The sequence below is a fragment of the Prosthecobacter sp. genome, from assembly GCF_014879935.1.
In the GTDB taxonomy this organism is placed as follows: domain Bacteria; phylum Verrucomicrobiota; class Verrucomicrobiia; order Verrucomicrobiales; family Verrucomicrobiaceae; genus Prosthecobacter.
The window spans coordinates 1-52,874 of record NZ_JACSRD010000199.1 but is presented as its reverse complement, the minus strand read 5'-3'; the positions used below and the strand labels follow the sequence as shown (position 1 = coordinate 52,874).

The 52,874-nt window shown below is 60.8% G+C and carries 32 protein-coding genes and 1 pseudogene; 20 read left to right on the top strand and 13 right to left on the bottom strand.

The genetic code is table 11. The features are described 5' to 3' along the window. From IAE77_RS22265 to IAE77_RS22240, 6 genes and pseudogenes are all read left to right on the top strand, one after another. Positions 1–200: pseudogene (locus IAE77_RS22265) on the top strand (hypothetical protein); the annotation flags it as partial. A gap of 391 nt (positions 201–591) precedes the next feature. Beyond that, positions 592–2,529: a DUF4838 domain-containing protein gene (locus IAE77_RS22260; protein ID WP_294231512.1), complete on the top strand. Its 1,938-nt coding sequence runs from the start codon at positions 592–594 to the stop codon at positions 2,527–2,529. Between the two features lie 5 nt (positions 2,530–2,534). After that, on the top strand, positions 2,535–3,374 hold the full coding sequence (locus tag IAE77_RS22255; RefSeq protein ID WP_294231510.1) for an alpha/beta hydrolase: 840 nt from the start codon (positions 2,535–2,537) through the stop codon (positions 3,372–3,374). Positions 3,375–3,433: 59 nt separating this feature from the next. After that, positions 3,434–3,964, top strand: a complete 531-nt coding sequence (locus tag IAE77_RS22250) for a DUF4303 domain-containing protein (RefSeq protein ID WP_294231507.1) — start codon at positions 3,434–3,436, stop codon at positions 3,962–3,964. A gap of 50 nt (positions 3,965–4,014) precedes the next feature. Then, positions 4,015–5,106 (top strand): sulfatase-like hydrolase/transferase, encoded by a 1,092-nt coding sequence (locus IAE77_RS22245; RefSeq protein WP_294231504.1) that lies wholly within the window; start codon positions 4,015–4,017, stop codon positions 5,104–5,106. After that, positions 5,087–5,455, top strand: coding sequence for a hypothetical protein (locus IAE77_RS22240; RefSeq protein ID WP_294231503.1), 369 nt, complete (start codon positions 5,087–5,089; stop codon positions 5,453–5,455). The genes IAE77_RS22245 and IAE77_RS22240 overlap by 20 nt, the downstream gene beginning before the upstream one ends. Here IAE77_RS22240 and IAE77_RS22235 read toward each other — a convergent pair whose 3' ends face one another. Continuing rightward, entirely contained in the window at positions 5,456–6,883 is a 1,428-nt protein-coding gene (locus IAE77_RS22235; RefSeq protein ID WP_294231501.1) for a sulfatase-like hydrolase/transferase, read from the bottom strand. A gap of 89 nt (positions 6,884–6,972) precedes the next feature. On the opposite strand from IAE77_RS22235, the gene IAE77_RS22230 reads away from it, so the two are divergent. The 4 genes from IAE77_RS22230 to IAE77_RS22215 all read left to right on the top strand — a co-directional run bounded on the left by IAE77_RS22230 (position 6,973) and on the right by IAE77_RS22215 (position 13,320). Further along, positions 6,973–8,274: an amidohydrolase gene (locus IAE77_RS22230; RefSeq protein ID WP_294231499.1), complete on the top strand. Its 1,302-nt coding sequence runs from the start codon at positions 6,973–6,975 to the stop codon at positions 8,272–8,274. A gap of 5 nt (positions 8,275–8,279) precedes the next feature. Further along, the gene (locus tag IAE77_RS22225; RefSeq protein WP_294231496.1) at positions 8,280–9,356 is read left to right on the top strand and encodes a serine hydrolase domain-containing protein; all 1,077 of its coding nucleotides are present in this window, start codon (positions 8,280–8,282) and stop codon (positions 9,354–9,356) included. Between the two features lie 55 nt (positions 9,357–9,411). After that, positions 9,412–10,785, top strand: a complete 1,374-nt coding sequence (locus IAE77_RS22220) for a sulfatase (protein ID WP_294231494.1) — start codon at positions 9,412–9,414, stop codon at positions 10,783–10,785. Positions 10,786–10,863: 78 nt separating this feature from the next. Further along, positions 10,864–13,320, top strand: a complete 2,457-nt coding sequence (locus IAE77_RS22215; RefSeq protein ID WP_294231492.1) for a DUF1553 domain-containing protein — start codon at positions 10,864–10,866, stop codon at positions 13,318–13,320. Between the two features lie 12 nt (positions 13,321–13,332). On the opposite strand, the gene IAE77_RS22210 is transcribed toward IAE77_RS22215, so the two are convergent. Together IAE77_RS22210 and IAE77_RS22205 are read right to left on the bottom strand one after the other, a co-directional pair. Further along, positions 13,333–13,800 carry a PIN domain-containing protein gene (locus IAE77_RS22210; RefSeq protein ID WP_294231490.1) on the bottom strand — a complete coding sequence of 156 codons (468 nt, stop codon included), beginning with the start codon at positions 13,798–13,800 and terminating at the stop codon, positions 13,333–13,335. Next, positions 13,800–14,129, bottom strand: coding sequence for a hypothetical protein (locus tag IAE77_RS22205; RefSeq protein ID WP_294231488.1), 330 nt, complete (start codon positions 14,127–14,129; stop codon positions 13,800–13,802). The genes IAE77_RS22210 and IAE77_RS22205 overlap by 1 nt, the downstream gene beginning before the upstream one ends. Before the next feature lie 51 nt (positions 14,130–14,180). Here IAE77_RS22205 and IAE77_RS22200 point away from each other — a divergent pair, with 51 nt between their 5' ends. Beyond that, on the top strand, positions 14,181–15,599 hold the full coding sequence (locus tag IAE77_RS22200) for a DUF1501 domain-containing protein (protein WP_294231486.1): 1,419 nt from the start codon (positions 14,181–14,183) through the stop codon (positions 15,597–15,599). 7 nt (positions 15,600–15,606) lie between these two features. Here the strand turns inward: IAE77_RS22200 and IAE77_RS22195 are convergent, their stop codons facing one another. The 4 genes from IAE77_RS22195 to IAE77_RS22180 form a co-directional block, all read right to left on the bottom strand. After that, positions 15,607–15,912, bottom strand: a complete 306-nt coding sequence (locus tag IAE77_RS22195) for a hypothetical protein (RefSeq protein WP_294231484.1) — start codon at positions 15,910–15,912, stop codon at positions 15,607–15,609. Positions 15,913–15,961: 49 nt separating this feature from the next. Next, positions 15,962–16,429 (bottom strand): hypothetical protein, encoded by a 468-nt coding sequence (locus IAE77_RS22190; protein ID WP_294231481.1) that lies wholly within the window; start codon positions 16,427–16,429, stop codon positions 15,962–15,964. 33 nt (positions 16,430–16,462) lie between these two features. Further along, complete coding sequence (locus IAE77_RS22185; RefSeq protein WP_294231479.1) at positions 16,463–16,795, bottom strand: hypothetical protein; 333 nt, start codon at positions 16,793–16,795, stop codon at positions 16,463–16,465. A gap of 99 nt (positions 16,796–16,894) precedes the next feature. After that, on the bottom strand, positions 16,895–17,830 hold the full coding sequence (locus IAE77_RS22180) for a metallophosphoesterase (RefSeq protein WP_294231477.1): 936 nt from the start codon (positions 17,828–17,830) through the stop codon (positions 16,895–16,897). A 71-nt stretch (positions 17,831–17,901) separates the two neighbouring features. On the opposite strand from IAE77_RS22180, the gene IAE77_RS22175 reads away from it, so the two are divergent. The 3 genes from IAE77_RS22175 to IAE77_RS22165 all read left to right on the top strand — a co-directional run bounded on the left by IAE77_RS22175 (position 17,902) and on the right by IAE77_RS22165 (position 22,424). Continuing rightward, complete coding sequence (locus IAE77_RS22175) at positions 17,902–18,831, top strand: LysR family transcriptional regulator (protein ID WP_294231475.1); 930 nt, start codon at positions 17,902–17,904, stop codon at positions 18,829–18,831. A gap of 125 nt (positions 18,832–18,956) precedes the next feature. Next, positions 18,957–19,892 carry a DUF6807 family protein gene (locus IAE77_RS22170; protein ID WP_294231473.1) on the top strand — a complete coding sequence of 312 codons (936 nt, stop codon included), beginning with the start codon at positions 18,957–18,959 and terminating at the stop codon, positions 19,890–19,892. Between the two features lie 114 nt (positions 19,893–20,006). Further along, on the top strand, positions 20,007–22,424 hold the full coding sequence (locus tag IAE77_RS22165; protein WP_294231471.1) for a c-type cytochrome: 2,418 nt from the start codon (positions 20,007–20,009) through the stop codon (positions 22,422–22,424). Between the two features lie 3 nt (positions 22,425–22,427). Here IAE77_RS22165 and IAE77_RS22160 read toward each other — a convergent pair whose 3' ends face one another. Both IAE77_RS22160 and IAE77_RS22155 read right to left on the bottom strand, forming a co-directional pair. Further along, positions 22,428–38,672, bottom strand: a complete 16,245-nt coding sequence (locus IAE77_RS22160) for a M36 family metallopeptidase (protein WP_294231469.1) — start codon at positions 38,670–38,672, stop codon at positions 22,428–22,430. Positions 38,673–38,875: 203 nt separating this feature from the next. Continuing rightward, a complete protein-coding gene (locus tag IAE77_RS22155; protein WP_294231467.1) occupies positions 38,876–40,819 on the bottom strand; it encodes a sulfatase in 1,944 nt (647 codons plus the stop codon). 131 nt (positions 40,820–40,950) lie between these two features. Here IAE77_RS22155 and IAE77_RS22150 point away from each other — a divergent pair, with 131 nt between their 5' ends. Continuing rightward, a complete protein-coding gene (locus tag IAE77_RS22150; protein ID WP_294231466.1) occupies positions 40,951–41,145 on the top strand; it encodes a hypothetical protein in 195 nt (64 codons plus the stop codon). A 689-nt stretch (positions 41,146–41,834) separates the two neighbouring features. Here the strand turns inward: IAE77_RS22150 and IAE77_RS22145 are convergent. Together IAE77_RS22145 and IAE77_RS22140 are read right to left on the bottom strand one after the other, a co-directional pair. After that, positions 41,835–43,607, bottom strand: coding sequence for a sulfatase-like hydrolase/transferase (locus IAE77_RS22145; protein ID WP_294231464.1), 1,773 nt, complete (start codon positions 43,605–43,607; stop codon positions 41,835–41,837). An 89-nt stretch (positions 43,608–43,696) separates the two neighbouring features. Then, positions 43,697–44,431 carry a hypothetical protein gene (locus tag IAE77_RS22140; protein ID WP_294231462.1) on the bottom strand — a complete coding sequence of 245 codons (735 nt, stop codon included), beginning with the start codon at positions 44,429–44,431 and terminating at the stop codon, positions 43,697–43,699. A 232-nt stretch (positions 44,432–44,663) separates the two neighbouring features. Between IAE77_RS22140 and IAE77_RS22135 the strand changes: the two genes are divergently transcribed. The 3 genes from IAE77_RS22135 (at position 44,664) to IAE77_RS22125 (ending at position 47,469) form a co-directional block, all read left to right on the top strand. Further along, positions 44,664–45,008 (top strand): hypothetical protein, encoded by a 345-nt coding sequence (locus IAE77_RS22135; protein ID WP_294231460.1) that lies wholly within the window; start codon positions 44,664–44,666, stop codon positions 45,006–45,008. A gap of 143 nt (positions 45,009–45,151) precedes the next feature. Then, a complete protein-coding gene (locus IAE77_RS22130; RefSeq protein ID WP_294231458.1) occupies positions 45,152–46,558 on the top strand; it encodes a DUF1501 domain-containing protein in 1,407 nt (468 codons plus the stop codon). A 116-nt stretch (positions 46,559–46,674) separates the two neighbouring features. Then, complete coding sequence (locus tag IAE77_RS22125; RefSeq protein ID WP_294231456.1) at positions 46,675–47,469, top strand: alpha/beta hydrolase-fold protein; 795 nt, start codon at positions 46,675–46,677, stop codon at positions 47,467–47,469. Positions 47,470–47,499: 30 nt separating this feature from the next. Here IAE77_RS22125 and IAE77_RS22120 read toward each other — a convergent pair whose 3' ends face one another. Further along, a complete protein-coding gene (locus IAE77_RS22120; RefSeq protein WP_294231454.1) occupies positions 47,500–49,281 on the bottom strand; it encodes a hypothetical protein in 1,782 nt (593 codons plus the stop codon). 45 nt (positions 49,282–49,326) lie between these two features. Next, a complete protein-coding gene (locus IAE77_RS22115) occupies positions 49,327–50,265 on the bottom strand; it encodes a polymer-forming cytoskeletal protein (protein WP_294231452.1) in 939 nt (312 codons plus the stop codon). 140 nt (positions 50,266–50,405) lie between these two features. Here IAE77_RS22115 and IAE77_RS22110 point away from each other — a divergent pair, with 140 nt between their 5' ends. Continuing rightward, positions 50,406–51,611 (top strand): homoserine O-acetyltransferase, encoded by a 1,206-nt coding sequence (locus IAE77_RS22110; RefSeq protein ID WP_294231451.1) that lies wholly within the window; start codon positions 50,406–50,408, stop codon positions 51,609–51,611. Between the two features lie 372 nt (positions 51,612–51,983). After that, on the top strand, positions 51,984–52,874 hold an 891-nt coding region (locus IAE77_RS22105), incomplete at its 3' end, for a PIN domain-containing protein (RefSeq protein WP_294231448.1).

Below are 52,874 nucleotides of genomic sequence, written 5' to 3'. Positions count from 1 at the left end.
TCCCACGCGGCAACGATGGCAGCAATGGAAGCGACGGCTCCCAAGGCCCACCCGGCGAAATCAGCCAAGCCCAACTCGACAGCGCCATCAACGGCACCAGCGCGAACACGAACAGTGTGAGCACGCTGGACAGCCCCTTCGGTGATCCTGAATGGGCGGCGGTAGTGGAAGTCGTGAGACTTTCCAGCTCAAGGACATGAATGCCAATCGCTTGAGCCAGGCACGCTCGACCAGGGCAAACTGACGTTTGCCTCTACGATGAAACGCCACCTGTAGTGGAAGTCGTGAGACTTCCCAGCTCAAGGAACGCGAATGCCAGGCGCTTGAGCCAAGCACGCCCCTCTGAGCAAACTGACGTTTGCCTCTACGATGAAACGCCACCTCGTAGTCGAAGTCGTGAGACTTCCCAGCTCAAGGGATACGAGTGTCAGATCACACAGACCTCCACGAGAGCGGATGATGAACCTTTTCTGGCGATCTCTCATTTCGCGACTGTAAACACCCATTCCCGGCGTTTCATCGCCCAGGCCAAAACGGTTTAAACGAGCCCGGCATATGCACCACCTACCCACACTTCTCCTATTCAGCTTCATGGTCTCATGCGTGAGCGCCGCCGACCTCGTACTCGTGTCCAAAGACATGCAGCCGGTGCCGATCATCGTCTTTAAGGACGCACCGCCACGCACGCGGGAGGCGGCGGAGGTGCTGGCGAGCTATATCGATAAGATCAGCGGGAAGAAGCCCAAGGTGATCGAAGGCGCGCCGCAGGCGATGCCAGACAGCGCGATCTGGGTCGGCGTGCAGCCGGACGTGAGGGCGCTGTTTCCGAAGGTGGACTTCGATTTTAAACATCCCGAGGAAATCGTCATCGCGGCGAATGAAAAGCATGTCGTCATCGCCGGACGCGACCGCTGGGACGCGGCGAGATTGGACATCGAGACGCGGGAAGGTGTGATCAAGGGCGTGCAGCAGGAGTATGGCACCATCAATGCCGTTTACACCTTCCTGCAAGACCAGCTCGGCGTGCGCTGGCTGTGGCCGGGCGAACTGGGCGAGGATGTGCCGCGTAGCGAACGACTCGCTCTCAGCGTGCCGCTGGATTACCGCCATCATCCGCAGATGCGGGCACGCGGCAGCATGTTCAACTTCTCTTCGCTCGGCAACAAAGGCTACGGCAAGTCGCACGAGTGGACGATGCGCCAGCGGCTCCAGCTTTGCTCGCTCGGCATTGAGGGCGGGCATGGCTTCGGCGACTGGTGGGAGCGGTATCATGACAAGCACCCGGAAATCTTCGCGCTGCAGCCGGACGGCACGCGCAGCGGCTTTCCCAACCCGCACAACGCGAAGCTATGCAGCTCGAACCCCAAGGTGTGGGAGCTGTGGCTTGAAGAAGTGGCCGCCGAACTTAAACAAGACCCGCATCGCAGCGTCTTCAATGCCTCGCCAAATGACGGCTGGGCCAGCGGGCACTGCGTTTGCGATCAATGCAGCGCCTGGGATCATCCCGATGGCGAGCCGCGTGTCTTCAACTGGTCGAAACGCAACGAAACACGTCCCGCCACAAGTGACCGCGATGTGACCTTTGCCAACAAGCTCGGCGAACTGCTCAAGCAGAAGTATCCCGGCAAAGATTATCGTGTCTTGATGCTCAGCTACGGTCACTCGCGGCCTGCACCGGTCAAAGCGCGGCCTACGGACAACGTCATCATGACACTGGTGGCGAACTTCTTTGGCCGCACCGGGCTGCTGGACCCTGGTTCGACACGCGGCGACACCTTTCGCCGACAGTTTGAATCATGGTCAAAGATCGTGCCCTCGATGTTCTGGCGACCGAACACCGGTAGCCCCGCCGGCTGGCAGCAAGGCCTGCCTGACATCCACATCGCGCAGACGATTCGGGACTTCAAAGACGTGGCTGCGGCGAACTGCATGGGCATCTACATCGACGGCATCTGGGAGCACTGGGCCACTCAGGGGCCGCTTTATTACATCATGGCACAGCTCGCGTGGAATCCCGCCGCTGATGCCGACGCGATCCTCGCCGACTACTACACCCGCGCTTTCGGTCCCGCCGCGCCGCACGTGCGCGAGTATTTCGAGAGCCTGGAAAAGGAGCGCATGCCCTTCGCCGCGAAGAACGCTGAAGCAGGCGTCTTCACCTTTCCTCAACTTTACACCGAGTCGCTGCTCGCTGCCTCGCAGGCCCGGCTCGACCGCGCCGCTGCCGCTGTGCCTGCGGATTCGATTTTCGCCAAACGTGTCGCCTTCATCCAGGCCGGACTCACACACACCAAGCTCATGATGGACACCATCACGCTCATGGAAGGCTACTGGAAGAAAAAGGACCCCGCCGTCGCCGAGCGCGTGAAGCAAAACTGGGCAGAGCTGGAGAAAAACGCCGCCGATCATCCCTACTCGATCAATTGGGGCCCCGTGCGCCCCACCACGCCGCGCGGAGCAGGCCTGCATCCCGACAGCCCGCCGAAAAAGCAGAAACCGAAGCGCACCTACGATCTCGATCTGAATTGAAGCCGATGAAACTCCTCCTCAGCCTGGTCATCGCCATCAGCGCAACGCTTTGCGCCGCTGAAAAGCCCATCACACTCTGGCCTGACGGTGCGCCCGGAGCACTCGGCACCTCGCCGAAGGATATTCCGACGCTCACGCTTTATCTGCCCGCCAAACCGACCGGTGCTGCGATGCTGCTCATCCCCGGCGGCAGCTACAGCGGCATCTACGAAGGTCAGGCGGAGCCCTTTGCGCTTTGGCTCAATGAGCACGGTTTGACCGTCTTCGTGCTGCGCTACCGGCTCGGCAGCGCGGGCTATCACTATCCCGCGCAGCTTCAGGATGCGGTGGAAGCGATGTTTCAGATCCGGGGCAATGCCGAGAAATGGAAGATCGACCCCAAGCGCATCGGCGTGATGGGTTTCTCCGCTGGCGGGCATCTCGTCTCCACACTGATCAATCGGCCTGAGGATGGCATGCTCAATGGGCGTGACTACAAGATCAGCCCGCGCCCCGATCTCGCCATCCTCTGCTATCCGGTCATCAGCATGATCACAAAACCGCACGCCACCTCGCGGAAGATGCTCATCGGCGACTCACCGGATGAAAAGCTCGTCCGCCAGACCTCCAGCGAGCTGCAAGTGAAGCCCGGCCTCCCGCCCGTCTTCCTGTGGCACACCATGGAGGACAAAATGGTCCCCGTGGAGCATGCGCAGCTCTACGCCGCTGCTTTACATGAGCATGCAGTGCCCCACGAACTCCACCTCTACCAGCACGGCGACCATGGAACGGGCTTGATCGGCACGCAGCACCCGTGGTTCGCGGATTTGGTTTTCTGGCTGCGGGCGCGGGGATTTATGAAGTAGATTGTGGCTGACAGAATGACTGGGCTTTTGAATGATGATCAAGGATCAATCTAAACTCCATGCCAATACCAACCGCCGAACTCCGTGCCGCAATCGTGATTGTCGCCGCGCCTGCCATTGAGAATTTTTTGGCGAAGCACCAAGGCGAGAGGTTCTACGCATTCGCTTTCGACTGCAATGCTGCCTACGGCGACATCATCGCCTGTTTCAACACGGAGGATCATTATGAAAAGTGCCTCGGAGCGCACCTCACCCGTTATGCTGGCAAAAAGTCGCCTTGGACCGAAGAAGAGGCAAAAGAGCTGTATCGCTGGAATACGGGAGATTGGGCCTACCAAGGCTTCTTCGATTGTCATCCAACACCACAAGTAGCCTCCATCATTTCGGATATCGAAGAGGAACTTGACGAAGAGGAAGGGCAGCAGGCATTCCTCGATGCAGTCTGCGAAGCGCTGCTTGACCTACGGAAGGCCAATGCTTTTGCGGCTCTACCCAATGGCAGTGAGTTGTCATTGTTCTGCATTGACCACGAGGAGTCATCTGCTCAGGCGTTTGAGCGAATGAAGAGGCTCGACCCAGATCAGAAGTGATGCGTCGAACAATCACTGACACATCCCCGCACCTCCCACGTTCCCAGCCCATGAAATCCGCGCTGCTCTGCCTCCTCCTCTTCGCCCTTGGCCCTTCGCTCTTCGCGGCGAAGCCGAACATCATCTTCGTCATGGCGGATGACATGGGCTGGGGGCAGACGGGGTATCGCGGGCATCCGGCGCTGAAGACGCCGAACCTCGATGCGATGGCGGCGAACGGGCTGCGCTTTGAGCGCTTTTACGCGGGGAATCCGGTGTGCTCGCCCACGCGGGCCACGGTGCTCACGGGACGCACCAACGACCGCGCGGGCGTGCTCTCGCATGGCTACGGCCTGCGGTTGCAGGAGAAAACCATCGCGCAGGCGCTGAAAGGCGCGGGCTATGTGACCGGGCATTTCGGCAAGTGGCATCTCAATGGCTTCAAAGGGGCCGGAGCACCCGTTTTGAAGGAGGATGCACGGAATCCGAGTGCGTTCGGCTTTGATGAATGGGTGTCGATGACGAACTACTTCGACAAAGACCCGCTCATGAGCCGCATGGGCGAGTTTGTGGAGTTCAAAGGCGACTCGTCCGACATCGCGGTGGGCGAGGCGGTGAAGTTCATCGACAAACATCGCGCTGGAGAGCGGCCGATGTTTGCCATCATCTGGTTCGGCAGCCCGCACAGCCCCTTCAAGGCGCAAGACGCGGACAAAGCGGCCTTCACGGATCTCGACAACCTTTCCCGGCAGCACTACGGCGAGCTGGTGGCGCTGGATCGCGCGGTGGGCACGCTGCGGCAAAAGCTGCGTGACGCCGGCCTGGCCGACAACACGATGCTCGTCTTCAACAGCGACAACGGCGGTCTTCCCGAGGTGAAACCAAGCAGCACCGGCGGTCTGCGTGGTCACAAAGGCACCGTTTTTGAAGGCGGTCTGCGCGTGCCCGGCATCATCGAGTGGCCCGCGATGATCAAGCCGCGCCTCACGAGCTTTCCCGCAGGCACTGTGGATCTTTTCCCGACCGTCGCCGACATCCTCGGCCTGCCGGACAGCGTGATGATCAAGCCCATCGACGGCATCAGCCTGAAGCCGCTCTTTGCCGGAGAAATCGGCGAGCGCACGAAGCCGCTCGGCTTCCGCTTTGGCACTAAGCTGCACTAAGCTCGCGTTCACTGGCCCGCGTTTCAAAATCCTCACGGAGAACATCGAGAACGGCAGTTTTCAGCTCTACGACCTCATCGCCGACCCAAACGAGACTACCGATCTCAGCACGAAAGAGCCGCAGAAGTTTGAGCAGATGAAAAAAGACCTGCTGGCCTGGAATGACAGCGTGATCGCCAGCTTTGATGGCAAAGACTATCCTGAGGGCAAAGTCACGCCGCCCGATCCGAAATCCATCCCGTGGTCGGAATCGCCGCTCTACCAGCCGCATCTCCCCGAGCTGATGAAACGCCCGGAATACCAGCCCTCGAAGCGTGAGGCGAAGAAGGGAAAGAAAAAGGCGGAGTAGTCACTTCCCGCCCGCTTTGGCAGCCTCCGCCCGCTTTTTGAACGCAGACAGGCTGCGATGCGGAAACGGCAGCGGAGTCGATTCAGGCATGGAATCGAGCACGGCTTGCAGTTTGGCCCGCACGACCGTCTCGGCGTCTTTTGCCAGCGGATGCTGCTCGGCGGGATCGGCGTCGAGATCGAAGAGATCGCCGTTGTTCTTCAACTTGTAGCGTTCATCGCGGGCGACGCGTTCGTCGGCGTAGTGGTTGAAGATCCACTTTCGCGGCGCGGGAGCCTTTCCGAGCAAAAACGGAGCGAAGGACTGGCCGTCGAGTTTCACGGATGCAGGCGGCGTGGCTCCGCTGAGCTCGCAAATCGTCGGGAATAGGTCGGTGAAGTCGGCGAGAGGCACGATGCGGCCGCCTTTCACGAGCTGCGGGCTGTGAACGATGAGCGGCACATTTCCGCCCGCCTCGTTGATTTGATACAGGCCGCCATTCACGACACGACCATTCGCGCGGGCGGAGAGGGTTTTCTCGGTGCCGTTGTCGGAGGCGATGATGACGATCGTGTTTTTCATCAAATCGAGCCGCTCCAGCTCCGTGATGATCGCGCCGACCTGCTTGTCGGCGTAGCGCAGCATGTCGGCGAAGAGTTCGTGCTCCTCCTTCGGCGGATTCGCCCGATTCTCCGGCGTGGTGACGACCTGCTGCTTCACATTCTGCCCGTGGGTGAGCACCATGGCGTGGTAGAAGAGAAACGGCTGCTTTGCATGCCTGCGGTAGAAGTCGAAGGCGAAGTCGAGAAACACATCCGGCCCAAATTTGCCCTGTGCGACCTCGCGTTTGCCATTTCGCAGCAAAACCGGGTCCCAGTAGCGGCTTTCGATCTTCCGCGTGGCCTCGGTGAGAAATTCCGCGTCATTGTTCACGATGGCCTTTTGAAACGCCGCCATGAAATCCGCGTCCGCCTTGTCGCGATCAATGCTGCCGGGCCACACGAGCTGCTCATCGAAGCCGTGCCGCGTGATGGCGTCCGGTTCATCGTAGAGATTGTTCACCTGCCACTTCCCCGCGATGCCGGTGGCGTAGCCGGCATCGCGCAGCACACGCGCAAAGGTCGTCTCACGCGCCGGATCGAATCCGCCGCCGCTGTAGAGCGCCGCATCGTGATGCAGATACCAGCCGGTGCGAAAAGGGTAGCGTCCCGTGAGCATCTGCACGCGGCTGGGGCCGCAAACCGTCGTCGTGTAGCAGTTCGCAAAGCGCACCCCGCCCGCGGCGAGCCGGTCGATGTTCGGCGTGCACCTCTCCTCGCTCCCGTAGCAGCCAAACCACTCGCGTCCGACATTGTCGAGCAGGATGACGACGATGTTGGGCCGGTCTGCGGCGGGAACCGTCGTGTTCGCGAACAGGAGAACCAGCGTGAGTGATAGAATGCGATGCATGAGGGCTGAAACGTGCGGATGGCCCCAAAATATCCTGTCGCGATCCCGGAGTGAACTGGAGTCGCCCGGACGTTTGGTTGTCCTGCCAAATGAAAACGCTCGCCCTCACCTTTTTCGCTGTCAGCAGCCTGCAAGCAGCCGGTCCGCTGGACACGTTCATCGCAGCGGAGCACCCGTCACTGATCCAGCTCTACGAACATCTGCACGCGAATCCCGAACTGTCGTTCCAGGAGGAGAAAACCAGCGCCCGCATGGCGCAGGAGCTTCGCGCGCTCGGCTTTGAAGTGACGGAGAAGGTCGGCGGTTTGGGTGTTGTGGGCGTTTTGAAAAACGGGCCGGGCAGGACCGTGCTGGTGCGCACGGACCTCGACGGGCTGCCGGTGCGCGAGATCGGCTCGGTGCCGTATGTGAGCAAGGCAACCGCCAAGGATGACACCGGCAAAGAGGTGCCGGTGATGCACGCCTGCGGCCATGACATGCACATGACCTGCTGGGTCGGCGCGGCACGGGCGCTGGCGGCGACAAAAGACCAGTGGAAGGGCACGCTCGTCTTCATCGCGCAACCAGCCGAGGAGCGCGGCATGGGCGCGCTGGCGATGATCGAGGACGACTTGTTCAAGCGCTTCCCGAAGCCGGACGTGTGCCTGGCGCTGCATTGCGATGCCGGGTTGCCCACGGGCAGCGTCGGCTTCACCCGCGGTCCCGCCACGGCGAGCACGGACACGGTGGACATCCTCATCAAAGGCATCGGCGGCCACGGCGCGATGCCGAACACGACCAAGGATCCCATCGTGCTCGCCTCGCAGATCGTGATGGCGTTTCAAACGATCGACAGCCGAGAATTGCATCCCGTGGAGCCGGTGGTGGTCACTGTGGGCAAGTTCAACGGCGGCACGAAACACAACATCATCCCCGACAAGGTCGAACTCGGCCTCACCGTCCGCACCACAAGCCCAGAAACCCGCGCTCAGGTGCTCGAGGCGATCAAACGCATCTGCCGCGGACACGCGCTGTCCGCCGGACTGCCGGAGAATCTCATGCCGGAGGTCAAACTCACCGGCCCTGGGACGCCATCACTCTTCAACGATTCCGAACTCACCGCGCGTGTGAGCCAAGTGTGGGCGGATGCCTTCGGCAAGGCCAGTGTCATCGAGCGCAAGGCGACCATGGCCGGCGAGGACTTCTCCCGCTACACGATGACACCGGAGAAAATCCCCGTCTTCCTCGCGTGGATCGGCACCGTGGCCCCAGAGAAGATCGAGAAGGCGCAAAAGACCGGCGAGGCGCTGCCAAGCCTGCATTCGCCGTTCTACCGTCCCGAGTCTGCGCCTTCGATCACATTCGGCGTGAAAGCGATGACGCTCGCGGTGATGAACGAACTCAATCGCTGACCTTCATGAACCGCCGCGACACTCTCGCCCTCACGCTTTCCGCCCTGGGCCTGCCCATCTCAGCCCGATCCGCCATGCCATCCGCCCACCAGATCATCCAGCACCAAATCGACCATGGAACGCTTCACAACGCCGTGCTGCACGTGCGCCGTGGCGATGAGGTGACACAGCACGTCTTTGGCAAGGCCCAGCCGGATTCGATGTTCTTGCTCGGCTCGATCACCAAACCGCTCGCAGTGGCGCTGCCGGTGCTGATCCTGTTGGATCGCGGTGCGTTGAAGCTGTCCGACCACGCCGTGAAATACCTGCCCGAGTTCAGCGAAGGCGCACGCAAGGACATCACCATCGAGCAACTGCTCACGCATACCTCAGGCCTGCCGGACCAGTTGGGGAACAACGCCGAACTGCGTGCGCGGCACGCTCTACTCGCAGAATTCGTGAAGGGCGCGATGCGAACGCCCCTGCTCTTCGCTCCAGGCACGCAGTATCATTATCAGAGCATGGGCATCCTGCTCGCCGCCGAGATCGTCGAACGTGTGACGAAGACAGCACTGCCGGACTTCCTGCAGCAGCATGTGTTCAGCCCGCTCGGCATGACACGCAGCGTGCTCGGCCTCGGCCAATTCAAAAAGTCGGAAATGGTGTCGATGCAAACCGAGCACGCCGCCCCTGAGGCCGGCGGTGGGGACCCGAAAGCCCGCGAATGGGACTGGAACAGCGATTACTGGCGAAATCTCGGCGCTCCGTGGGGCGGTGCCCACAGCAGCGCTGCCGATGTGGCCACCTTCCTGCGCATTTTCCTGCATCCCGATGGCAAGCTGCTGCGAGAAGAAACCGCCCGTCTTGCCATCACGGATCACACCCCGACGCTGTCAGCGCATCGCGGCATCGGCTTCATGGCCGGGCCCGTGGGCCTCGGCAAAGGCTGCTCCGCCCGTGCTTTTGGCCATAGCGGCTCCACCGGCACGCTAGCCTGGGCCGATCCCGCCACCGACACGACCTTTGTGCTGCTCACCGCCCTGCCAAAGAACGTCTCCGGTGATTTGATCCTGTATCCGGCGTCCGACTTGATCTCCGCATGAGCAAAGCGGCTTGGCGTGGGAATATCGCAACGCTCTGGTTCGTTATGGCGGCACCATGAAGCGCGCCCTTCTGCTTTCCCTCGTGCTCGGCCTTCCCTGGCACGCATCCGCGACCAACATCGTGCTGATCCTGGCCAATCATCAGAACTGCGACCTCGGTTGTTATGGCAACGCGGCGGTGCCGACTCCCAACATCGACAGGCTGGCCGCACGCGGCCTTCGCTTCACCAAAGCCTACTGCCAGTATGCCATGTCGGGACCGTCGCGCGTGTCGATGCTGACTGGTCTGCGTCCCGCCACACTCGGCATTTCCGGCAACTACAAGTATGCCCCCGAACTGCCAAAGGGTGCCTTCACGCTGCCGCAATGGCTTAAAGCGCAGGGCTGGTTCACCACCAAGGCCGGACGCGTGTTTCAGATCGAGGATTATCCGACCTCGTGGGACGCGGCGATTCCGGGCCCGGGAGAAGAGGCCGAACTCCCCGCAGGCACGAAGAGCGTCATCGGCGTTCCTGTTCGCACACAGCAGGTGGACGGCAAAACAGAGCCGCTCGGCGGACTGCTGGTGCTGCGCAGCGTCAAAATCGAGGACGCTGCGATGGGCGACGGTCGCAGTGCGCGCGAAGGCGTGGAGCAGATCCAAAAAGCCGCGGCCATGAAGAAGCCGTTCTTTGCGGCCGTCGGTTTCATGAATCCCGACTTCCGCAATGCTGTTCCGCAGGCATGGCTGGACAAATTCAAGAACACGCCGGTCACCGAGGCCACACCCGCCGCCAAAGACGCACCTGCTGAGGCGCAATTCGCCGGCATCCTGCCTGAACGAGCCGTCACCACCGAAGAACGACAGCAGCTCATCGCCGGTTATCGAGCTCAAACCGCGTTCATGGACGCACAGGTCGGCGTGGTGCTGGATGCGCTCGATCAAATGAAGCTCAGCGCTAACACGATCGTCGTGTTCGCCAGCGTCGGCGGCTATCACCTCGGTGATCATGGCAATCTGTGGGGCATGCGCTCCCTCTACGATGCCGCGGCACGCGTGCCGCTCATCATCGCCGGCCCCGGCATCGCCAGCGGCCAGGCTTGCAGCCGTGTGGTGGAACTGGTGGACGTTTTTCCCACGCTCATGGAGCACCTGCGGCTCAAATCACCGCGAGAAATGGACGGTCGCAGCTTTGCCACGCTGCTGAAGCAACCGACTGCCGCCTTCGACGAGCCGGCGGTCTCCGTTGTGCTGAACTACGGCAAATTCAGCGGCATTGCTCTGAGAAACGAGTTCGCCAGCTACATGCGGTGGGAAGGCGGAGCCACGGAGCTGTACAACCTCGAGACCGACCCGCTGGAACTGACCAACCTCGCGGCGGACAAGAAAATGGCTGGAGCCATGAAAAAGATGGACACCGCTCTCAAGAAGGAAACCGGCCGCAAATAGCCACTCTCCGCAGCCATTGACCATGCCCATGCTGCGAATAAACCATGCCCCCCAGCCGTAATCGCCTTTGCCTCTTTCATGAACAGCACGTTGCCCTTCCTCTCCACGCTGGTCTTCTCGATCAGTTCCATCGCCGCTGCAGCCGAACCGCCGGTTCCGGCCAAAATCGAGTTCAATCGCGATGTGCGGCCCATTTTGAGCGACAACTGCTTCTACTGCCACGGCAACGACCCGAAGCATCGCGAAGCCGATCTGCGCCTCGACCTACGCGATGAGGCGGTGAAGGCCGAGGCCTTCATTCCGGGCAATGGCGCGAAGAGCGAACTCGTCTCCCGCATCCTCACCGATGACGAAGACGACCTCATGCCGCCGCCGGACTCGCACAAAAAGCTCACGCCGCGGCAGAAGGAGATCCTCAAGAAGTGGATCGACCAGGGCGCGACCTACCAGCAGCACTGGGCCTATGAAAAGCCGATCAAAGCGGCCATCCCCGCTGGCAAGAATCCCATCGACCACCTTGTGCAGAAACGCCTCAGCGAGATTGGCCTCAAGCCTTCGCCAAAGGCAGATGACCGCACCTTGCTGCGCCGCCTCTACTTCGACCTGCACGGCCTGCCGCCTGCCAAATCTCAAATTTCAAATCTCGAATCTGAAATCGCCAGCTTGCTGGCCTCCCCTCACTACGGCGAGCGCATGGCCATCTCCTGGCTCGACCAGGTCCGTTTCGCCGACACCATCGGCTACCACAGCGACAACCCGCACAACGTATGGCCTTACCGCGATTACGTCATCGAGTCGTTCAACAAGAACAAACCCTTCGACCGCTTCACCATCGAGCAGATCGCCGGTGATTTGATGCCGGATGCAAATCAGGAGACGCGTGTCGGCTCCGCCTTCAACCGGCTGCTCCTCACCACCGAGGAAGGCGGCGCACAAGCCAAGGACTACGAGCAGCGCATGCTCACCGACCGCGTCCGCGCCGTCGGCAACGCCTGGATGGGCCAGACCACCGGCTGCGCCCAGTGCCACGATCACAAATTCGATCCCATCACCATGCGCGACTTCTACACGCTCGGTGCCTTCTTCGCCGACATCAAAGAGCCGATCCTCGGCCGCCGCGAAGACGGCATGCTCGTGACCACACCGGAGAACGAAAAGAAGCTCGCCGAGCTCGACGCAAAACTCGCTGAGGCCAAGAAAGCCCTCGCCAAAGTGCAGCCGGACCTCAAAAAGGCCCAAAAAGCCTGGGAAGCCGAAGTCCTCGCCAAAACCGATCACAAAGACAAAGAAGCCAAAGATGTCCTCGCGGCTTTGAAGGCCAAAAATCCCAACGCGAAGCAAAAGAAGGTCGTTGATGACTACTTCGCGAAAATCAGCCCGCTTCACAAAGCCGAGCGCGATGCCGTCGCGAAAGCCGAAGCCGCTCGCAAAGCTTTTTACGATCCGCTGCCCAAATGCATCGTTTCCATCAGCGACACCAATAAACGCACCGTGCGCATCCTACCGCGTGGCAACTGGATGGATGAAAGCGGCGAAGTCGTGAAGGCCTCATTGCCCAGCTACCTGCCGAAACCGAAGATCGAAGGCCGCGACCTCACGCGACTCGACCTTGCCCAGTGGCTCGTTTCCAAAGAGAACCCGCTCACGGCCCGCAATGTCATGAACCGCCTGTGGAAGCAGTTCTTCGGCACCGGTTTGAGCAAGGTGCTCGACGACCTCGGCGCTCAAGGCGAGCCGCCGGTGAATCCTGCGCTACTCGACTGGCTCGCCTGCGAGTTCATGGACAGCGGTTGGGATCTTCAGCACATGATCCGGCTCATCGTGACCAGCAACACCTACCAGCAGGTCAGCACCTCCACGAAGGAACTCACCGCCGCCGATCCCTACAACCGCGAATGCGCCCGCCAGAGCGCCTTCCGTCTCGATGCCGAACTCGTGCGCGACAACGCCCTCGCCATCTCCGGCCTGCTCGTGCCGAAAATCGGCGGCCCGAGTGTGAAGCCCTACCAGCCCGCCAAATACTGGGAAAACCTCAACTTTCCCACCCGCGAATGGCAGAACGACAGCGGCGAAGGTCTGTATCGCCGTGGCATGTACACCTGGTGGCAACGCAGCTTCACGCATCCGTCCATGCTCGCCTTCGACGCCCCCAGCCGCGAAGAATGCACCGCCGAGCGCAATCGCAGCAACATCCCGCAGCAAGCCCTCGTCCTCCTCAACGACCCAACGTATGTCGAAGCCGCCCGCGCCTTCGCCGCACGCATCCTCCCAAGCGAAGGCGATGCCTCAAAACGCATTACCTGGGCCTTCCAACAAGCCTTGCAGCGCCAACCCACCGCTGACGAGATGAAGACACTTTCGTCTCTCGTCGCCAAACACCTCGCCGATTATCAAAAAGACCCCTCCGCCGCCGAAGCTCTGCTCAAAACTGGTGCAGCACCCGCCCCCGCCACTCTGAACAGGCCCGAACTCGCCGCGTGGGCACATGTCGCGCGTGTGCTGCTGAATCTGCACGAAACGGTCACGCGGAGCTGAGCCATGAAACGCTCAGTTCACCGCCAGACCTTCCAGCTTCGCCAGCTTCTTCGCTTTGGCATCAAAGCTCCAAAACGTGTCGCACCCGAGCACCAGCGCGGAAGAGACGTGAAGGATGTCGTAGGTGCGGAAGCCTTCCTTGGCGGTGTGGCGATGCGACAAGGCGCGGAACTGTTTTTCGAGCGCGGCTTCATTGCAAGCCGCGTCACGCAGGTACTGTCCGGTGGCAAGATGTTTGAAAAACATCGCCTCAATGACCAATGCATACTCGGACGTAAGCCTCACCCCCGGCACTCCTTGGCGCGTGGAGAAGACGGATTGCTGCAAGGCATTGATCAACTCAAACCGGCCAATCGCTGTGATTGGATATCCTTCAAAGCTGGAGGATTTGATGGAGGAATCCAACTGCACGGCCTCGGCGTTGTTCGGGCCTGTGCAATACAACGAGGTGAAAAAATTGGTGTCCGCGTAAATTGTCATTACTCGCCAGCCAGTATTTTGCTGAATGTTTCCCAGCCCTCGACAGTGAATCCCATGCCATCGGCACGCATCTGCTCATGGAGTTTCATCAAGTCTCGGTGGAATTCTTCGCGAGAATCCGCCTGTGAGGACCCAGGCAAAGGATCAGGCTTGACGAGGAACCTCTCACCGCTACGCGACTGCACATGCACACCTCCCGTCTTTCGGGCGGCATTCAGCACAGCCTGCGGCTGGCGATTGAGGTCTCGCACGGTGAAAACGCGACGCAGTGCAGCAGCGTTGGCGGCTGGACGGCGGGCGGTTTTCTTGGTGGCGGCTTTGGTCTTCATGTCAGACATCATGGCTGACATCCGCTTTGACAGCAAGTTTCATTTCATCTCATGACCTCCCTTCTCCTCCAAACACGCCGCGCTTTCCTCGACCGCGCTTCGCAAGGCCTCGGCAGTGTTGCTTTGGCTTCGTTGTTGAGTCCAAATCTACTCCACGCGGCTTCACGCGGTGTGCTGGGTAAATTGCCGCTGCCGCAAAAAGCGAAACGCGTGATCTGGCTCACGATGGCGGGTGGTCCGTCGCAGTTGGAGCTGTTTGATTACAAACCGAAGCTCGCGGACATGGACGGGAAGCCGATGCCGGAGTCGTTCACGAAGGGACAGCAGCTCGCGCAGCTTCAGGGGCAGAAGTTGGTGTGCAAAGGGCCGATGTTTGGCTTCGCGAAACACGGGAAATGCCATATGGAGCTTTCGGAGTTGCTGCCGCATCTCGGCAGCGTGGCGGACGACATCTGCCTCGTGCGCTCGATGACCACGGACGCGATCAATCACGACCCCGCGCACATGTTCATGAACACCGGCGCTCAAATCGCCGGTCGGCCGAGCATGGGAGCGTGGATCACTTACGGGCTCGGCAGCGAGGCGGAGGATCTGCCCGGATTCGTCATCATGGTCTCCACGGGCAAAGGTCGCACACCGCAGCCCATCGCGGCGCGGCAGTGGAGCAGCGGCTTTTTGCCGTCAAAGTACCAAGGCGTGCAACTCCGCTCGCAGGGCGATCCCGTTTTGTATCTCACCAGCCCGAACGGCGTCACGCGCGAGCGACAAGGCGCGGACGTGGCCGCGATCAACGCGCTCAACAAACAGCACGCCGCGCTGTGCGACGATCCAGAGATCGCCACGCGCATCGCGCAGTATGAAATGGCGTTTCAGATGCAGGCCAGCGTGCCGGAGCTGATGGACATCCGCCCCGAGGGACCGAAAACGCTCGAACTCTACGGCTGCACACCCGGCGACGGTTCCTTCGCCTCAAACTGCCTCCTCGCCCGCCGACTCGCCGAACGCGGCACGCGCTTCATCCAGCTCTACCATCGCGATTGGGACCACCACAGCCTCCTGCGCGAGGAATTGCCGCTGCGTGCGAAGGAAGTTGATCGTGCCTGCATGGCGCTCATCACCGATCTGAAGCAGCGCGGCCTCTTTGACGACACGCTCATCGTTTTCAGCGGCGAATTCGGCCGCACGCCGATGGCGCAGGGTAACAAAGGCCCCATCGGCCGCGATCATCACAACAAAGCCATGTCCATGTGGCTCGCCGGCGCCGGCATACAGCGCGGCCTCACCTTCGGCTCCACCGACGACCTCGGCTACGCCGCCGTCGAAAACATCACCACCGTCCACGATCTCCACGCCACGATGCTGCATCAACTCGGCATCCAGCATGACGCCTTCAGCTTCAAGTTCCAAGGGCTTGATGCGAGGTTGAGCGGCGTGGAAGGCGCGAAGGTGATCAAGAAGATTCTTGCGTAGAGGCGCATCACTTCTTTCGACGGCTTAACAGCCATGCGGCACAAAGAGCCATAGGCCAAAACCAGAACCCAAGCCAAAGCCAGTCATCGTCTGCACCTGCAGAGCTTGTGTTCCAAGCACCATATAAACAGGCTATTGGTAGGCCAAACAGCCCTCCCGCACCAAATGGGATTAAAAACAAAAGCCAAAGCGGGCGCTGCCACCATTGCACCTCTTTGAAAACGGTTGAGGCAATTCCAATGGCCAAGGCACCGATCAACCAAAAGCCGCCCCCGAAAAGCACTCCCCAGACAAGTAATGCGAACTCTTTCATGACAGCGACATTTGAGCAGGTTTTAAAGCGTGGTTATTTGACCGAAAGGTTATCTCAGATTGGCTTCGATGGTTTCAATCAGACTGCCAATAGCGTCACAAACTCGCTTGTGTGAGTTGAAGATTTCAGCACCGCAGCAATGGGAGAGAGCAAGAGCACTGCAATCCTCGTCGACCAACCGCAATCTCATCACTTCGAGATGGAACGCCTGCTTAAAGTCATCAAACACCGAACTCATCTCCATCAGAGGGAGCAGCATGGTTGAAATAGCTCCAGGCGCAGATGATCTTTCGCTGGAGCGAGCTTCGATAAAGAGATTTGACTCTTCCTCGATGAACCGGGCGAAAGCTGCTTCGAATAATGGAATCAGCTTGGCAACTCCGTTTGTTGTCTCGCCCTCCTCGCTGGCCAGCACATCGATCTCGCTACGCATGTAGGCGATGTTCACCCGCATCCAGGCGAGCGGTTCTAGCCATCGCAGGCTGTGTTGAAAGACGGCATTGATCATTTCTGCCATGGTGGTGCGAGTGTATAGGGTTCTGATTACGGGTTAAAACGGGATGCTGTCTTCATGGTAGAGATGATTTTCTCGGCAGATTCCGAGGCGCTGCATGTCTTGCCGGTCGATCTGATAGCGTTCATCCATGTCGAGATGGCTGGCGATAAAGTCGAGTTCTTGCGCTGCAGTAAGATGGTCGGAATACTGACGCTTCAGTGCCCCTTTGGGGTCTGCGCCTGTGTATTGAGCCGAAGGAATGGCCGCGCGGAGGGTGTCATGCTGGTTCTTGTAGAAGGCTGCTCGTTCACGGTGATGTTCGGCACGCTGGGTGCAGAGCTGTTGGAGTTCGGTGGCAGAGAGGGTAACTTGGAGTCCTTGGATCATGTTTTTGTTTGGGTTGTCGGTGAATACAGAGTTGATGAGTATCTCAGAAGAGTGCCGAAGTATGCAGGGTGGTGATTGGGAACAGATGAGGTGTCATGATCATGCTGTGATTGTGGTAGCACTGACAAACTTCTCCGCGCTCAAGACCTGCTCACCATCCCAACGGTAAGCCGTGAGAGCATTTGCGGCAAAGGCGGCGCTGTAGTCGAGGCAGGCGATGTTTGGGGCGAGTGGCGCACGCTTTCGGGCCGGTGGCAGCCAATAATGACCGAAGAATACCGGCGGCTCATCGACGCCATAGTCGGGAATGCGGCGCAAATCATGCGGTGCGGCATCGCCAGGCATATCAAAGGCTTCCGGCATGGCTAGCTGGCTGACTTCAGCGGCCTGCGGGATGGCCCACCAACGCACGCGAACAGAACGACGGGCGATGCCTTCTTTGTCCCTGAACACATGACCGGCTGGCAGCGAAAGCTCTGGCCCTTTCAGCACATTTTCGACCGCCCGAAACTCGGGCGTCTGATGCGTGGCCGAAAGCCGCAGAAACTCTGGATCGACGATGCTGCGCCCGCCGAGACGTGCGATGCGCCGGGCGTCCCAGCAGGCATGCACGGCCCGCAGCCCGCCCAAATCGAGAAACATGGGCAAGCGCTTCATCCATTCCTTCCACTCCTCCCACTCGGCATCGAGTCCGGCGAACTGCTGCTTCGTCACGAGCTGGCCGCCTCGGTTCTTCTTTTCTGGACGGAGGAAGTCGCCTTTTCCGTCCGGTGTCTCGGCACAGATGGCGTTGTATTCGTGATTGCCCATGATCGCGAGCGCGTCACCCGCCTCGACCATGCCGCGCACGGTGTGGAGCGTTTCACGGATGGCGGGTCCGCGGTCGATGTAGTCGCCAAGGAAGATGACTTTCCGTCCTTCGGGGTGTCGGAAGGTGTCGCCGTGCGCACGGTAGCCGAGCCGGGTGAGCAGCGCGAGGAGCTTTCCATGCTGGCCGTGGATGTCGCCGATCAAATCGTATGATTGTGTGTTCATGACGCCGCCACCTTCCACGAATCCGACGTTTGCAAAACACCGGTGAATGCAGGATACCTGACTCCACAGTCATGATTAATGATCTCTTTTCCAAAGGCGGCCTGTCGCTGGATCGGTTGCGCGGATTCATGCAGATGGCCGAGGCGGGCAGCATTGCCAAGGCTGCTCCCGGCAAGCCTAATCGCCAAAGCCAGATCAGCCGCCAGATTCGTGAGCTGGAGCAGTTTTTCGGCACTGAGCTGACCAGACGAAAGGGCAAGACGCTCTCGCTATCCATCGCAGGAGAGCGACTTGCGCTGCTGATTCGGGAGCAATTGCAGGACTTGGAGGATTTTCGCAAAGAACAGGCCGGTCTGCCGAAGTCCTTCGTCATCGGCGCAGGTGCCAGCGTGATAGAGTGGCTGCTAGTGCCCGCCCTTCCAGCCATCAGCAGGCATCTAGGCGGTGCCACACTGCTCACCGAGTCCCATCGCAGCCGCAGTCTTGGCGACGCGGTGCGGGACGGGCGCGTCGATCTGGCGATCATCCGGCAAGATGCCGTGCCGACAGGTGCAAACACGGCGTTGGTGATGAAAATGCGCTTTCACCTCTGCATCCCGCGTGCGCTGCTAAAACGCGGGGCCACAGAACGCGACGCCGCCAGCCCAGCGCTCTGGCAGACGCTAGCCTTCGCCGCAGGGCGTGATGGTGGACAGACGGATACCGCGGTCCGAGAGGCAATGCAGTCCGCAGGCGTAGATTTCCGTCCGCGTTTCGAATGCGGCTCCATGCTCCAGGTGCGTCAGCTCGTCGAACTCGGTGCTTGCGCGGGAATCCTGCCCACGCTCGGCATTCGTGGCTTGGATGAGAAAAAAGTGCTCATCACACCCTTCGCCCCGTTGCGGGACTTTGGCCGTGCGCTCGTCCTGCACTGGAATCCCCGGCAAATGCGCCGCCGAGGCTTGGAGACATCTGATTTGAAAAAACTGGCCGCGATCATTGCCGATCAGCTGAAAGCTTGATGACGTGTTTTGCATCGATCCGAATGGCGAGAGTAAATTGAATACCCCATAGGCAACATTCGACCTTCGTGCTTCGTCATTGATTCGGCCTTCTGAATTCTGGTTTCGTCATTCCCTCCCTTTCCATGAAAAACACTCTCCTCTTCCTCGCCCTCGCCCTTCCCACCTTCGCCTTCGACATCACGGTCGCGGACAAAGACCACGTCGCGGTCGCGAATGGCGGCAAGGTCGTGGCGAAGCTCATGATGGCGAATGATCTCAGCACGCCGGAGAAGCATCACGAGACCTACAAGCCCTACATGCACGTCTTCAGCGCGGATGGCTCCACGCGGCTCACGAAAGGCGCTGGCTTCAGCTTCACGCATCATCGCGGCATCTTCCTCGGTTTCAGCAAGATCGGCTACAACGGCAAATCCTATGACCGCTGGCACATGAAGAAGGGCGACCAAGTCGTGACGAAGGTCGCGCCGGGCGAAAACGCCTTCACCGCGCACATCGACTGGCAGGGCGACACCACCGCGCCGTTTTTGACCGAGGAACGCCGTTTCACCTTCACCACGCCCGCGAAGCCCTTCTACCTCGGCATCGAAATGAACAGCGCCATCAAAACCGTGAGCGGCGAGGCCGACATGAATGGCGACCCCGAGCACGCGGGCGCGCAGTTCCGCCCGAGTGAGCTCGTGGACACGAAAACGACGACCTACATCTTCCCCGGCGAAAACATCGACGCGCACAAAGTGAAGGACCTGCCCTGGGCCGCGGAGATCTTCACCGTGGAAGGCAAAACCTTCACCGTCGTGATCCTCAATCACCCCGACAACCCAAAGGAAACCGCCACCTCCGCCTACCGCGACTACGGCCGCTTCGGCATGTTCCCCAAAGGCAAAGCCAGCGCCGAATCGCCCTTCAAACTCCGCTACCAGTGGCTCATCGCCGAAGGTGACGTCCGTGACGCCGCCGCCTTCCAAAACGCCTGGAATGCTTTCGCGGGCAAAACCGAGCCCGTGCCTGCGCTGACGATCAAAGCGTCGGAACAGCCGAAGTCGAAGGCGAAGAAGTGAGAATGGCCGTCAAGGATTCGTCAAGATGGTCAAGGCGTGGTCAAGCATCGTGCCAGCGGCCATCTTGACCGTCTTGACTCCTTGACGAGCGTAGCTTTGACCTCCCCAAAAAACATGCGCCCCCTCATTGCTCTCCTCTGTCTCTCACTCGCGCCTCAGGCGCTCGCAGTGCATTCCAAAAACGCCGGCCCGGAGAAGGTCGAGTTGAAGTTCAAACTGCCGCCGCCGAAGCCGCTGTCGCCGGAAGAGGCGATGAAGACCTTCGCGGTCGAAAAAGGGTTCCGCATCGAGTTGGTGGCATCGGAGCCGATGATCGAATCGCCGGTGGCGATGAGTTTTGATGATCAAGGGCGGCTCTACGTCTGCGAGATGCGCGGTTACATGCACGATCTGGCTGGAAGCACGGAGAAGGAGCCGACGGGACGTGTTTCGTTGCTCGAAGACACGGATGGCGATGGGCGCATGGACAAGGCGACGGCGTTTCTCGACAAGGTCGTCATGCCGCGGGCGGTAATGGCGGTGAATGGCGGCGCTTTGATCGCCGTGCCGCCGAATTTGATCTTCTGCAAAGACACGGACGGCGATGGCGTGGCGGATGTGAAAGAAGTGATCGCCACCGACTTCGGCACGCTCGGTGGTCAGCCGGAGCACATGGCGAACTCGCCGGTGTGGGCGATGGACAACTCGATCTGGAGCGCTGGATACAGCTCGCGGCTGAAACTGCGCGGCGGCATGTGGCAAAAAGACGTGGGTCTCGGTCGCGGCCAGTGGGGACTTTGCCAGGACGACCACGGGCGGCTCTATTTCAACTACAACAGCGACATGCTGCGTGCCGATCTGCTGCCGACGGAGGCTTTCGCTCGCAATCCGCTGCTGCGCAATGCCACTAGCATCAATGCGAAGCTCGCGGCGGATCAGACACTTTACGCCTCGCATCCCACGCCGGGTGTGAATCGCGGTTACGATGCCAAAACACTCAGCGCCGACGGTCGCTTGACGAAACCGACCGCCACCTGCGGCGCACTCATTTATCGCGGTAACGCGTTTCCAGCCGCGTATCGCGGCAATGCCTTCGTGCCCGAGCCTGCGGCAAATTTGGTGAAGCGATTCACGATGAGTGAGACCGACGGCGTCGTGAAGGCCACGAATACCGCCAAAGGCAGCGAGTTCCTCACTTCCACCGACGAGCGCTTCCGCCCGGTGAATGCCTGCAACGGCCCCGATGGCGCGCTTTACCTCGTGGACATGTATCGCGGCATCATCCAGCACCAGAGCTTCCTCACGCATTACCTCATCGCGAACATCCAGGCGCGGAAACTCGAGCAGCCCTTCAACATGGGCCGCATCTGGCGCATCGTGCCGGAAGGCAGCAGCGCGAAGCCCGTGAAGGTCACGAAAGATGCAAAACTGCTCACGCATGCCAACGGCTGGGTGCGCGACACCGCTCAGCGACTCATTGTCGAGTCCGCCGATGCCTCTGCGGTGCCCGCGTTGAAGGAGTTGCTGCAAAACGAGAGCGCCGTTGCTCGCGAGCATGCGCTGTGGACGCTCGACGGTCTCGCCGCCATCACGGCGGACCTCGTGAAGACCGCGCTCGCCGATAAAAGCGAGCACGTCCGCGCCGCCGCGGCGCGTGTGGCTCCTCGCGACTACGTTTTCGATCTCGCCGCTGAAAAACATCCGCTCGTGCTTGCGCACATCGCCATCAAAACGCTCAACGAGGCCGCTTTGGCCCCGCTGCTCGTCACGCACGGCAAAAACGCCCTCATTCGCGAAGCGGCGCTCACCGGCCTGCGCGGCAAAGAGTCCGCATTTGCCAAAACACTCGCCCAAACACCTTCCGAAGGCTCGAAGGCCGTCATCGGTGCTTTGGCCGAATTGGTCGCGCTGGCCGGAAAAGCCGGTCCCATTGCCGAAATGCTCGAACTGGCCGCCAGCTCGCCCGAAAACCGCGACACGATCCTCAAAGGCCTCGCCAAGACCGATAGCAAATCGAAGACCGTGAAGCTCGTGTGGCTCGACAAAGAGCCCGAGCATCTGAAGCAGCTCAAACTGGCCCCCAGCCTCGCGAATCGACTCGTCTGGCCCGGCAAACCCGGCGCACCGGCCCCGCCCGTCATCAAACCGCTCACCGAAACGCAAACCGCGCTCTTTGAAAAAGGCAAAACCATCTACGCCACCCTCTGCGCCGCCTGCCATCAACCGCACGGCTTTGGTCTCGACGGCCTCGCGCCACCGCTCGTCGATAGCGAATGGGTGCTCGGCAAGCCCGAGGTGCTCGCCCGCATCGTCATGCACGGCCTCGCCGGCCCCGTGAAGGTCAGCGGCCGCACCTACAACCTCGCCATGCCCCCGCTGCCCCAGCTCACCGACGAAGACATTGCCGGCGTCCTCACCTACATCCGCCGCGAGTGGGAACACACGGCTGGTGCTGTGGAAACCGTCAACATCACCAAAATCCGCGAACAGGAGAAAGGCAGGATGATGATGTGGACGGAGATGGAGTTGAAGAACCTTGGGAAGAAGAAGTGAGGATCAATTGGTAGTCACGCGTAGCCGAACAAACTTCGCCCCTCCGAGGTTCATGGCAGGGGTGACGCGCACGGTGACGGTCTCGGTAATGCCGTCACCCGTGGGAACGACGGATTTTTCGATCACATTCGCACCCGTGTCGTCCCAAGTGGAGAGGTTGGAGCTGGTTTCGACGATGTAACTGAGGCCTGCCCGCTGGATGCGGCGGCGGAACTGCATGCAGAGATATTTCTCGCCGCTGCCGCTGTCCGTCTCCGTGACGGCGGCAGGCAGCATGGAGCGAGGATTGGCGGCTCCTCCGGGAATGCCCAGGGCGTGTTCGAGAAGGGCATTGATGCCATCTTGATTCACATCGGTGCCGGGCGACGCGATGCGATAGACCATGGCGGTCATCGTGGTCGTGTTTGGTGGCACAGCGTTGTCACTGGCGATGACTGTGATCGAATTGGAACCGTCCCCAAGACCGGAAAGCGCACTGCTCCAACTGGCAAAGGAATCGGACGTATTGGCAGCAGATCCTGCGACGGTGACATTGGCGATGCCGCTGGTGGCGTCCGTCGCTGTGCCAGTGAGGGTGGTACTAGCCGTTGTGGTGGTGAGATCAGGAACGCTAAGCGCCGGCGGACTGGCGTCCTGGGTGGAGGAGATCGGCGGAAACCAGTCGCTCGTCCAAGGCAGCGCCCCCTGGCGGCGCATGCGTGCGCGGTAGTGATAGGTCTGCCCGTCCACCAGACCTCCAAAGGTGGTGGTGGAGCCGGCCAGGAAGCCGCTGGAGACCGGGGTGGCGAAGTCCGGCGTGGCGGAGCGCTCCAGCTCATATTCCAGACCCGCTGCGGGCAGATTCCATGCAAGCGTGTTTGCCAGCCCGCCTGTGAAGGCGGGTTCAGCCGTAAGCACGAACGCGGTGGGGATGACTTCGAAGCTGTTCGAGCTTCCCGCCAAGGCGGCGTCGGTCGCGGTCACCGTAACCGAGTCCGCCGTGGAGCCGAGGGTGAGATTTCCGGACCAAATGCCGTTGCTGAAAGCAGACGTGGATGCCGGGCTGAGCGGATGATAGGATGTCACCACCCCCAGTTGAATGTCGGTGTTCAGTGAATCAGCAAACGCTGGTGGCGATGTGCCGGCCCAGGTCAGGGGTTCGCCATAGGTGGTGGTGCTGGTGTAGGCCTTGATGGAACGTGTGTTGCTGCGGGTGGTGCCGATGACCGTGGGCCGGCCCGAGGTGTTCGAAGCCATGCGGTAGCTGTAGTCCACCATGAGGTTGCTCACGCCGTCATAGGTGAAAGGGGTGGAAAATGTGAATGTAAGGTAGCCTGTCGTGCTGACCGTGATGTTACTTTGATACACGGTGGTGAAGCCATCAGTTTCCCAAATTCTGTCGCTCGCGTCGGGGCTGTAACCGGTACGAGAGGTGTGCTTCAGCCGGATGGTGAAGTCCGTGAGTGTTTCCGCCACCGGCACACTGGTCACATTGATCGCCAGGGAGGTGAATGTACCTGACGCACCAACCTCGCTGGCCAGATGCACCTGCTGGCTGCGGCACTTGGTGAAGATGGTGTTGAATGGAATGACCGCACTGGTGGTTGCTCCGGTGCCAACATTGCGGCTGGAGGAGCCTGCCGGGGCTGAAAGCGCCGCTGAACCCGTGTAGGACGTGACTGGGTTTCCTGCGGCATCCTGGGCAGTGATGGTGACCGGGAAAGCAACATCCCGCACCTGCGGCGGGGGAACCGAGCCCCAGACGAACTTGGAGGCCGGGCCGACCGTGACGACAAACGCGTTGCTGCTGCCGCTGCCGCCAGTGATCGGGTCCGTGATCGTCAGCACGGCATTAGTGGCGAAAATGCCGACTGTCACGGACTGTGATTTCACTCCTGAGCTGAAGCCGGAGATCGTGGCTGGAGTGACATTCAGAGCCGTGGCATCGTCACTGGCCGTGAGAAGAGGGCTGCCGCTGTAGCCTGTGATGGTGACGTTGTTCACGTCACGAGCGGTGAACGTGACGTTGAATGGCACATTGCGAATCTGCGCGGCCCCAATGGCCGAGATGAGGAAATTATGGACGTCATTGTCGGTCACCGTCAGGTTCCGCGTTCCGGTGATGAAGCCTGCTGCTTCGGCACTGATGGCAAAGGTCTGCGAGCCGTCTTTGTCGGTGTCATCAATGATGGTGATGGCAAATGTCGTGCTGCTGGAGCCGGCCGCGATAGTGGCGGTGGCAGGAACCGTGGCCTCGGTGGCCGCGGTGGAGGCCAGGGTGACCATGGTGGCGTTTTCCACCGGATTGGAGGAGGTGAGCGTGGCGGTGAGCGTGCCTGTCGATTCAGTCACGCTGCTGGTGAAATTGAGACTGAGTGAAGCGGTCTCGTTGTCGGTGATCTGAATGGTGCTGCTGCCTCCTGTCCAGCCGGTCATGCTGGTGCTCACAGTCACGGTCTGGGTCAGATCAATGACAGCGTCATCCACCGGAGTGATGGCGAAGGTGGCGGAGGTGTTGCCGGCAAGAATGGTGACACTGGCGGGCACGACCAACTCGGTGGTGTCGTTCGAGGTGAGCGGCAGTATGACATCAGTGCCTGTGGCGGCACCCAGAGTGACCGTTCCCGTGGTAGCGGCAGCATTTTCGGCAAGCGTGGACGGCAAAGTGAGGGAGATGGTGGTGGTTTCGTCATCCTCGACCGCCAAGGACGCCGAGCCATCCCCATATCCCGGCGCAGTGGCCGTGATGAGCGTGGTCTGAGTGCCGTCGAGCAGCGTGTCATTCACCACGGTGACCGGGAAGTTCACGCTCGTCTGCCCAGCGGGGATCGTCACGCTGGCAGGCACTGCGGCGGCGGCGGCAGGCTTCGTGGAAGTGAGAGCAACGACGATGTCCGCCCCCTGCGCCGCCCCCACGGAAAGCGTCGCGATGACGGTTCCGCCTGATTCTCCGATGACTGAAACCGGCAGGCTCAGTGCCAGCGGCCCGAGCGATGAGATGGTGAAGGCATTCGAATTGCCGGACACGCCGGCTGCCGAGTCCATCGCCATGGCGACGATGCTGCCGGGAGCAGCGAGCGAGATCGCGCCATTCCACACGCCGCCTGTGAAAGCCGTGGTCTGAGACGGGGTGACTGCAACGGGATCAAAGGAAATGAGACGGAGGTTTGGAAGGTAGTAAAGAGCGGTTCCTGTTCCAGTCCAGCCGGTCGGTGGTGCCGCGCCGCTCGTGAAGCTGTAAAGCACCCGGTAAGGACTGACAAATGAGCTCCTTGCTTCAATCCGGTTTACAAAACTCGACTGGCTGCTGCTGATGTCCACCATCAGCCGGTCCGTGCCATTGTAGTCGAAAGGCGTGGTGAAGTTGAACTGCCGCCAGCCGGTCTGGTTCATGTTCACTGTGCCCTGGTACACGGTGGTCCAGCCGTCGCTCTCCCACACGGCCGAGGTGTTGTAGTCCGTCTTGGTGGTGTGCTTGAGACGGATGGTAAAATTGGTCAGGGTCACGGCGGGGTACGAGGCCGAGGGGGTCGTCATGTCGAAGGCCAGCGCCTGCAGTTTCCGGGCAACTCCACCGGCCTCGGCCTGGGTGTAGATCATCTGGCAGCGGTTTTGTGGGTAGTACCCGCCGAAGGGATACCAGTCGCTGGTCGTGCCCGTGCCTGCGGTGGTGACGTTGTAGTTCTCCGCGGCGGTGATCTGGGCAGAGCCGGCGTAGCTCGTGACGAGGTTCTCATAGGCGTCACGGCCGCTGATGCTGACGTTGAAAGGCGTGAATGGCGCCTGGGGTGTGGGGATGGTGTCCCACGTAAGGTGATGCAAACTACCCGCTCCCACCACAAAAGCATTGCTGCTGCCAGTCGCGGCTGTTGTTGCATCCGTGAGCGTCAGCACCGCCGCAGTGGCCTCATTTTGCACCGTCACGCTTTGAGTCCTCACTCCGGAGGAGAAGCCTGTGACGGTGTTCGGTGTCACCCCGAGCGCCGTGGCACCCTCCTGAGCCGTGAGCACCGGAGATCCCGCATAGGCCGTGATGGTGGTGTTGTTGATGTCTTTGGCCGTGAACGTGACGTTAAACGGCCCGTTGCGCACCTGCGGACTGGCCACAGCAGAGACCGTGAAATGGTGCGCGTCATCATCCAGCACACTGACAGTGCGGGTCCCATCGGTGAAGCTGGCCGCACTGGCTGTGAGGGTGACAGTCTGGGTGCCATCAAAGTCCGTATCGTTCACTGGCGTGAGGGTGAAGTAACCGCTGGTGGAGGATCCGGCTGCGACAGTGACAGTGGCCGAGACATTCAGCTCGCTGGTGTCGCTGGAGCTGAGATTGATCGTGAGCGGGGCGGCAACAGAACCAGAAAGACTGATGTAGCCTGCCGAGACGGAGGGAGAGCCGCCTTCGCTGATGCTGGTGGTGAACTGCACGAAGCTCAGCGCACGGCTTTCATTGTCCGTGACCTGCACGGTGCCGGTGGCTGGCGCGGAACCGGCCAGTGTTGCGGTGATGACGGCATCCTGAGTGCCGTCGATGACCGAATTGTTTGGCGCGGTGAGAATGAACGAAGCGCTGCTGTTTCCCGCCGGAATGACGACGGACGCTGGAACCGTAAGACGTGTTGTGAGGGAGGAGGAAAGACTCACCGTCAAGTCTGCGGCCGCCGGAGTGGCGAGTTGCACACTGGCCTGGCCTGCGGTGCTGGAGGTGTTCTCCATGAGAGAGGCTGGCAGCGTGACCGTGACGATGGTGCTCTCGTTGTCGTTGACGGTCGCCGGGGCCTGTCCCTGGTCATAACCGGGCGCGGTGGCGGTGATGAGAGCCGTTTGCGTTCCTTCCAGCAGCGTGTCCTCCGGCAGCGTGAGAGTGAAGGCGGCACTGGTCTGACCGGCCAGGATGGTCACAGTGGCTGGCGGAGATGCCACGCTGGGAGCGGATGAAACCAGCGTGACGGTCAAATCGGCCGCTGGGGCCACGCTGGCAGTGACTGTGGCGTTCTTGCTGCCTCCTTCCGTGCCAGCACCCACAATGGAGAGAGCGAGGGAGCCGACACTGGTGACATTGAACACGCCAGACTCGCCCGTGACAGCAGGTTTCGCGTTGTGGGTGGCGACGAGGCTGACCTGTGCGCCCGATTGGCCCACCGAGGATGTTCCACTCCAGACACCGTTCGTGAAGGTGACATTCCCCGGTGCCACCGGGAAGAGCGAACGCTTGCTGAAGCGGAGATTCACCAGATTCGTGGTGGAGTACCCGGTGGGTGTCGTACCACTCCAAGTCACCGGCTGGCCATAGTAGCCGTACTCCCCTCCGTACAGCGTCCGGGGAACACTAGCGGCGGAATAACGCGTGCTGCCGCTCGTGCCGTAGGCGGCATTGTCAAAGCTGAAGTCCACCATGAGATGGCTGGTGCCATCGTAGTCGAAAGGAGTCGTCAAAGGCAATGCAAGCCAGCCGGCGGCCGGGACGCTGAGGTTGCCTCTGTAAACCGTGGTCCAGCCATCGTTCTCCCACACGGTGCTGCCGGTGGCGCTGTAGTCGGTCTTGGAGGTGTGTTTGAGCCGGATGGTGAAGTCAGTGAGCATGGAGGGCAGCGTCGCCACATCCAGGGCGATGCTTTGAATGCGACCTGCGGCCCCGACCTCCGCCGGGGTGTAAATGCTCTGGGTCCTCATTTCGTAGTAGCTGCCAGCGCTGAAGGGAAAACTGGTCGTGTTCGTGCCGGTGCCGCTGGTTATCTGTGCCACTGGACCCAGTGCCCGCACTGCAGCGGTGCCGTTGAAGGCGGTGACGGTGGCGTTCGAGGCATCCTGCGCGGTCAAAGTGGCCGCGAAGGGCACATTGGCCGCCTGGGATGAGGAAATGGCGCTCCATACGAAGTGATGCACGGCCGGTGTGATGGTAAGAGCCACCGGCATCTCAAGCTGGGGCTGCGCGGGATCATTGGAGGTGAAGCGCAGTGTGGCGTTATGGCCACCTGGGCTCAAGCCCTGCGGGTTGAAGACTGCATTGAGCTTGGCACTGCCAGCCACGGGAATGCTTCCGCTGGTAGTGGCCAGGCTGAGCCATTGAAAACCGGTCACACTGTCCAGGAAGGCATCCATGATGGCCTGAGTCTGGGTGTTGTTGATGTAGCCGCCGGAGGTGGAGGCGTAGAGAAGGTGGTAGATGCGTGTCACGGCTCCCAGGCCGCTGAGGCGATGCTGGTCGTTGTTGGTATCCGTGCTGGCCGTACGCGTGAGAGCCGGATCATCCTGCACGATGATGAGGTGGTTCACACTGGGATCGCCAGCATTATAGACGCGCTTCACATAGCCTTTGTAGGTCGCCGCTCCCCGGGTGGAGGTCAGGATGGCCGTATCCGTCGTACCACTGCCATCCGCACCCAGCCCCCCGCTGATCTCGAAATGGCTCAGTCCTGCGATGTCCGCCGCGAAGACAAAGAGCCCGGGGTGCTTGCGGGTGAAGTACTGCCCGCCCGCGCCCAAGTTGGCAGAACTGGCGATCACATTGTCTGAATAGCTCAGATTGGCACCTGCGGTGGTGATATTGGTGCTGAGGTAGTTTCCATTGTCGTACATGTCTCCGGTGCCATCGCTGATGTTGTTGCCTGTGACTCCCTCGGTGAAGTCGTGGCGGCTAGGGATCAGGGCTGTGATGGAGGCAAAGTCCGTGTTCAGATTCGTCAGGACGCTGGCCAGCGGCGGCTTCGCCACAGCACCGGTGATGATGACCTCAGCATTCCAGTTCGTGGTCATCCCTCCAGGATTGGTGAGGGTGAGAGGGACAGAGAGTGGCGGTTCGCCTTCTGGCATCGCAACGTTCAACAGAGATGGCGCGACCGTGAGGCGGGCTCCTTGGGATACATCGAAGGCATTGCTGCTGCCGGTGAGGCCACCTGCTGCATTGGCGGTCAGGATGACGGCATTCGCCGGCGTCGCAAGGGTCACGGAGCCCGTCCAGACGCCATCGACGAAGGCTCCAGTCCCAGACGGACTCATGCCTACGGCTCCGCCACCATTCGCGGCAGAGAGTGTGGCGGTGCCGGTGAAGTTGGACACGGTCACGTTGTCGATGGATTGCGCACGCAGGGTGACGGGGAAGGCGCCCAGCGCGGCCTGCGGTGAGTTGATGACATCAAAGGCGAAGTGATGCACCTCATCGTCCAACACGCTGATTTCGTGCGTGTCACCCGTGAGGCTGGCAGCCGTGGCGGTGATCGTGACGGGCACTGCTCCATCACTCAGAGCGTCGTCCACCGGCGTGATGTCAAACGAGACACTGCCTGCGCCAGCGGGGATGACCACGCTGGCGGGCACGGTGAGCTCGCTGGTGTCTGAACTTGCCAGGGTGACGGTCAAATCGGTGCCGACATTGACCGGCGGGGCAAAGCCGACGCTGCCCGTGAGCGGCGCGGCGGATTCGCGCACGCTGGCGGGCAGCGTGATGACCAGCGGTGCCGTGGAGTCATTGTCTGTGAGGGTGACCACGGCCGAGTCGCTGCCTGCACCGAGCGAGGCCGTGAGAGTGGTGCTGGCGGGTTCGAGGATGGTGTTGTTCTCGGCCTTGATGAGATCAAACGAGGCGCTGGTGGCCCCGGCGGGCAGGGCGACGGAAGACGGCAGCGTCAAACCGAGCGATGGCGAGGCTGAAAGTACCACGGTCAGGTCAAACAGGGTCGCGGAGGTCATGGAGACACTGCCGCTGATGGTCCCGCCCTCGGCCAAAGTGGCTGGAAGGCTCAAATCAAAGCCTGCGGGCACTTCATCGTCCAAAATGGCCATTTCGACCCCGCTGCGTCGAAAACCCTCCGCCGTGGCGACGATTTGCACAGGCAGGTTTCCGGTCAAAAAGGCGTCTTGGGCTGCTGAAATGGCAAAATCCGCCGAGACAGTGTCACCCGCCGGAATGGTGATGGAGGCGGGCACCGTGACACCATCCGGGCGGTTTGTGGCGAGCGTGACAATCGTGTCCACCGCCCGCACGGCAGGCAGCGTGACCTTTGCCATGGCACTGCCGCCTTCCGCCAGGGTGGCGGGAGCGCTCAGTGCGAGTTGTTGCACAGGACGACCCGTCACGCGGATGTCGTCAAAGGCGAAGCCATCCCCTGACGCCCAAGGGGAGTTGTCGAAGTGATTGAAGCGGATTTTGAAGCCTGCACCCGGAGCGAATCCGAAAGCGCTGGCAGCCGCGCTGAGATCGACGGTGAACTCCTGGTAGGTGTTGGTGGAGGCCGTGCCACGCAGGGCCTGCACCTCATACCAGGTGTTGCCATCCATGCTGACGGCCACGCCGTCAAAGTCAGCACCACCCGTGAAGGGATTGGTGGGCGGAGCCTGGTCCTCGTCACTGTTTTCCTTCATCCAGAACTTCAGCGCCAGGTCCTGATGCCCGCTGACATCCAGCGTGAGCGTGGCCTCATTGCGTCCGTTGCCCGACGCGTGCACATCCATCACCATGTGGTAACCACCACGTGGCGTCTGCTGGTTGGTGATCTCGGTGCGGTGGTTTCCCGTGCCGGTGATGGTCCATTGCGGCCTGAAGACGCCGCTCTCAAAGTCGTCCTCAAACAGCGTGGCCACGGGCTCCTGCGGTGCGTAGGCATTCGCGGTGACGGTGATGTCATCGAACGCGAAGCCATCCGTGCCGTAGGTGTAGTTGTCGAAATGGTTGAAGCGGATGCGGAAACCAGCGCCCGGCGTCAGTCCATGGGCGGCGGCCGCAGTGCTGAGGTTCAGTTTGAACTGCTTGTAGGTCGTGCCAATGCCATCAGCGGTGCGCAGGCCCTGCACTTCATGCCAGGTGGTGCCATCGGCGCTGATCGCCACCCCGTCGAAGTCCGCGCCGCCCGTGAAGGGGCTGCCCGGCGGGCCGTTGTCCTCGTCCCCGCTTTCCTTCATCCAGAAGCTCAGCTCCACATCGCTCTTTCCGGCCAGGTTCAAAGTGAGGGTAGCCTCATTGCGGGCATCGGACACATCCGTGGTGGAGTCCATCGTCATGTGCCGTGTGCCTGCGCGCGGTCCGTTGGCGGTGGTGATGATGGTCCGGTGCGTGCCCGTGCCCGTGATGGTCCACTCAGGCTTGAAGGCGGCGGCCTCGAAATCATCGCTGAACACGACCTGCGGCGGCGAGTAAGCCAGCGGGTCCGGTGTGGTGATGGCGAAAACGCCGCTCTGCCCGCTCAAAGCGCCCGCTGTCGCCTCCAGCCGCACGGAGGCCAGCCCGGCGGACACGACAAAACTGCTGCTGGCCTGCCCGTTCACCAGCGTGAGGCTCTGGCTGGCCACCAGCAGCCCGCCCGGAGCGGTGACGAGATTCACCGTGACACTGCCTGCGGTCTCATTCACACGAACCCCATTGGCATCCACGGCGGAGACATGCACGGGGATGACCGCGCCTGCCACCTGGGGCGAACTCACCGGCACCAAGGCCAGCGACACCGCCACGCCGCCCGGATTCACATCAAAAGCATCTGACGTGCCGGTGGCGCCGTCTGTGCCCGTGGCAGTGAGCGTCACCCCGGTGCCGGTGCCGCCGAGACTGACGCTGCCGGTCCATACGCCATTGATGAAGGATGCGCTGATGCCCGGGGTGACACTCAAAGCACCGCCAGCGGAGATGGCGGAGAGATTCACCGTGCCGTGAAAGCCGGTCAGCACGTTGTCGGTGCCGTCTTTGGCCGTGATCGTGATGGCGAAAGGCACATTGCGCGTCTGGGGAGAGGAAATGCCCGCGAATTCGAAGGACGCCGGGTCATCATCGCGGACGTCCGCCGAGGCTGTGCCATCCGTGAAACCTGCGGCACTGGCGGTGAGGGTCACGCTCTGCAATCCGTCCTGGATGCTGTCTTCCATCGGAAAGACCTGGAAATTGACACTCACCTGCCCCGCCGGGATTGTGACGTTCATTGGCACGGTGGCCTCCGTCGTGTCGCTGGAGGCGATCATGACCACGGTGTCCACGGAGCGCTGGCCCGAGATGCGCACCGTGCCGATGCCGGGAGCACCACCCTCCGTGAGCGTGGCGGGCGGGGTGACCGTGAGCTGGGTGGACTCGTTGTCGAGCACGTCGATCGGAGCACTCGCTGGGGCCAGGCCCTGACCGCTCGCGGTGAGGGTGACGGACTGCGTGCCGTCAAGGAGCATGTCATTGACGGATGTGATAAAAAAGGTGCCAGAACGGGCGCCGGCGAAAATGGTTGCAAAGTTGGAGACGGTGGCTTCTGCTGTGTTGTCTGAAGTCAGATAAACAGTGGTGGTGACGGGCTGAATGGGCTCGATGAAAACGGTGCCGGCGGCTGAGGAGCTGCCCTCCGTCACACTGGCGGGCAAGGCCAGCGTGAGCACCGACTGTTCGTCATCCACCACACGGATGTGCGTGTAACTCGTCGTCTGGCCGCTTGCGCTGGCAGTGACGATGACTCCCTTTCCCACATCCGCGAAGTTGTTTTGCGGCGCGGTGATCGTGGTGCTGGCGCTCGTCTGCCCGGCGAGGATGGTCACGGGGGAGACGATGCTCAAGCGGGCTGGGCCGTTCGAGGTCAGAGTAACGCTCGTATTGGACGCCGCAGCGGCAGGCAGGCTCACCGTCACCGATTGATTCAAGCTGCCCTCCGTGATCGTCGGCGGCAGATTCACGGCAATGGCAGTCGTGGGATTGGCCTTCACCGCCACGTCGTCGATGCCGATGCCGTCATTCGGGATGGCCTGGTCGTCATACTGGGAGAACCGAAGCTGGAAAGTGCTGTTGAAGCTCCAGCCAAGGCGCTGGATCACCGGATCGAGGAAGACCCGTGTGGCTGTGGTGCCGTAGGCCGAGGAAAGACTGCGCAAGGCGCTCACCTCCACCCAGGTGAGGCCGTCCTGGCTGATCGCCACGCCATCGTAGTTCATCGTGGAGCCAAAAGTGCCCAGCGGGCCGGTCAGTATCGGGCTGTAGCCGTCATCAGCAAAGCTCTTCGCGAACCACTCCAGCGAGACGTTTTTCCGGCCGGCAAGGTTCAGCGTGAGCGTGGGCCGGTTTGCCGCGAAAGTGCCCGTGACAGCGCTCGTGGTGTCCATTGTGAGATGATAGGTGCCGGTCTTCGGCGTGTTCGCCGTGGTCACCTGGGTGCGGGCGGTGGCTCCGCTGTTGCCCGCCGTGCTCCATGAGGCTCCGAGGACACCGGTTTCAAAGCCATCGCTGAACACCGTCTCCGTGCCGACGATGGTGCTAGGGTTTGAAATGCTCACGAGATTGCTCAAGCCCGTCACCCCCGAGGGTGCGATGGCTCGCAGCCACATGCTGCCGCCGACCGGCCCCACAGCCTGTCCGCTCCACACGCCGCTCGTGAAGGTCACCGGAGAGACCGGGATGGCACCCAGGGAACGTGCTTCGTAGAAACTCATCGTCGGCAGATCATTGGAGATCACTGGCACGGGGCCGGAGGCTGCGGTCCAGGTGGTGGGATCACCATGGGTGCTGTTGCTCGTGCCGCTGAGCATGCGGTTCGTGGCGGCGGGCGTCTGGCGCAGCGTGCCAGCGCTCGAAGCGGTGGTGTTGTCAAAGCTGATGTCCACCATCAGATTCCGCACCCCATCATAAGCGAAGGGCTTCAGGCTGGTGTGGCCGGTAGCGCTGGCAGTGTAACTGGCCGAAGTGAACACCGTGGTCCAGCCGTCTTCTTCCCAACTGCGGCCGTCAAAGCTGTCCAGCGTGGTGTGTTTGAGCCTGAGCTTGTAGTTCAGCATCACCTGCCCGCCAGTGGTGATGCGCCACATTACCAGGGCAGAGACCAATTTCGGCGCACCGCCCAGCTCCGCCGCTGTGTAGATGATCTGGCAGCGGGAATCATGCGCGGCGGTGTTGTGGACCTTGTCCGTGCCGGTGGAGGTGGAGTTGGAGCCAACGGTGCGCTCCAAGTAGGAGCCGAGAATGTCCACCACGGTCGGATCCGCGTAGCTCGTGACAGTGCCGCCCTGGTCATCCACAGCGGTCGCGGTGGCATTGAAAAGCGTGTCAACGTTGGCACTGGCAGGCAGGCCGCTGAAGACGAAGCTGTCATGCACCACTGGTTCCACATCGAAAGAATTGCTTGTGCCCGTCACCCCGGCTCCATCCGTGGCCGTCAGGGTCATTGCCGTGGCTGTGGATGTCACCGTCACGACCGGAGTGGCGATGCCATTGACGAATCCGCCGGCACTCCCGGGTGTGAACGGCGGCGGCCCGCCCGTGGCAGTGGCGGAGAGCATCACGCTGCCGCTGTGATTCGTGATGACAGCGCCATTGATGTCCCGCGCCGTGATGACCACATTGAAGGGCTTGTTGCGCTTCTGCGGGCTGCCGATCGTGGCAATGGTGTAAGCGTTGACCTCATTGTCCGCGATGCTCACCACACGGGTGGCGTCCGGGTAACCGGCATGGCTGGCGGTCAACGTGGCATTTTGAGCCCCGTCCATGTCGGAGTCGTCTTGGGGGGCGGCATCAAAGCTCACGCTGAACTGCCCGGCGGGGATCGTCACTGTCGGCGGAACGGTCAGTTCGCCGGGGTCGCTGCTGGAGACATTCAAAGTGAGGTCCGCCGCCTGCACCGTGTTCACGGTGACGGTGTAACTCTGCGCCCCGTCTCCCTCGCGGGCTGTCGCAGGACCGGTGAGCACGATGAGCGGCGTTTCATCATCGGTCACCGTCACGGTGGCCGTTCCAGGCGTCCAGTTTGGCACGCTGGCGGTCAAACCGACGCTCTGCGCTCCTTCAGCCAGCAGATTGTCCGCCGCGTCAAACGTGAAGCTCACCGGTCCGGCGCTGCCGGCAGGGATCAGCACGCTCGCAGGCACCACGAGCCGTGACAAGGCCGCGCCGAGCTGCACCATCACATTTTGCGTGGGGGCGGTGCTCACGCTGAGACTGCCGCTGATGGCCGTGGTGCCTTCCTGCACGCTCGCTGGCGTGGTGAGGGTCAAAACCGCCGTCTCATTGTCCGTCACCGCCAGCGTGTGGCTGCCGCTGGCGATGTTGACGGCCGTGCTGGCGGTGATGACCGTCGTCTGCGTGCCGTCCAGATCGGAGTCATCCACCGGAGTGATGGTGAAGGTCTTCGAGGTCTCGCCCGCCAGCAGCGTGAGGCTCGCAGGAACCGTGGCCGCCGCCGGGTTGCTGGAGACCAGGTTCACCGTCACATCCGCGTCCTGGGCCAGGTTCAGATTGAGCGTCGCCGTCAATGGCGCATCCCCTTCTCCTGCGGAGGCCGCCGCAGCGATGCTGAACTGCGCCGTCGGCTCGCCCAGGAATTCCACATCGTCGATGTTCCAGCCCGAATAGGCCGTGCTGGCGGTCACGTTTCGACAACTCCAACGCACCTGCACCGCCGGCTGCTGGTCGGCCATGGAGGAGATGTCATACTCCATCGTCTGCCAGGCATTGTCCGTGATGGCCGTGCCAGGATTCACAAACACCTCCCTCCACGTCGTTCCATCCGTGCTCACCTCCACCGTCACGCGCGTGCTGCTGAGCACGTTCGTATTGAGCCAGCGCTTGAACCGCAGACGTGTGGCCCTCCGCGCCGAAAGGTTCACCGGCGTGCTGGTGAGGTAAAACGGGCCGCCGACCGTAGTCGCGGCGTTTCCCGCCAGATTCACGCCGAACACACTGCTCCCAGTTGCGCCGCCCGTCGGATCGGCATTGCCTGCGCCACCGCCTGCGCTGCCTCCATTGCCGCCAGGTGTTCCGTAGGCCCACTCACCAGTGGTGGTCCAGCCAGGGTCGGAGTTCAGATCAAAACTCACCGCCACCGGCGGCGTCACATACAGCCGCACCCCGACCGGCTGGTTGAAGCTCGTGCCCGCGTTCGTGAAAACGAGGTTTGTGCTGTGGAAACCAGGTGCCACCGTGTTTGCCTGGGTCGTCACCGTCACGATCACATTCGCTCCGGGCGCCAGCGATCCGCTGGCGGGACTCACGCTCAGCCATGGAACGCCTGGATTCGAGCTCCAGTTGATCGTGGAGGCGCCGTCGTTGCTCAAGGTGAGCGTCTTTGCCGACGGCGAAAACGGCCCGCCTTTGTTCCCCTCGATGTTCCAGCCGCTGCGGTCGCTGATTTCCAGGCTGTCCGGCACATCATACTGCTCCACAATGCCCGTCGTCGTGCTGCTGGCAGGTGCCGTGGCACCATCACCCATCCCACGCTTCGCAAACGCCGTCCACACCTCGCCCAGATCTCCTGGATGGTTCACCATCGCGGCCTGCAGGATGCCATCGCGGGCCTGGATGAAGTTCGGGTTCGCCGCCGTGTATTTCATGCCCTCGGTCACCAGGAAAAGCGCCCGCTCATTCCCGGTGGCGAAGCCGTGCTTCAGGATCAGATTCGTCCGCACATCCCACAGCGCCACGCACCAGACCGTGCCCTGGTAGTGCACCTGGGTCGCGTCCTGCGTCGCCGCGTAGGTCGGATTGCGCGGCACGCTCGTGTGCCAGTCCACCTGATTGGGGTCGATGTCCTTCAAGGTATGCGGATTCTTGAGCATGTCCGTGCTGTAGCTGTAGCGCCGCGCCCCGTAGTAGTAGTTGTCGGAGTACCAGCCGCTGGTCAGATACCGGCTCCACGCCGCACGCGACCAGTTCCCGTGCGGATTGTCAGAGGCCTGGGCGGTAAGCGCCTGGCCGTAGAAATCGCTCCAGCCCTCGCCCATGCCCCGGGATGAAAGCGCGGAGATCGTCACCGAGGGACCACCCACGAGGCGATTGCTCACGCCGTGGCCATATTCATGCAGCACCACCTCCGCCTCGAAGGAGCCATCGCGATCCGGCGTCGGGCTGGTCCAGTTGTACATCTGCATGCGCCCGCGGCCGCCATCCACCGGCGTGGAAAAGTTCGCGTTGTTGGTGCCACTGCCGTCCTGCGCCTCGGAATTCACCGGATCATTGCCCACGCCGCCACGGCCAAAGTTGTCGGTCTGGAAATTCCCCGCCGCCTCCGTGAAACCGAGCTCATACATCCGGTCGTGCATGAAATTCGACCAGTAGAAGAGCTGCGTCACCGAGGCGTCTTTGAAGTTCGCCGGTTCCTGCGTCAGGTCATAAGGAAAGTCGAACACACGGCCCGTGCCCGTCGTGCGTGGCAGATCGGCCGCGTCATCCGCGTTCGTGTCGGTGTAGGCGTCGGTGTTGTTTCCGCTGGTGATGTTCCCGCCGTCATTGATCCAGCCGTTCGGGGATGCCGTCGTGTTCAGCGCAGGTGTCGTCAGCAGGACTCGATTCACGGGCAGCGGCTGGAGGCTGGAGGGCTTTTCATGCCCGGGAGACATCGGCGTGGGGCTCTCCGCCGTGAAGACACGGTAGGAGGCGTCACTGATGTAGGCCGTCATCGCCTGCCGCACCAGTACCTCGCCGTTCGCCGCATCCACCAGCACACGATACATCTCTGCCCGGCTTCGGCTTGTCAAAGTCACGTCCCAGGCCAGGCGCATGCTGCTCTCATTCATCGGCAGCCACGTCAATTTCGCGTCCGCATCGGTCAGCATCGCCGCGCGAAACTGCTGCCTCCGGTCAGGTTGTGCCGCCGGCGGCCCCATCGGCCGCACGCTCTCCGCAGTCATTTTTTCGCCCACATTCTGCCCCGCTGCCGCCACCGCCTGCTCCACGGCGACCACAGGAGCCGAACCGCCTGTCACCGCGCTCTCCGGCTGCATCACGAACTGGCTGCCGATGTTGATCAACTCGGACTTTGTCGTCAGATTCGCCTGGAGGACGGCCTCAAAGATGTCGATCCCCTCGTGCTGCTGGTGCCACACCACCTTCCGTGACGGTCCACGTTGCGTTGAGTAATCCGTCACCCGCCTGGCCTTGTCGAGACTCTCCGCACCGTGCCCGAACACCTCCCGATGCGCATCGATGAACACACGCACCGGCACGTCCGCATCCTTCGCTGCCGCTGACTCCTGCGGCCCCGTGAGCAACTTCGCAAGGGAGCCAATCCATTTCGGCGTCCGCGTCACCGGATCAAAATCCACCTGCACTCCCGACACTTCAGAGCGCAGCGACTCCATCGCTTTTGCCCGTTTGTCATCCACCCCAGCCGGAATCACCCGTTTCGATCGAACATCCAGGTCCTCCAAAGGACCATCGTCCTTCCGCAATGACATCTGGCTCGTTTCGGCTTTGGAAAGACTCGCTGGCACCGGATTCGCAGACAGGCCTTCGTCATCTGCCTTTCCGATTTCCTCCGGCGAACTGCTCAGGAGCAGAATCACAACAAGAAAACCCGCTGAAACGAGAAGTGGAATAAGACGCTTTTGCATGAGCTCCGAAGGAATAGCCAGCCGGTTATAACGAATCGACGTCAATCGTGACAAGACTGATTCTCAGCCCCCTGCCGCATTTTTAGCCGCCTAAATCAATATTTAGTCCTTATGATCCCGAACTCAGTCTCTCCCTCACCCAAACGACGTAGAACGAGTTTTCTAACTCGTTCAGCCTCATGTTTGAAAACTCCTGTGACGGCTCAAAAAGCGGTCCGCGTCGCCTTGGAGCCATTCTTCGAAGAGATCTCAATCCAGTCGATCTCCACCGCCTTCTCCTGCATCGGCAAATACAGGCGCACGATGCCCAGCGGGCCTTCGGCGGGCAGTTCGACGGTGATTTCTTCCCAATCGCCGCCTTTGAGCGTGAAATCGACGCGCTGCTCTTTGCTGCCAACACCGCCTGGCAGCCAGTCGAAGTGGCTGAAGCCGCCTTTGGCCTTGATACGGAATTTCGCGGTTGTGGGGCCGCTGTGTTTGCCGGCGGAGAAGCCGAGGAAGCATTCGGAGCCGATGTTCGTGATGCGCAGGATGCCGTCTTTAACCGCGGCTTGGCAATCGCGAGCCTTCCAGCCTTGCAGCGCGGGATCGCCATCGTCCTTGCCTTTGGCGGCGGACTTCGCGGGCGTTTTGGCTTTGCCCTTCGGCTGCGATTTGCCTTCGAGCTCGGGATGATACTGAGCAGGATCGAATTTTGGGTTCGGCACGGGCACGACGGCTTTCGTGTCGGCGAGGAAGGATTCAATCAAGGCATCGAGTTCAGCCACGAGCTCGTGCTTCTGCGCCGCGAGGTTGTTTTTCTCGCCGAGATCGTCGCGAAGGTTGAAGAGCAGATGACGATGCGCGCCGTTTTCGCCGCCGTGGAAGATGCGGATGAGCTTCCAGTCATCGCGATGCACCGAAACGGCTGGTGGCAGCCAATCCGGCACGCCGGGATTGTGCGGGAAGTATTGGAAGACCGCTTTGCCAGCTAGCGAATCGCCTTTCAGCGCCGGAAGAATGCTGTGACCATCGAATCGCTGCGTTGGAGTCGAGGCTTTAGCCGATCTTTCAGAGTCGCCTAAAGGCTGGACTCCAACACCGGCTATCAACGTCGGATAAAAATCTTCGCTCTGGATGATGGCATCACTCCGACTCCCCGGCGCTGTCATTCCCGGCCAAACAACCACGCAGGGCACGCGCGTGCCGCCTTCAAACATCGTCGCCTTGCCACCGCGCAGCGGGCGGTTGCTGGTGGGCGTGGTGCCATCGACTTCGTTATACATGTTGCCGCCGTTGTCGGCGGTGAAGAGGATGATCGTGTCGTCGGCGATGCCGAGACGGTCGAGACCATCGAGCAGCGTGCCGATGGCGTCGTCCATGCTTTGGATCATCGCGGCGTAGGTGGGGCTGCGTTGCGCGTCCTTCGGGTCGATGCGGGCGCGATGCTTCTCGATGTTCGCCTTCTTCGCGTCAAAGGGCGCGTGCACGCTGAACATCCAGTAGTTCAGGTAAAACGGCTTCTCCTTCTGCTGCTCCATCCACGCCACGGCTTCCACCGCCATGCGGTCCTCGATGTGCTCGCCGGGTGACTTCTCTTTGAAGTTCGCAAACTTCCACGGCGCGACAAAACTGCCCGCAGGCCCCGGCCCCGGATGATGCGGCAGATCAAAATCAAAGCCCTGCTGCAGCGGCGAATACGGCTCCGGCCCGAGATGCCACTTGCCGAAATGCGCCGTGGCATAGCCCGCGTCCTTCAGCGTCTCCGCCAGCGTGCGATACTCCGTCTTCAACCGCGTCGGCGGGCTTGGCTGGATGGCTTTTTGGTTCGGCGGGGCCGTTTTCGGCATCGTGGTCTCCAGCGTGACCTGTGGCAGATGGCAATTCGGCGTCGTGATGCCCGTGCGCGCCGGACTCTGCCCCGTCAGCAACGCCGACCGAGTCGGCGAGCACAGCGGACTCGCCGAATACGCCCGCGTGAAGGTCATCCCGCGCTTCGCCAGCCGTTCGACGTTCGGCGTCTGGTAAAACGTCGTCGTGCCGTAAAGCGTCGTGTCACTCCAGCCGAGATCGTCCGCGAGGATGACGAGGATGTTCGGCTGCGCCGAAAAGGACGAATGAGGAATGGCGAATGACGAAACGAGCAGGAAGGCGAGTCGGCGTAGCATGGCGGTGGGTGAACGAAGCGGAGGACGGGAGCTTCCGGCAAAGTGTGTGTCGGATTTGGAGAAGGAACTGGCAATCAGCCACGAACGAAAGCATTCTTGCCGGACGGGCGAACTGCCGTTACCTATGCCGCATGACTTGGAAGGAAAACATCACCCACTGGCGGAGCCTCACGCCGGAGGAGAAACTGCGCCGCAAGTGGGAGTCGATCCCGCAGGATGTGGCGCGGAGCATGGCCTTCGAGGGCGAACCAGTGCCGGTGGAGAGGATTCGCGCGACACTCGCCCGGATCGAGCCACCCGCCTTGTTGAAACTTCCTGAGCTTTGATCTTCAAAGGACAACTGAATAGGTAGGATCAATAAAATTTTGCCACTGGTTCCCATTTTTTGAGAGGCATTCAGAGCATATGCCCACTCCAAAAAGAGTCGTTTTTGAACAAAAACGGCAGGATGAACTTTCGTTAGCAAACTTCGTTGTCACCAAGTATCCAAAACAGCAAATGAGTGATCGAACCCGCTAATGCTTTGAGGTGACATTAAACAGATCCCAGAGCATGGATAAACGAACTGACTCTGTGTCTCCAAAACCCCTGAACCGATTACATTGGGAATATAAGATACAATGACCTCGGTTTCTTTTTCCTTCCCGCCTCGCACATCTTTGATCGTCCGTTTATCACCGTAAGTAAGAGCGTAATCGACAATCTGGACCAAATTTTCGACGCCGTAATAGTCGAAGGATGTGTTGATCTGCTTTTTGTAGAGCTGGACATTTCTTCCATAAATTATGTCTCGATGCTGTGGGTCTTTCTTGATCTGAAAAGTTGACTGACCGAGCCCAGCTAGGCCCGAAAGTGAAAATCCACATGAACAACCATCAAGGGGAAATGGGCCCGGTTGACTCTTCGAACAGATAGGACAGCTAACAGTGGGGAACATAACTTGTTCGAAAATAAAGAGCTGAAATGTGGGGTAGTGTGCTTTGCAGCTTACCATCAATCGACACACAATCAGGTATCACTTCCCCGCCTTCAACTCAATCTCCCGGATCTCGGCCGCGCCGGGGAGATGGACGCGCACATGGATGACGCGGGCGGTGGTGGGGAGGTTGAGGGTGTGGGTTTGCCAGTCGGTGGTGGATTGGAGTTGGAAGGTGAGGCGGTTGGCGGGGAGGAAGTCTTTATCGCCGTCGTTGCGCCAGGCGATGGCGGCAGGGCCGGAGGCGGTGATTTTGAGGGTGAGATGGATGGCGGCGGGCGGGCTGAGGTTGATCTGGCTGCGGGTGATGAAGCAGCCTTTGGCTTGTTTGTCGGGTGTGAGCACGAGGACGTCGTCTTTCGCGGTCAAGCTGCCGCCGCGGGCGAGCCAGCCGCGTGTGGCGGCGGTGTCGGACTCGGTTTTGGCGGCGGGTTTCGGCGCGGGTTTGCCTTCGAGGTAGAAGTCGAAGTAGTCATTCCATGTCGCGGCCATGGGGCCGAGCGCGAGGCCGGGCGGCGTGAGCTCGGCGCACCACGAGGTGAGCTTCGCGCGGAGTCGCGTGGCGATCTCGGGATGCTGCGACGCGAGGTTGTGCTTCTCTTCGAGATCGGTGGCGAGGTCGTAGAGGTATTCGCGGTCGCCACCGCGCAGGAGTTTCCAGTTTCCATCGCGGATGGCGCTCTGGGCCATCCAGCGCCAGGCGAGGAATTCATGCGGCGCGTCTTTTTTCTCGCCGGTGAGGTAGGGGAGGAGATTGACTCCGTCGAGGTCAGTTGGAGTCGAGGCTTTAGCCGATCTTTCAGAGTCGCCTAAAGGCTGGACTCCAACGGCCGTGGCGGCCACGTCGAGGGAACTCACGGGATGCTCGTAAACCTGCCCGCCGGGGATGGTGCCGGGCCACGCGATGAGAAAGGGCACATGCATGCCGCCCTCGGCGAGCATGCCTTTTTCGCCATTCAGCGGTGTGTTGAGGCTGCCGTCCCAGCCACCGGCATCGCCATCGAGCGGCGAGTCGGTTTTGTGGATCTTCAGCGGCGCACCGTTGTCGCCGATGAGGAAGATGAGCGTCTTTTCGGTGAGGCCGTGTTTTTTCAAGGTGCTGGTGACGAGGCCCACGCCGTCGTCAACGGCACTGAGCATGCCGAGCGCGGCGCGTCGGCGCTCGGGCATCTCGCCGGGGAAGCGGTCTTTGTAGTGCTGCGGTGCGTCGAGCGGTGTGTGCGGTGCACGGTAGGCGATGTAGAGGAAGAACGGCTCTTCGTGATAGCGCTCGATGATCGACGCGGCGGCCTGCGAGCAGCCGTCGATGTGGTAAGCCTCGGGCGCGAGATCGGTCATCGGGCGGTCTTTGCCATCGGCGGTGATGTTCGCGGAGAACCTTTGCCCGCCGTGCTGCGCATACACATGCCGGAAGCCATGCCGCGTGATCTCCGGCAGCGGCCCGAGGTGCCATTTGCCGAACTGCGCCGTCACATAGCCCGCGTTTTGCAGCCGCGTGGCGATGGTGGTCTGCTTGTTGAAGCCGTCGAGCGACGAGCCGTTGTTATCGAGGTCGAAACGCCCCTGAAAGCGCCCCGTCATGAGCCCGCCACGCGACGGCACACACTGCGGCGCGGTGCTGTAACCATGCTTCGCGATCACGCCGCTGCGTGCGAGCGCATCCAGGTGCGGCGTCTTCAGATCCTTCTCGATGCCGCGGATGCCGAGATCCGCGAAGCCGTGGTCGTCGGTGTAGAAGACAATGATGTTCGGCTTCGCCGCGAAAGCGGAGAGCAGAGGGCAGAGAGCGAAGAGGAAAACCAGAAGGCGCATGGTTTTCGTGAAACGCGTTCCCAAGCCGGAGATTCCAGCAAAGAGTGTGTCGGATCTGGAAACAGCCGCGCTTGCGGCTTCTGCACGGATCAGCGGATCTGTGCTGCGACGATGACCGCCTCGGCTTCCAACGGGATCTGCACCTCCGTGGCGCCGACCTTCGTGAATTGAGTCGTCTGCACGACTTGCACCGTCCTGGATGACAGAGGTCCCTGCGCACCGGAAAACTGGGTGTTCATCACAAGTTGATCCGGAAGGCCGCCCGAAAGCGTTATGGCGGCATTGCTGGTGTTGACGGACAGTCCGTCGAGCCTCGCCCCAGCCTGCTGCAGGAGCAGAGTGGCCAGTTTCCGCGCCGCATTCAGGCCCACTTGTCCTTCAAACAGGCCCGCTGTTTTGTTCCGGCCGGACCGCCACGCGGACTGCACCTCCGCCAGGTCGATGTGCGGCAGCTTCATATCCGCCAAGCCGCGGATCATGGAATGATCGAGGTCAGAACGCGTGAATTTTTTCACCAGCCGCCACTCGCCATCGGATCTGGCCACCACCACGCCAGAACGGGCCGCCAGCTCCACGCTGTGCTTTTCCGCCGTGATCTTGACGTAAAGACCTTGCGACGAGTTGTAGCTGCCATCGATGACCACCGGCGTGGCGACGCCCGGCGTGATGCGCAACTCCGTGTGCCAGGTGTAGCTGCCCGCTTCACGGAGCTTTTGAATTCCCGTGAGAAGCTCGGCGTCCTTCCCGGCCCCTCGGGCAGGCAGACAGGGAAGGCTGGCGGCGAGGAACAGGAGTGCAGGAAGGAGGCGCTTGGAAGGAGTCATTTGGATAAAAGCTGACCTTTCAAAGTCTATCCCGCCACGCGGCAGCGGCTCAAGGCCAAACTTCACGTGCGTTGCATGAAAAAGCCGCGTTATCTCCAAACAACCAGCGTCATTTCCACAGCAGCCCAGCCCCGCAAGGCGCCAAAACGTTCCCGGAACCCGTCCCCCAGCCCCTTTCAGCCGCTCAGACAGGCCTGAAGGCAGACTCATTCTGGAGGACGGCAAACTCGTTTTGCAGAACGACAAAATCATTCTGGAGGACGGCAAACTCGTTTTGCGGAACGGCAAAATCATTCTGGAGGACGGCAAACTCGTTTTGCAGAACGACAAAACCATTCTGGAGGACGACAAACTCGTTTTGCGGAACGGCAAAATCATTCTGGAGGACGGCAAACTCGTTTTGCAGAACGGCAAAACCATTCTGGAGGACGGCAAACTCGTTTTGCGGAACGGCAAAACCATTCTGGAGGACGGCAAACTCGTTTTGCGGAACGGCAAAACCCTTCTGGAGGATGGTGGACTCGTTTCGAAGAACGGCGGAACCACCCCGGAGGAGGGACAGCCCCCCTTGACGTAACCCGGTCGTTTTGAGCGGGGGGCGAGATCTGTAAGCTCATCTCGACGGAGCGAGATGGCGACTTTGCTCGCGCGTTTTCGTCAGTCGCCGCGTTCTCAATCTGCGTCTAGAAACGGGCCTGCTTCTTCGTACAACTCGCAATCATGAACACCCCCAGCCTTCTCCACCGCCGCGCCTTCCTCGGCAAAACTTCGCAAGGTCTTGGGGCCGTGGCGCTGGCTTCGTTGCTGAAACCGGCCGCGGCAGCTCCGATGCCGGGCGTTTTGACGAAACTGCCGCTGCCGCAGAAGGCGAAGCGGGTGATCTGGCTCACGATGGCGGGCGGACCGTCGCATCTGGAGACGTTCGACCCGAAGCCGAAGCTGGCGGAGATGGATGGCAAGCCGATGCCGGAATCGTTCACGAAAGGACAGCAGCTCGCGCAGCTTCAAGGCAAGCCGCTGAACTGCTTCGGGCCGCAGCACAAGTTTGCGAAGTTTGGGAAGAACCAGATCGAGATTTGTGAGCTGTTTCCGCAGATTGGCAGCGTGATCGACGACATCTGCCTGATCCGCAGCATGACCACGGACGCGATCAATCACGATCCGGCGCACATGTTCATGAACTCCGGTTCCCAGATCGCGGGACGGCCGAGCATGGGCGCGTGGGTGACGTATGGACTTGGCACGGAGGCGTCCGATTTGCCTGGATTCGTTGTTTTGACCTCACTCGGTCGAGGCGGGCAGAACCAGCCCATCGCGGCGAGGCAGTGGAGCAGCGGCTTTTTGCCGTCGAAGTATCAGGGCGTGCAGCTTCGCGCCCAGGGTGATCCTGTTTTGTATCTGACGAACCCGAACGGCGTCACGCGTGATCGCCAGGGGGCCGATGTGGCGGCGATCAATTCGCTGAACACGCAGCGGGATGCGCTGGTGGACGATCCGGAGATCGCCACACGCATTGCACAGTATGAAATGGCGTTTCAAATGCAGGCGAGCGTGCCGGACCTCATGGATGTGAGCAAGGAAGGCGCGAAAACGCTGGAGCTTTACGGCTGCCAGCCGGGCGATGGCTCGTTCGCGTCGAATTGTTTGCTCGCGCGTCGTCTCGCGGAGCGTGGCACGCGGTTCATCCAGCTTTATCACAAGGACTGGGACCATCACGGCGGCGTGAAGGACGGCGTGAAGCTGAAGGCGGAGGAAATCGACCGCGCGTGCATGGCGCTGATCACCGATCTCAAACAGCGCGGCATGCTGGAGGAGACGCTCATCGTGTGGGCGGGCGAGTTTGGCCGCACGCCGATGTCACAGGGCGGCAGCGGTCGCGATCATCACAACAAGGCGATGAGCGTGTGGATGGCCGGCGCTGGCATCCAGGGTGGCATCGTGCATGGTTCCACCGATGACCTCGGCTACGCAGCGATCGAAAAGATCACCACCGTGCATGATCTGCATGCGACGATGCTTCATCAGCTCGGCATCGATCACAACGCGTTCAGCTTCAAGTTCCAGGGCCTCGACGCACGTCTGAGCGGCGTGGAAGGCGCGAAGGTGATCAAGGACATCCTGGCTTAAATGCCGAAATCCGAATGAGGAATGACGAACGAAGTCCGGATGACCCGATGATCGCGGTCATCGTCCCCTGTCCTTGATTCCTCATTCGCCATTCTGGTTTCGTCATTCATTCCCCCATGAGCTTTCGCACCTTTGAAGTCTCCGACGCCACACTGCTGGGTGGCGGCATTCATCATGTCACGGTGAAGTCTGCGGCGCTGCGACGGCGGGCGGACGTCAGTTTTTACGTGCCGGAGGGGGCGAAGGCTGAATCCCTGCCGCTGGTGATCCTGTTGCACGGCATCTACGGCAGTCATTGGGCCTGGCTCTACAAAGGCGGGGCTCATCAGGTGCTGGACCGGCTCATCGCGGAGGAGAATCTGCCGCCGATGATGCTGGCGATGCCGAGCGACGGCCTTTGGGGCGATGGTTCCGGCTACGCGCAGCATCGGAGCGCCGATTACGCGGCCTGGATCGTGGAGGAAGTGCCTGAAGCAGCGGCGGAGGTCGATTCACGCTGCCGCACGTCACCACGATTCATCAGCGGGCTGTCGATGGGTGGTTACGGGGCCTTGCGGCTCGGCTTGCTGAATCCGAAGCGCTTCACGGCCATCAGCGCGCACAGCAGCATCACGCACGTGGCGCAGATGCAGGGTTATGTGGAGGAATCGCTCGTCGAATTTGATCTCACGGACACAAACCCGCTCGCCGTGATTGATTGCGCAAAGCTCAACGCCCGCCTGCCGCATCTGCGCTTCGATTGCGGCAGCGATGATGAGCTGGTGGAGCCCAACCGCACGCTGCACCGCGAACTGACCGAGGCGGGCATCCCGCACGTGTATGAGGAGTTTTCCGGAGGCCACACCTGGGACTACTGGCACGAGCACCTGGCGGACTCGCTGCGCTTTTTCAAAGCGAGCCTGGTGGTGTGACGCTCCCGCCTCACAGCCGGTCTTGTGCCGTTACTTCCGAATCGCCCGCGCCTTGTCGGTGTAGAAGGTCATGGAGAGGCTGAGGTTCTCCTTGTCGCCGATGGGCGTTCCAACCAGCGGCACGGGCGTTTTGAAGGGAAAGTCAGGATGCGGCACGAAATCTTTGTCGAAGGCGAGCATCGGCCCGCGCATGACGAGATCACGCCACTCGGCATACGGGCCGGTGTAAATGTCGGTGATGCGCTCCACCTTCGCGGAGACCGGCGTCATGACGAATCCGGCCAGCTTTGCGCCCCGCTCTGCCGCCTTCGTTTTCATGGTTTCGTAATCGAGACGCTGCATGGGCAGGTTCACGCAGGGCACATCGGCATACCAGGCCACAAAGGCGGGCGAGTCGGACATGACGAACTCATCCTTCTCCATCAGCAGGCGCAGGATGTAGGCACGCTCCGGCAGGAACGGCGGCCAGTGGGGCGGGATCTTGCCACCCATGGTGAGTCCGAACTTCATCAGCACCGGCAGATTCACCACCATGGGCAGTGCGCCGATGCCGATGGCGACCAACGGGGCACCCCAGCGGGAAAGGAAGCTGAATCCGTCCACGGTCTGGAAGCGGGACCACAGGATCACGAGCATGGCGGCGCCAAAGGTGCCCATCGCGGGCATCAGCACGATGTAGAGCGTATTTTCATCGTTCTCCTTCGCCGGGAGGCCGATCAGGCCCATGCCGAGCGCCACGAAGACGAACACCACCGCCAGCAGCCACCGGGCGGCGCCGGCCTCCGGTTTGCGGAAGCGATGAACGAGCGCCACGAAGAACAAGGACGCCAGCACGGCATGCCCCAGGTGGGCATGGATGCCGCCGAGTTGCTCCAGCCAGCCAAGCCCCACACGACGCAGCAGGTCATCCACCTGCAAAAGCGGCACGGAAGGCGTGAAATCACGGATGAGCGAATCGTGGCCGATGGAGGACGACTGCGCCTGCATCAGCGCTTTCATGCCGCCGAGCGGGTCGCCGCAGAGCTGCATGTTCCACCAGCCCCAGGCGGCCAGAACCAGTGCAGGGAACAGGACCACGCCGATCACGCCCACCTTTCCACGGGGCAGGAACAAGGCCACGCCGACGATCACCCCCAGCACGATCCACAACGCCATCCAATGCGTGACAACCATCAGCGCGCACACGACGCCCAGCAACGTCAGCGGCAGAAACGCGCCACGCCCCTCCACCGCACGACAGGCCGCGGAGGCATACAGGCGGAACGCCAGGGCAAAGAGCGGCAGCAGCATCGCACGTGGCGCGCCGCTGACCATCATCTGCCACGCAGGCTCGCACAGAAGCAGCACCACCGCGGCGATGGCGGCCACGTGTTCATCGAACAACTTCCGGGCGGCGCCATGCGTGAGAAAAATCGTCAGCAGATACCACGCGACGCCGAAACACGCGATCACGCGGTCCAGCATGTAAACAGCGCCGCCCAGCACCGGATCGTAAACCAGCCATGGCTGCATGAAACGGAACGCCACGGACCACAGCAGCGGCTGCAGCGGCGGTTGAACCGTCTCCGGCATGGCCATGGGCGTCTTTTCTTTCTGCGCGGTCTCCATCTGCGCCCAGGCGTAGGGCTGCGTGACCAGGGTCTGGTAAGTGCCCGTGCGCACGATCTGCCGCGCCAGTTGCGCCTGGTTCATCCCCTCCGCGCTGCTCAGGCCGCGGAATGTCACAAACACGTGCAGCAGCGCCATGACCAGGGCGGCGGCATAAAAGACCATTCGTGGCAGGGCTCCGGGGCCGGAGGAGTTCGATGACATGCGCGCTACATTCCACAGCCAGCCCCCGCGTGCCAAGGTCGAAACTCACTGATGAGGCTCCAAAACCACGCGGCTGCATGCCGCCCGCTCATCCGCATTCGCGCAGCGCCAGTCCCACCGCAGGGCCTGCTTGACGAATGAGCCGAGCTCGCCCTCCAGAATGCGGAACTGGCCCAGCAACTCGCCGCCATCGTGCACCACCAGAGATCTCGCCGCCACCTTCCCGGACAGGGTGCCGCCCGCTTCCAGCGTCACGGGGCCTTCACACACAAAGTTCCCCGCCGCGTGACCGGAGATGGTGACCGCGCGTGCCTTCACCTCCTGGAGAAACGTCACCTCGCATCCGGCGGTCACCTCCAGCCGGTCACACACCACGAAATCCGCGATCAAGCCGTCCACATCAATGGTCCGCGAAGGCAGCGCCAGGGGCTCATGCTCCACGCGCACCAGCTTCTTCTGACAGGCAGGGCACGTGGGAGTCGAAAAATCACCCGCCGTGGTCACCACGAACAAGAAGTCACTCCGCTCCCGTGGCAGCGCCCGCAGCGCCGCGTCCAGCGCCACCGCGTCCACCGACTCGATGCGCAGTTCCTGCGCCATGCGCAAGGCCGCAGGGCTGAAGCCGGCAGGGGCGATCAGGATGCCCCGCGCATCGCGAGCCGTGCGCACCTCCTGCGCGAATTGCTGCACCGTTTCCGGCGTGGCGCCCCATTCGTTCCATGGCGCGATCTTCACCATCGCCCGCCGGGGTTTCGCCGACTTCGGCTGCTCCAGCATGCCAAAATGCACGGCCGCGTCCGGCATCACGCGTGTTCCGGCCAGTTCGCAGCCCGCCTCCGCCGCGATCGCCCGCGCCAGATCGGACAGCCGCGCCCAGTCGAGGCTGGCGATCAATTCTGGCGACCATCCGGCCAGCCGGTCCACACCGCCCCCGGGCCGGAGGGAGAATCCGGCTTCTTCGAGGGTGACAAACGGGTCGAGCATGGATCAGGCGATGCGATTCGCGGTACCAAAGCCGCACTCATCCAATAATCCACCACTCCATTCATCCAGGATCCAGCATCTGCCCGGCATCCGGTGATCCGGCTTGCCGCATCTCCAAAACCCTGTTTCTTCCGCGCCTCATGTCGAAAGCGGTGAAAACCCAGGAAACCCAATTTTTTCAGGCCGGCAGCGCCAAAAAGCCCTTCGTGTTCGCCTCGGGCGATGAACTGCCCGGCATCACGGTCGCCTACGAGACTTACGGGAAGCTGAACACGGCCAAATCGAACGCCATCCTGCTCTTTCACGCGCTTTCCGGCAGCCAGCATGCCGCCGGGCTGAATCAAGCCGTGCCCCACACCGACGAGCGCTGGACGGAGGACATTCATCAGGGCTGGTGGGACCTCTTCATCGGCCCGGACAAGGCGCTGGACACGAACCGCTACTTCATCATCTGCGCGAACTACCTCGGCGGCTGCTACGGCTCCACCGGCCCGGCTTCGATCAATCCTGAGACCGGCAATCCCTACGGCAGCAGCTTCCCCTCCGTGCGCACCAGCGATGTCGTCGCATCGCAGCTCGCGTTGCTGGATCATCTCGGCATCAAGAAGCTCCACGCCGTGATCGGCGCCTCCGTCGGCGGCTTGCTGGCGATCAATCTGGCCACGCTGCACCCGGAGCGCGTGAAACTCGTCGTTCCCATCGCCAGCGGCTGCCGCACCACCGTTTTGACCCGGCTCACCCTGTTCGAGCAGGTGCTCGCCATCGAAAACGACCCGCATTTCAAAGGTGGCGACTACTACGACGGCGATGCGCCGGAGTACGGCCTCGCTCTCGCCCGCATGATCAGCCACAAGACCTTCGTCCATCTCGACGCCATCGAGCGCCGTGCGCGGCAGGACGTGAAGAACGGCGGCAGCTCCCTCGCCTGGTATCGCGTGCAGCACAATGTGGAGAGCTACATGCTCCATCAGGGCAAGAAGTTCGTGAAACGCTTCGATGCGAACACCTACCTGCGCATCGCCGACATGTGGCTGCGCTACGATCCGCTGCGCGATGCCGGCGTGAAGACCTACGAGCAACTCTTCGCCCGCAGCGCCGCCGCCGGGCAGCACTACCTCGTCTTCAGCATCGACAGCGACTTCTGCTTCTACCCCGAGGAGCAGGCGGAGCTCGTCTCCCACCTCGAAAAAGCCGAGGTTTCGAACATGCACATCACCGTGCACTCCGACAAAGGCCACGACTCCTTCCTCCTCGAACCCCAGCTCTACACCCCGCATCTTTCCTTCCTGCTCGAAGGCCGCTGGAACAAAGGCTCGGTGGATCAACGCGTGCAGGAGGTGGAGTGAACTGTTCGCAGTTCGTCGTTTCCGGTAGGATCACGAAGAGAGATCCGGAATCGAGCACTGAAACCGGTTTGGTGACGTCGGCGGCTACTTAGGTGGAGTACTATTCGGGAATGGAGACCTAGCTCCAGTGCTGGACTCAATCCAGTAATCCTCCTTCTACTCCATCTCTACAGCATATCGCCAATCAACACCAATCCGATCGCAGACTGACCTCAAACAATCGATATTCCAATCTCGCATTTTCTTTTCATCGGCCAATGCTTCCTTAAGTTCATAGCCAACGTCGGATTCAAACTCATCAATTTTCATTCCTGCATTTCTTATCCTGTCCATATAGGTTATATTAACCGTTCATTTCAAACGAATAACTTAATGGCTAAAAAATCTACTAAAGTATTTGTACTTGATACCAACGTGATCCTGCATGATTCTTCATGCATATTCCAGTTTAAGGAAAATGATATTGTTATACCACTTACAGTGATTGAAGAGCTTGATCATTTCAAAAGAGGAAGTCAGGTAATAAATCTCAATGCCCGTGATTTTGCAAGGACACTCGATTCTATGACAGGTTCAGCATTATTCAACGGCGGTGTATCGCTCGGCAAAGGGCTTGGAAAAGTAAGGATAGCTATCTCTCGCGGTATGAGTAAAGAGATCAGGGAGATTTTTACAGATGATACTCCGGATCACAGAATATTAAGTTGTGCAATAGATGTTCAGAAAGCTGATGAGAAACGCTCAGTGATCCTTGTCACAAAAGATGTGAATCTCCGGATGAAGGCAAAAGCTATGGGTTTACCGGCAGAGGATTATACTACTGACAGGATAAACAATGTAGAAGAGTTATATAGTGGAAAAGAGATCATTGAGAATTTTGATGATGAGATATTGCAGAAATTATATCTGCCGCCGTTTGAAGTTCCGCTAAATGAAGTTAAAAAAGAACTCAAGGGAGAGATTCTTCCAAACAAGTTTTATATTTTAAGAAATAATAACAGATCCGTTCTTGCGCATTTTGATCCGTTTAAGGAAATTTTAAGAAGAGTCGATAAAATAGATGTTTACGGGATAAAGTCGCGTAATGCCGAACAGACATTTGCCCTTGATGCACTTACTAACAATGACATTCCGCTTATCTCAATGACAGGGAAAGCCGGGACAGGAAAAACATTACTTGCAATTGCATCTGCGCTTCAGTCAAAAAAGCATTACAGACCTGTCTCTTATACACATCTGACGCTGCCGACGACGGAGAGAGTG

Bases quoted from the DNA above. Each gene is read 5' to 3' on its own strand.
- IAE77_RS22235 (WP_294231501.1), bottom strand. From the start codon at position 6,883: ATGCATCGCATTCTATCACTCACGCTGGTTCTCCTGTTCGCGAACACG.
- IAE77_RS22130 (WP_294231458.1), top strand. From the start codon at position 45,152: ATGAACACCCCCAGCCTTCTCCACCGCCGCGCCTTCCTCGGCAAAACT.
- IAE77_RS22165 (WP_294231471.1), top strand. From the start codon at position 20,007: ATGCGCCCCCTCATTGCTCTCCTCTGTCTCTCACTCGCGCCTCAGGCG.
- IAE77_RS22140 (WP_294231462.1), bottom strand. From the start codon at position 44,431: ATGACTCCTTCCAAGCGCCTCCTTCCTGCACTCCTGTTCCTCGCCGCC.
- IAE77_RS22150 (WP_294231466.1), top strand. From the start codon at position 40,951: ATGACTTGGAAGGAAAACATCACCCACTGGCGGAGCCTCACGCCGGAG.
- IAE77_RS22260 (WP_294231512.1), top strand. From the start codon at position 592: ATGGTCTCATGCGTGAGCGCCGCCGACCTCGTACTCGTGTCCAAAGAC.
- IAE77_RS22120 (WP_294231454.1), bottom strand. From the start codon at position 49,281: ATGTCATCGAACTCCTCCGGCCCCGGAGCCCTGCCACGAATGGTCTTT.
- IAE77_RS22110 (WP_294231451.1), top strand. From the start codon at position 50,406: ATGTCGAAAGCGGTGAAAACCCAGGAAACCCAATTTTTTCAGGCCGGC.
- IAE77_RS22160 (WP_294231469.1), bottom strand. From the start codon at position 38,672: ATGCAAAAGCGTCTTATTCCACTTCTCGTTTCAGCGGGTTTTCTTGTT.
- IAE77_RS22245 (WP_294231504.1), top strand. From the start codon at position 4,015: ATGAAATCCGCGCTGCTCTGCCTCCTCCTCTTCGCCCTTGGCCCTTCG.
- IAE77_RS22215 (WP_294231492.1), top strand. From the start codon at position 10,864: ATGAACAGCACGTTGCCCTTCCTCTCCACGCTGGTCTTCTCGATCAGT.
- IAE77_RS22200 (WP_294231486.1), top strand. From the start codon at position 14,181: ATGACCTCCCTTCTCCTCCAAACACGCCGCGCTTTCCTCGACCGCGCT.
- IAE77_RS22195 (WP_294231484.1), bottom strand. From the start codon at position 15,912: ATGAAAGAGTTCGCATTACTTGTCTGGGGAGTGCTTTTCGGGGGCGGC.
- IAE77_RS22155 (WP_294231467.1), bottom strand. From the start codon at position 40,819: ATGCTACGCCGACTCGCCTTCCTGCTCGTTTCGTCATTCGCCATTCCT.
- IAE77_RS22205 (WP_294231488.1), bottom strand. From the start codon at position 14,129: ATGAAGACCAAAGCCGCCACCAAGAAAACCGCCCGCCGTCCAGCCGCC.
- IAE77_RS22125 (WP_294231456.1), top strand. From the start codon at position 46,675: ATGAGCTTTCGCACCTTTGAAGTCTCCGACGCCACACTGCTGGGTGGC.
- IAE77_RS22225 (WP_294231496.1), top strand. From the start codon at position 8,280: ATGAACCGCCGCGACACTCTCGCCCTCACGCTTTCCGCCCTGGGCCTG.
- IAE77_RS22170 (WP_294231473.1), top strand. From the start codon at position 18,957: ATGAAAAACACTCTCCTCTTCCTCGCCCTCGCCCTTCCCACCTTCGCC.
- IAE77_RS22230 (WP_294231499.1), top strand. From the start codon at position 6,973: ATGAAAACGCTCGCCCTCACCTTTTTCGCTGTCAGCAGCCTGCAAGCA.
- IAE77_RS22145 (WP_294231464.1), bottom strand. From the start codon at position 43,607: ATGCGCCTTCTGGTTTTCCTCTTCGCTCTCTGCCCTCTGCTCTCCGCT.
- IAE77_RS22180 (WP_294231477.1), bottom strand. From the start codon at position 17,830: ATGAACACACAATCATACGATTTGATCGGCGACATCCACGGCCAGCAT.
- IAE77_RS22255 (WP_294231510.1), top strand. From the start codon at position 2,535: ATGAAACTCCTCCTCAGCCTGGTCATCGCCATCAGCGCAACGCTTTGC.
- IAE77_RS22115 (WP_294231452.1), bottom strand. From the start codon at position 50,265: ATGCTCGACCCGTTTGTCACCCTCGAAGAAGCCGGATTCTCCCTCCGG.
- IAE77_RS22185 (WP_294231479.1), bottom strand. From the start codon at position 16,795: ATGATCCAAGGACTCCAAGTTACCCTCTCTGCCACCGAACTCCAACAG.
- IAE77_RS22220 (WP_294231494.1), top strand. From the start codon at position 9,412: ATGAAGCGCGCCCTTCTGCTTTCCCTCGTGCTCGGCCTTCCCTGGCAC.
- IAE77_RS22210 (WP_294231490.1), bottom strand. From the start codon at position 13,800: ATGACAATTTACGCGGACACCAATTTTTTCACCTCGTTGTATTGCACA.
- IAE77_RS22250 (WP_294231507.1), top strand. From the start codon at position 3,434: ATGCCAATACCAACCGCCGAACTCCGTGCCGCAATCGTGATTGTCGCC.
- IAE77_RS22190 (WP_294231481.1), bottom strand. From the start codon at position 16,429: ATGGCAGAAATGATCAATGCCGTCTTTCAACACAGCCTGCGATGGCTA.
- IAE77_RS22175 (WP_294231475.1), top strand. From the start codon at position 17,902: ATGATTAATGATCTCTTTTCCAAAGGCGGCCTGTCGCTGGATCGGTTG.